Source organism: Mycobacterium sp. SMC-13, assembly GCF_045311035.1.
Taxonomy (GTDB): domain Bacteria; phylum Actinomycetota; class Actinomycetes; order Mycobacteriales; family Mycobacteriaceae; genus Mycobacterium.
In genome coordinates this window covers 56,562-114,232 of record NZ_JBJIAI010000011.1, presented here as the reverse complement: position 1 = coordinate 114,232, position 57,671 = coordinate 56,562, and the positions used below count along the sequence as shown (strand labels likewise).

Genomic DNA, 57,671 nt, shown 5'->3' with positions numbered 1-57,671 from the left:
CCGTGAGCCGCCTGGTCGCCGCCTATGGACCGAACCGGGACCTCAAGGCGCTCACCAAGGCCGTCGTACTCGATCCCGAATTCACCAAGGCCGCCGGCACCGTCGTCAGCACCCCGGTGGAATGGCTGATGGGGATCGTCCGGTCGCTCGCGGTTCCCCTCGACGACGAGCACGTCCTCGCCGACCTCGACCAGGTGCTCCGGGTGATGGGTCAGCGTCCCTTCTATCCACCGGATGTCGGCGGCTGGCCCCGCGGCCAACTCTGGTTGTCGACCAACAGTGCGGCAGCGCGGGTCTGGGCCGCGAACCGGCTGCTGGCGCTCAGCGACATCAGCGCCGTCGAGAAGATGGCGTCGAGCGAGCGGATCGACGGTGTCGGTTATCTGTTCGGCATCGGCGCCTGGTCGGATCGCTCGGCAGCCGCGCTCAAACCCTTGGTCTCCGATCCACACCGGCTGGTGGCAGCGGCCGTCATCACCCCCGAGTACGTGACGTCCTGAAGAGATCCCCATGCCCGAGTTCAATCGCCGCAAATTCCTGATCGCCAGCGCCGGGGCCGGCGCCGCCGGTCTGCTCGGTGGCGTCGCCGCGGTGACGCTGCCGGACCTGCTGCGCGAAGGTCAGGACCGTCCGCTGCAGACCAACCAGGGCATCCTGGTGATCGTCACGCTCTACGGCGGAAACGACGGCCTCAATACCGTTATCCCCTACGCGGACAACGCCTATCACGACGCCCGCCCCGAGCTCGCCTACAAACCCGAGGAAGTGCTGCACCTCGACCCGGCCTTCGGGCTCAATCCCGCGCTCACCGGCATGTCGAAACTGTGGCAGTCCGACAAGCTCGCGATCGTGCGCGGTGTCGGCTACCCGAAGCCCGACCGCAGCCACTTCCGCTCCATGGACATCTGGCAGACCGCCAATCCCGTCGACGCGGTCACCAGCGGCTGGATCGGCCGCTGGCTGGACAGCACCGGCGACGACCCGATCCGGGCCGTCAACATCGGCACGGTGCTGCCGCCCCTGGCGGTCGGCCAAAAGCACGTCGCGGCATCGCTTTCCGACTTCGTGCCGGCCATCCCGCCCGATGTCGCACGCACCCTGGCCGCGCTCAGCGCCGACGATCCGAACGACACCACCGCCATGAGCCAGGTGCGCGAGTCGTACCGGTCCAACCACTCCACCAACAGCCGCTTCGCACCCGTGATCAACGGCCGGCTGCAGACCATCGGTCAGGCCGACAACCAGTTGGCCAGCGACCTCGAGCTGGTGGCCCGCTGCATCCGCGCCGGGGTACCCACGCAGGTGTACATGACGCAGCTGCTGGGCTTCGACACGCATGCCGACGAGCGCGCCCCCCAGCAGGCGTTGCTCAAGACCCTCGACGACGCCCTGACGCCGTTCTTCCACAAGCTCCAGGGCACGCCGTACGGCCGCAACGTCGTGGTGCTGATGTACTCCGAATTCGGGCGGCGGGTCGCGGCCAACGCATCACAGGGCACCGACCACGGCACATCCGGTCCGGTGTTCATCGCGGGCACTCCGGTCAAGGGCGGGTTCTACGGCGACGAGCCGAGCCTGACTGATCTCACCGACGGCGATCTGAAGACCACCGTCGACTTCCGTGACGTTTATCACGAACTGCTCCACGGCACGCTCGGCGCGGATCCGGAGCCGTCGGTCGGCCGCGGACGGCGGGACCTCGGATTCCTGGCCGGCGGCAGGTAACGCCCGCGAGAAAGACAAAACGCCGGACCTGTTGTCAGGTCCGGCGTTCGTACGTACCCCCGATGGGATTCGAACCCACGCTACCGCCGTGAGAGGGCGGCGTCCTAGGCCGCTAGACGACGGGGGCTAGAACTTCCGAGGCGATAGCTTAGCTCAGTTGTGCTGGCTGACCTAATCGCTCCGGCAGCTGGGGTACCAGGACTCGAACCTAGAATGGCTGAACCAGAATCAGCTGTGTTGCCAATTACACCATACCCCATTTGATGCCCATAACCGCAGGTCAGGGGCATCTTCGGACCGAAAACCTCAGCGGATGTTCGCCGCTTTCTGCTTTCCGGGCCGACGAGCAGACTACCAAACAGTTGGCCTTGTCTTTAAATCGCCCGCTCACAGCCCGTTTCGGGCCGCTTGCAACCGCGCCAGACTGCGGTCACGTCCGAGCAGTTCCATCGATTCGAACAGCGGCGGGCTGACGGTCGCGCCGGTCACCGCCACGCGGATGGGACCGAACGCCTTGCGCGGCTTGAGTTCCAGGCCGTCGAGCAGCGACGCTTTGAGCGCGGCCTCGATGTTGGCGGTGTTCCACTCACCGACGCCCGCCAAGGCGCTCAGCGTGGCGTCCAGGACCTCGGCAGCCTCGGGCTTGAGTTCTTTGGCCGCCGACTTCTCGTCGATCACGTAGGCGTCGTCGTTGAAGAACTTCACCAGGTCCCACGCGTCGCCGAGGACGACGATGCGGGTCTGGATCAACTCGGCCGCCGCGGCGAAACCCTTGGCGTCCAATGTGGTGTCGTGGCCATGCTGCTTCAGGAACGCGTCCAGTCGTTTCGCGAAGTCCTCCGGCGCCAGCCGGCGGATGTGCTCGGCGTTGATGGCGTCGGCCTTCTTCTGGTCGAACCGCGCCGGGTTCGAGTTGACGTTGGCCACGTCGAAGGCGGCCACCATCTCGTCGAGGCTGAAGATGTCGTTGTCGTCGGCGATGCCCCAGCCCAACAGCGCCAGGTAGTTCAGCAGGCCCTCTGGGATGAACCCACGGTCCCGATGCAGGAACAGATTGGACTGCGGGTCGCGCTTGGAAAGCTTCTTGTTGCCGTCACCGAGAACGCTTGGCAGATGCGCAAATTGGGGCACCGCATCGGCGACACCGATCCGGATCAGCGCCTGGTACAGCGCGATCTGCCGCGGCGTCGACGGCAGCAGATCCTCGCCGCGCAGCACGTGGGTGATCTTCATCAGCGCGTCGTCGACCGGATTGACCAAGGTGTACAGCGGATCACCACTGGCGCGGGTGATCGCGAAGTCCGGCACCACGCCGGCGGCGAAGGTCGTCTCGCCGCGCACCAGATCAACCCAGGTGATGTCCTCGTCGGGCATCTTGAGGCGCAGCACGGGCTTTCGGCCTTCGGCCTCGAACGCGGCCTTCTGCTCCGGGGTGAGGTCGCGGTCGTAGTTGTCGTAGCCCAGCTTGGGGTTACGGCCGGCCGCCAGGTGCCGGGCCTCGACCTCTTCCGGCGTCGAGTAGGCCTCGTAAACCTCGCCCGCGGCAAGCAGTTTCGCGATCACGTCGCGGTAGAGGTCGCCGCGCTGCGACTGCCGGTACGGCTCGTAGGGGCCACCGACCTCGGGGCCCTCGTCCCAGTTCAGCCCGAGCCAGCGCAGGGCGTCGAGGATCGCGTTGTAGCTCTCCTCGCTGTCGCGCGCGGCATCGGTGTCCTCGATGCGGAAGACGAAGTCGCCGCCGGTGTGGCGCGCGTACGCCCAGTTGAAGAGCGCGGTGCGGACCAGGCCGACGTGCGGCGTGCCGGTCGGCGACGGACAGAAGCGAACCCTGACAGGTGTGGTCACGTTATTTCCCTTTACGCACAACAGGATTGGAGAGGGTGCCGATGCCATCGACGGTGATGCTGACGGTGTCGCCGTCCTCGATGGGGCCGACGCCTTCCGGCGTTCCGGTGAGGATGATGTCGCCGGGCAGCAGCGTCATGACGGCAGAGACCCATTCGATGATGGCGCCGACGTCGTGGAGCAGCAGCGCGGTGTTGCTGTCCTGACGCTTCTCGCCATTCACCTCGGTGCGGATGTCCAGATCGGCCGGGTCCACGGCGGTCTCGATCCACGGGCCGACCGGGCAGAACGTGTCGTGCCCCTTGGCCCGCATCCACTGGCCGTCCTTCTTCTGCTGATCACGTGCCGAGACGTCGTTGGCGATCGTGTAGCCGAGGATGTAGTCCTTGGCCTTGGCGGCCGGGATGTCCTTGCCCGGACGTTCGATGACCACCGCCAGCTCGCCCTCGTGGTGCACCGGGTTGGCGTCTGCGGGCAACTGGATCGGGATGTTCGGCCCGATGATCGCGGTGTTGGGCTTGAGGAAGATCACCGGATCCTCGGGCGGCTCGCTACCCATCTCACGGGCGTGCGCCGCGTAGTTCTTGCCCATGCAGATCACCTTGCTGGCCAGGATCGGCGCCAACAGCCGGACGTCGGCCAGCGGCCAGGAGCGTCCGGTGAAGGTGGGGTTGCGGGACAGGTACTGCTCAGCGATTTCTTTGCAGACCGCATCGGAGTTCGGGTCGCCCTCGATCACCACAAAAGCGACGCCGTCTGGACTGGCAATTCGACCTAGGCGCATCCGCCCAGCCTAGTGAGGCCCGCTGGTCAGCCCGCGAACTGGGCTTGAAGGAACGGGGTGGAGTCGGCCATCGAGGTCAGCACGGTGCTGGAGTGGTCGTCTTCGGGGTAGACGTAGAGCGCCACGTCCTGGCCGTTGGCCTTGAGCTGATCGGCGAACTTCAGGGTCGACGACGGCGGTACGTCACGGTCCTTGAGGCCGACGCCGAGGAAGATCGGCCGGTCGTAGCCCGCGATGGGCGTGCCCATGAAGTCGGCCAGCGCGCCGCGCATGCCCGGTAGCGATGCCAGTGGGGCGGAGAAGAACTGTGGCGGCGTGAGGCCGGCCACCGCCGCGCTCAGTGGTGCGGTGCACAGGGTCTCGGCCTGGTTCGCAGCGGTCAGGCCGGCCGGCGTGAGCACGCTGTTGACGTCCGGGCGGAGCTCCCGGAAGCCGGCGAGGATGTAGGCCGTGTAGGCCGACGCGATGGGACCCAACCCGGGCGGCAGCACCATGTCGGGGCCTGCCGTGATGATGACGTCGTCGATGTTCGCCGGGGTGCCGGTCGCCACGACGCCGCGGTAGTCGAGGCCGCTCCCCTTGCTGAATTCGGTGGCCCACCGTGCGCTCGCGACGGCCGCCGCGCCGCCCTGGGACTGACCGACCAGAGCCCACTTCGGCGACAGCGGCAGGTTCATGTGATGCGCGGCGATCACCGAATCGATGATGGCGTGCGCGGTGGCGACGCTGTTGAGGTAGCTCATCAGACCCGGGGTGCCCAGACCCGTGTAGTCGGATCCGACGACGACGTAACCCTCATTCAGCCAGTGGCTCAGATATTCGTTGTCGCGTGCGCTGCGTGGCTGCGCCGAGGGCGTGCAGTCGTCGCCCAGGCCGACGGTGCCGTGCGCCCAGGCGATGACGGGCCAGCCGCCCGGCGGGGCCTCGCCGGGCGGCACGAACACCACGCCGGTACTGACCGCGGGTGAATTGTGTTGGTCGGTGGTCGAATACAGGATTCGGTAGGCGCGGGCCGCACCGGCGACCGACAGCTCGGGGTTCAGCGGGACGGTCCGGATGAGCCCGCCCGGCGGCGGCACCCGGTCCGCGAATGCCCGGGCGTCCAGGCCCGACCAGTTCGGCGCAGCTGCCGATGCCGTGGGTATCGGTGCCGCCACCAGCATCAGGCCGGCCACGAAGGCCGCCGTCAAACGTGAGAAGTACGCGCGCTGAGCCATGTTGCCGACCCTAGTTGTTTTCATATATTGAGAAATGGATTCATATCTTGAGAAGCCTGGTGGCACCATGAAGCCATGGTCACCAACGTCTCAGCCGTCCGCCGCTGGTCGATGCTGGTGATGGCGCTCGGCTCGACGATGTGCGCCAACGTCTTCATCAACGGCGCCGCCTTTCTGATCCCGACGCTGCACGGCGAGCGCGGCCTCGACCTGTCGCGTGCCGGTCTGGTCTCCGCCATGCCGAGCTTCGGCATGGTCCTGACGCTCATCGCGTGGGGCTGGGTGGTCGACCGGGTCGGCGAACGGTTCGTGCTGACCGTCGGGTCGTTGCTGACCTCGGCGGCGGCGTTCGCGGCGGCGTGGGCCGACTCGTTGGTGGCGGTCGGAGCCTTCCTGTTGTTGGGCGGCATGGCGGCCGCGAGTTCCAATTCCGCGAGCGGCCGGCTGGTGGTCGGCTGGTTCCCGCCCGAGCAACGCGGGCTCGTGATGGGCATCCGCCAGACGGCGCAGCCACTCGGAGTTGGGCTGGGCGCCTTGGTGATTCCGCGCCTGGCCGAGTCGTCAGGGGTATCGGCCGCGCTGTTGTTCCCCGCGATCGCCTGTCTGGTCGCCGCCGTGGTGACCGTCATCGGCGTCATCGATCCGCCCCGGCCGCCCCGATCCTCCGCCCCCGCAACCGATCTGGCCAATCCCTACCGCGGGTCGTCGGTACTGGCGCGCATCCATGCCGTGTCGGTGTTGCTGGTCGCGCCGCAGTGCCTGGTGTGGACCTTCTCGCTGGTGTGGCTGATGACAGCGCACGGCTGGTCGGCCGGCGCGGCGGGCGCGATGGTGACGGTGGCCCAATTGTGCGGTGCCGCAGGGCGAATCGCCGCCGGCCGGTGGTCGGACCTGACCGGTTCGCGGCTGCATCCGGTGCGGGTGATCGCCGTCCTGGCTGGTGCCACCATGGGCCTGCTGGCGCTGTGCGACTACCTGCACTGGCCGGTCGCGGTTTTCCTGATGGTGGTGGCGTCGGTGGTTATCGTGACCGATAACGGGTTGTCCTTCACCGCGATTGCCGAAATCGCCGGGCCGTTCTGGAGTGGCCGGGCGCTGGGTGTGCAGAACACGACGCAATTGCTGACGGCAGGCATCGTGCCGCCGGTGTTCGGCGCCCTGATCGGAGCCTTCGGGTTCCCGGCCGCGTTCGCGGTGTGCGCGCTGTTCCCGGTGCTGGCCGTGCCGTTGGTCCCGGTGGCCGCAGACCCGTTGCGCGCCAAGCCCGTTCCCGCCCCCGCCGAGCATTGAGTGTGCGTCTACGCAGGTCACCACTCGCACTTTGTCTGCGCTGACGCGCAGTCAAAAGCGGCCCGGTCGGCAATAGTCACAGCCGTCACTCCAGTCCCGGTCTGCTTGCTGCATACCCATCTGGGATGCGGTATCGCCGGTGCTATCGGCCCATCTCAAGCCGACCGTGGGACCTGACGAGCCGACACGCCGAAGCGAAGCTCGGCAACCCCCACGCTCGGTGTAGAGACGAAGACCGCCACGTTCACCCCGCACTCCCCTGGTAGCGATCTCGCACTTGAATGATCGATCGACGTCGCGCGGCGGTCAGCAAGTCCGCCGCGCCGAGTCTCATGTCACCGTAAGCCGAATGTGGGGCAACCCCGTTCGCACGTAACAACGGCTCGGCACGCTGCGAAACACTGCCCTTGACCCCGAACCACCCCAGCAGTTCAGTGACCGGGGGCGTGCCGAATCGGCCGATGGAGTGGTTGGCTCGGCAGATCACCCAGGCCACGGTGGCCGCTCCGCGTTCCAACGATGCCTTACGACGGAAGATCGCTGGATCGGCCACCGCAGCACGGCCCAGGAAGCGACGCATCGCCGTCCGGTGCTCGACATCGAAGAGCTCGTCTGCGCAGCGGTCGCACAGGGCCAGCACCGTCTCGACGGCGGGCCGGATGTCGTCGGCTATGCCCGCCCAGTCAAACGGCTCATCGTCCAATGGCTCGTCGGTCAGATTCTGCAACTGGAAATGGCCGCCGACCATCGCGTCCAAGCGCTCGAGCATGATCTCTGCGAAGCTTGGGTCGTCATCGGCGAAGCCGCCGAAGCCCTCCCCCAGCAACCGGGCGGCCAGCGCCGCCGCACCCTGCGGACGATCCGTCCGGATCATCCGCTGAAATTCGCCTTCCCATCTGCCGACGGACGCCAAGGTGTCGGCCGTGAGGGTGGCGCTGATGCCTTGGCGGTGGTGGCCGTAGGCGATGAAGGCACGCAACAGACTGGGTAATTGTGCGAGATAACCCGTATCCGCCACTATCTTTCGCGGAGCCCAATCCACGAGAAGGATCTCTACGTTGACGGGGCTCCACCGGTAGGGGTCACCGGGTCCCCACTCGGTCGCGAACCACAAGATCGAGTCCAGCAGACCGTGCGCATCGGCGGTATCCATGGCGTCACCGAACCGCGAGGCGAAGAAATCGTCGGCGATTGCCGTTCTCTCCTTGTCAGTCCATTCATGACGTTCCGGAACCGCGCCTCCGGCAGGCTGCATCCGGACCAGCCATTCGACCAGTGGCCGGCACATGGGCCAGGAATCGGATTCCGGTGGCGGGAACAGTCGCGAACCGTGGTCGATAGCCTTCTCGACTATCGCCCGCGCGTCGGCCGGATGGAACCGCGAGAGTGTCTGCCCGTCTCCAATCGACGGTTGCAGCTGCCGCAGCACGACTGAGATCGCTTCCGGAATGACGAACGCGTCTTTGACCACCGTGCCCATGTTGTGGTCCACATAAACCAGCGCCGTCAACTGCCGGCCGCCGGGGAGCGTCGCGCCGAAGAAATAGTCGTCACCGTCACCGAGAACGTGCGTCAGGAACCACACTTCCGGGTCGGCGCGGGTATCCGCCAGCGCGCCAAGCCAATTCGGCAACGGTTGGCGGCGTGTAGTCAATTCGCGATCAATACGCGCCGCGATCTCCTGGTCGGGCACCATCTCGCGGATGACAGTCAGCGCGGCCGTGGTCTGCGCGAAAGAGGTACCGATCAGCGAGTCGACCAGCGCGTCGAGACTCGGGCCATCGTCATCGCGAGCCCAAGGATTGCGAGATCGTGGGTCGGTGGCAGTGATCAGCCCACTCACGAGTTCGAGCAGTGCCAGCGGCTGGTCAGAGCGCAGAGCAGACCGCAACGCCTGGAACAGCGGCTGGTCCTCAGGTCTGATCGAAGGCGGAGTCGGCACCGACCGAAGGTGACGCTTGGGTTGCTTGCCACGTGCGGACTTGGACATACCGGCCAGCGTAGGTTGTTGCCAACGGACGGAGGGTGAGCGAATCGCTCCTCGCTTACGGATTGGTATCGGATCGGGCTCGAAACCACGGGTCCGGAAGGTGTCACGGTGGCGCCAAGCCGGTCAAGGCCACCGGGCACCCATACAAGCTCATCTTCGGGCGCCGGAACATCGGAGACGCTACTTGGCGTCGATCGGCGCCCACCCAATGGAATGAACCCAGTTCAGTCGCGCTCACTCAAGACTTCGGCCACCAACTCCGCTGCCGACATACCCAATGCATCGCTGAGCGCCACCAACGTTGATAACCGCGGATTGGCCGGGCGCTTGGTCTTTCGGTTGCTGATGCCGCTTTCCAGCAGCTGGTAGTGATTCCGGCTGATACCGCTGGCTTCAGCCAGGGCTTCTTGAGTGAGTCCACGCTCCTCCCGGAGCCCCGCCAACCGTCGACCGAGAGCACCAGCGAGCTTTCGCTCGATCTCGGACTGCGGCACCCCTGCAATCTGCCGATACGCCATTCCGGCGTCGACCATCTATAGATGGCGTAATATGCCGACTTGTCGGCTGCACCATCTATACATGGCTCTCCCGACGGACGAAGGGAGCGTCGGGGTGGCCAGTCGACATGTCTGACGGTTGGCATACCCCTGCGCGCAACGCGCTCTCGGGCGACACCGGTTTGCAGACGACAGCGAACACCTCCAAGAAGTCATGCCTGGAGGTCGTGTGCAGCTAGAAGAGCTCAAATCGGGACTCCGCATCGAAGGACTGATCCCCGCTGAAATCGTCACCGTGCTCGCCGCCCAACAGCACGGCACCGAGGCAGTCGAGCTGACGTACCGGACCAACAACGGTGCGCTCGGTCAGCAAGTCGTCTTCAGGAAAGACCAGGACCAGCTGCGTGCAGCCGCGGCGGCCAGCCGACCATTCGACGCATCAGCATCTGACTACAAACTGGTAGCCGAGGCCCAAAGAATCAGCCTCGCAGGACTTTTCGACCCGATGCTGGCGGTGGCCACCAGCGACGTGCGTCCACTGCCGCATCAGATCCGCGCGGTCTACGGACAACTCCTCCCCCGGACGCCGCTGCGATTCCTCCTCGCCGATGATCCCGGTGCCGGCAAGACCATCATGGCGGGTCTCTACATCAAGGAACTCCTGCTGCGTGACGACGTCCGCCAATGCCTGATCGTCGCCCCGGGTGGCCTGGTGGAACAGTGGCAGGACGAACTGTTCTTCAAGTTCGGGCTGCGGTTCAACCTATTGACCAACCAGCTCATCGATGCCCACGTCGACCTCAACGTCTTCGAGACCAACCCGCTGCTCATCGCCCGTATGGACCAGCTGTCCCGCAACGAGGAACTGCAGGCTCAGCTCACGGAGACCGAGTGGGATCTGGTGATCGTCGACGAGGCGCATCGCATGGGCGCCCACTACTTCGGCGGAAAGCTGGAGAAGACCAAGCGTTTTCAGCTCGGCGAGCTTCTCGGCCGGATCACGCGTCATCTCCTCTTGATGACGGCGACGCCGCACTCAGGCAAGAACGAGGACTTCAATCTCTTCCTGACTCTGCTGGACCGTGACCGGTTCGAGGGCAGGAACACCAAGGCCACCGACACCGCCGACATCATGCGCCGAATGGTCAAGGAGGACCTCCTCACCTTCGACGGCAAGAAGCTGTTCCCAGAGCGCCGTGCCGAGACAGTGCCCTATGAGCTGACCGCCCTTGAACATTCGCTCTACGAGCAGGTCACCGCCTACGTCCGCGAAGGCATGAACCGCGCCGACCGGGTGGGCGGAAAGCGCAAGAACACAGTCGGATTCGCGCTCACCGTGCTGCAACGACGACTCGCGTCCAGCCCCGAGGCGATCTACAAGAGCCTGGTCCGCCGAACCGAACGGCTCGAGCGCAAGAAGCAGGAAATCGTCAACGGCACCTACGTCGAGAACGAACCGACCGTCGATGTCGATGCCCTTGACACCGACGACTACAACTCCGAAGAGATCGAAGCGCTCGAAGAGGAACTGCTCGATGCCGCTACTGCAGCGCAGACGGTGGACGAACTCGACGCCGAGTTGCTCGAACTGTCGGAGCTGACCCGCGCCGCCAAACAAGTTCGCGATTCCGTTACCGATCGCAAGTGGACCGAGCTGAGCAACATCCTTCACGACGAGGCACTGACGACGGATACCAACGGATGGCCGCGCAAGCTCATCATCTTCACCGAACATCGCGACACCCTCGACTACCTGGCCGGCCGGATCCGCTCGCTGCTCGGGAAACCTGCTGCCGTGCAGGCCATTCATGGTGGGGTCCGGCGCCGTGAGCGCCGCCAGATCACCGAAGAATTCACCAAGAACCGAGACTGCCAAATCCTCCTGGCGACCGATGCCGCCGGCGAGGGACTCAACCTGCAGGCCGCGCACCTGATGGTCAATTACGATCTGCCCTGGAACCCGAATCGCATCGAACAAAGGTTCGGCCGTATCCACCGCATCGGCCAGGAGGAAGTCTGCCGGCTGTGGAACATCGTGGCCAGCAACACCCGCGAGGGTGACGTCTTCGTCCGCCTGCTCGAAAAGATCGAAGAACAGCGGGAAGCCTACGGCGGCAAGGTTTTCGATGTACTAGGCGAAGCGTTCAACGAGACCCCGCTGCGCGACCTGCTGTTGGAGGCCATTCGCTACGGCGAGCTGCCCGAGACACGCGCCAAGATGCAGCAAGTCATCGATCACAACGTCTCCGACGGGCTCAAGGAACTGCTCGAAGAACGTGCCCTGGCGTCCGACCATCTCGCCGAGGCCGAGCTGGAGAAGTTACGCGCGGCCATGGACGACGCGCGAGCACGCCGGTTGCAGCCCCACTACATCGAGATGGCCTTCAAGGCGGCCTTCACCCGACTCGGCGGACGCATCACCAAACGCGAGCGCGGCCGATACGAAATCACCAACGTCCCAGCACCATTACGCGACGGCAAGTTCGGGCCCGTTCCCACCAGATACGACCGCGTGACCTTCGACCTGGGACACGTACATTCCGAAGAACTCACCCGCGCCGATCTGCTCGCCCCAGGCCACCCGCTTCATGACGCAGTGATGAGCGAAGCGATCCGCCGCTTCGGGGAAACTCTCACCGACGGGACGGTGTTGGTGTCGGCGACGCTGGACGAGCCGCAGCTCCTTGTGGGTGTCACCGAAGAGGTGACCGACGCTACCGGCGCTTCGGTGTCCAGGCGGTTCGGCTATGCATACGTGGACAGCCAGGGCGCCGTCAGACCGGCCGGACCCGCTCCCTACCTGGACTGTGTCGCTGCGCCGGAGACGCCGGCAGTCACCGCAGCCCGCCAACTGTCCTGGCTTGCCGACGCCGAAGACCGCGCCACCAGCTGGATCATCACCACCCAACTACCCGAATACCTGGCAGAGGTACAGCCGCGCCGTGCCGCCGAACTCGCCAAGACCCGCGAACTGGTGACCAAACGCCTCGAGGAAGAACGCGATCGGCTACTGCTCGAGGCGCTCGTGGCGTCCGAGAAGGAGCAGACCGGAGCGAAGCCCAAGGAGTCGTCGGAGAGCCTCAATCGCAAGGCGGTCGAGCTTGATTCCCGGCTCCGTAAACGGTTAGAGCTGCTGGACCGGCAGGCATTGATGTCGACCAAGCCGCCGCGCATCGTCACCGCGGCCTTGGTGCTTCCGGTGGGCATGGTAGATAACGAGCTACCGCCCTCTGCACCAATGCATGCCAAGGAGACCAAGGAAGTCGAGCGCCGCGGCGTCGATCTGGTGCTGGGTGTCGAACGAGCACTGGGACGTGATCCGGTCGAACAAGCCTTCAACAACAAGGGTTTTGACATCTTGTCCTCAGATGCCGACGGCGACACCTACCGCGTCGAAGTGAAGGCCCGCATCGACGGCGCCACCGACTTCTTCGTCACCCACAACGAGGTGATTCTCGGCAAGAATGCCGCGCCGCGGTACCGACTGGCGCTGGTGCGGGTCGACCCGCGCGGCGCCGAACACGACGAAGTGCGGTATCTCGACAATCCATTCGCCTCGACGGATCTCGGCGGATTCGATGCGACCGGCATACGTGGGGATTGGAAAAAGATGTGGGACAAGGGAACCGAGCCATTCTGATGACTGATACCAACGCGCCCAAGCGCAAACTGATCGAGGTTGCGCTTCCGCTGGAAGCCATCAACAAGGAATCGGCCCGCGAGAAGTCGATCCGCCACGGTCACCCGTCAACACTGCACCTGTGGTGGGCTCGCCGTCCGCTCGCTGCTGCCCGCGCCGTGCTGTTTGCGCAACTCGTCGATGACCCGTCCTCGAATCCCGAAGAGTTCCCCACCGAAGAATTGCAGCGCAAGGAACGCGACCGTCTGCACAAACTGATCGAGCGCCTCGTCGTTTGGGAGAACATTCGCGACGAGAAGCTACTCGCCGAAGCACACGCGGAGATTCTCAAATCCACTGGTGGCAATCCCCCACCCATCCTCGATCCGTTCGCCGGTGGCGGCACGATACCGCTCGAAGCACAGCGGCTCGGCCTGGAGGCGCACGCATCGGACCTCAATCCCGTTGCGGTACTGATCAATAAGGCGCTGATCGAGATTCCGCCGAAGTTCCGCGACCTGCCGCCAGTGTTCCCGGGCCTCGCTGAATCCGAGATCCGCTCATGGAAAGGCGCCGAAGGTCTGGCCGCCGATGTGCGGGCCTATGGGGCGTGGATGCGCGATGAGGCCGAAAAGCGGATCGGGCACCTGTACCCCAAGGCAGCCCTGCCGGATGGGTCGAAAGCGACTGTCATTGCCTGGATTTGGGCACGTACCGTCACCTGCCCCAACCCCGCGTGTCGTATTGCGATGCCGTTGGTGCGGTCGTGGTGGCTCGGTAAGAAGAAAGGCAAAGAGGCGTACGTCGTGCCGTCCGTGGTCGAAGGCAAGGTCAGCTTCTCCATCGGCCACGATCCGAAGACTGCGCCGACAACAGAGACCGACGGCACTGTCGGGCGAACCGGCGCAACGTGTATCGGTTGCGGATCAGCCGTTGAGCTGAAATACATTCGGGCCGAGGGCCGCGCGGGACGGATGGGTTCACAACTGATGACGACTGTCGCTGAGGGCAACCGCACCCGCATCTACCTGAAACCAACGCCTGAGCACGAAGCTGCGGCACAGGTTCCGCGTCCCGACGACGTGCCACGAGGTGAACTGCCGAACAATCCGCGCGACTTCAAGACTCCAAACTATGGCATGACAACATTTGCCGACCTGTTCACTCCGCGACAGCTCACCGCGCTCACCACGCTCGGCGACCTGGTCACGGAGGCACGTGAGCACGTACTCGCGGACGCGTGCGCCGCAGGCATGCCCGAGGGCGACCGCCTCGAACCCGGCGGCACCGGCGCCGCTGCCTACGCCGACGCGGTAGCGACGTATCTCGGACTAGGTGTCAGCAGACTTGCCGACATAGCCAACGCGCTGTGCCGCTGGGAGAACACCAAAGAACAGATTCGCAATCTGTTTGCTCGCCAGGCCATCCCGATGATCTGGGACTTCCCCGATACGACTCCATTTGGAAAGGCAGCGGGTTCATACACAGTCAGTCTGAACAGCATCGTGAAGAGCATCCAAGTCGCTGGCAACACGATCGGAGAGGCCAGGCAAGCATCGGCTGACGACCGCCCTCTCGATGGCTTGCTGATCTCCACTGACCCGCCGTACTACGACAACATCGGCTATTCGGACCTATCGGACTTCTTCTACGTGTGGCTGCGCCGCTCGCTACGGGCGATCCACCCCGAGCTGCTCAGCACGATGCTGGTGCCCAAGTCGGAAGAGCTTGTCGCGAACCCCTACCGCCACGGCGGGCGAGAGGGAGCGCATAGATTCTTTGAAGACGGGTTCCGAGAGGTTTTCAGACGGGCACGCGAATCCGCGCTCCCCGACTACCCGATCACCGTCTACTACGCCTTCAAACAATCCGAGACCACAGATGCTGGCGAAGCATCGTCCGGCTGGGAAACCCTGCTGGAAGGAATGATCCGCTCAGGTTGGGCGGTCACCGCCACTTGGCCGCTCCGCAGTGAGCTCAGCAATCGGATGCTCTCCCAGGGAACCAATGCCCTTGCCTCGTCAATCGTCTTAGCGCTCCGCCCTCGTCCTGAGGAGGCGCCACAGACCGACCGCCGCGCGTTCATCGAGGCCCTCAAGGCCGAATTGCCCTCCGCGCTCAGAGAGTTGCAACAAGGCGCGATCGCCCCGGTTGACCTGCCTCAGGCAGCAATCGGCCCTGGCATGGCCGTGTTCTCTCGCTACTTGGCGGTCCTCGAACCAGACGGCTCCAAGATGTCCGTGCGGTCCGCGCTCGCACGCATCAACGAGATCCTCGATCAGGTGCTCAACGAGCAAGAGGGCGATTTCGATTCGACAAGCCGATTCGCCATCGCCTGGTATCGCCAACATGGCTACGACACAGGTACTTTCGGAGACGCCAACAACCTAGCCAACGCCCGCAACACTTCCGTCGACACTATGGATCGTGATGGCATCCTGATCAGCAGGGCCGGCAAGGTCCAGCTGATCAAACCGTCTGACCTGGCCTCCGACTACGACGTGCTCGCCGACCTACACACCAGCAACTGGGAAGTCCTGCACCACCTGATCAAGAAGCTGGAAGGCGACGGCATCACCCCCGCCGGCGAATTCCTGCGCATCGCGCTGACCCGACCGGACGCAGCGATCGATGCCGATTTGGTGAAAGAGCTTGCGCACCTCCTGTTCCGGATCGCCGAGAGCAACGGCTGGACCAAGGACGCGCTGAGCTTCAACAGCCTGGTCACCAGCTGGCCCGAAATTCTCGATGTGGCACGGGCCGATGCTCCGGCAACGAGCGCACAGGGCACCTTGGACTACGACGAGGAAGACGACTGACATGGCGCTGAGCAATCGCGACCGCATCAACCGCATGTTCGAGGTCATCGCGCCTGCCTTGGACGACTTCATCTCCTCAGTGATCGGACAGGGCGACCCAGCCCTCGGCGCGGCCTGGCCCAAACTCGTCCAGAACAAGGACTCGAAAAACGGCGCCCCGTCGACCAAGACATACGAGCCACTCGACCCGCAGGTGCAATTGCGGATGCTGACCGAAGGCAACATCACCGGCGGGTTCAGGAAGGGCTGGTACCCATTCAACGAAGCGCTCGGCAGGGCCGGGGAGTCCTTCGCCATTGAGCTTCGGGAGGCGCGAAACACGTGGGCACACAACGGTTCGTTCAGCGACGACGATGCCTACCGCACCTTGGACACTGCCGAGCGCCTGCTGCGGTTGATCGGCGGCAGCACCGAGGCGGACGAAGTCCAAACCATCAAGCGCAATCTGCGCCGAGTTACCGCGGACAAAGACGACAAGAAGGTACTCAAGGCGGCTGTCGACAATCCCGAGGCCGCCGGCCTCCAGCCGTGGCGGGAAGTGCTGCCACCGCACGATGATGTTGCGACGGGAAACTTCGCGTCCTCCGAATTTGCGGCTGACCTCCACAAGGTTGCCTTCGGCGGAGAACAGGATTCGGACTATGCCGACCCGGTGACGTTCTTCCGACGCACTTACCTGACAGAGGGACTGACCGATCTCGTCGGCCGTGCCGTCAGGCGCTTGTCCGGCGACGACAACGCGCCGCCGGTGATCAACCTGCAGACCAATTTCGGCGGCGGCAAGACGCACTCGATGCTGGCCCTGTGGCACGTCGCGGCCGGGCTTCCGGTGGGTGATTTCCCGCAGGAGACCGCAGACTTGCTGACCACCAACGGTTACCAAGCCGGCATGGTGAACCGCGTCGCGATCGTCGGCAATCATTTCAGCCCAGCCGGCGAACCCAAGACGGACGGCCCTCACGTCAACACCCTGTGGGGCGAGTTGGCCTGGCAGTTGGGCGGCGCGGAGGCGTACGCACTTGTCGCCGAAGCCGATGTCAACCGAACGCCTCCGGGCGCGGCGCTCCACGAACTGCTGGCGAAGTACTCCCCCGCGGTCATACTCATCGACGAATGGGTTGCCTACGCCCGCTCACTCGTCGGACGCGATGACCTCGCCGGTGGCACGTTCGATGACCAGTTCACCTTCGCGCAATCGCTCACCGAAGCCGCCAAAGGAACGTCCGGCGTGTTGCTGGTCATTTCGATACCGGCTTCCAACGCCATCGACAGTTCAGAGCCCATCGCCGGAAGCGCCGAGGAAGTCGGCGGCTCCAACGGACTGGAGGCCCTACATCGCCTGCAGCGCGTCGTTGGCCGTCTCGCCGACCAGTGGCGTCCTGCATCATCGCTTGAGGCGTATCAAATCGTGCGGCAACGACTGTTCCAACAACCCGACGCGGCTGCGCTGGCATCGATCGGCGCTACCGCGCGCGCCTATGTCGACTTCTACCGCAAGTACAACGACGACTTCCCGCGAGAATCCCGGGAGCCGGCCTACGAGGACCGCATCAAACGGACCTATCCCATTCACCCCGAACTCTTCGACCGTCTCTACGAGGAGTGGTCGTCGCTGGAGCGGTTCCAGCGCACCCGTGGAGTTCTGCGCCTGATGAGCACCGTGATCCACGCGCTGTGGACCGGTGACGACTCGTCACCGCTGATCATGCCGGGCTCGATACCGCTGGCGGTCGGACGGGTGAACTCGGAATTGACCAGCTACCTCCAAGATTCGTGGAAGGCCGTGATCGACGCCGATGTCGACGGCCCGAACTCCGAACCGGCCCGCATCGACGTTGCGAAGCCGCTGTTCGGTCAGCGGTCCCTGACCAAACGTCTCGCTCGAACCGTGTTCTTCGGCGCCGTACCGACGATCGGCTCGGCGCACAAGGGGCTCGAAACCCAACGTGTCTTCCTGGGAACCGCGGTGCCCGGCGATGTCCCCGGCAACTTCCATGCCGCGCTGACTCAGCTCGGCGATCGGGCTACCTACTTCTACTTGGGGTCCGGCAAGTACTGGTATGACCTGCAGGCCAACATCACTCGTACCGCCAAGGACCAAGCCGAGCGCCTGCACAAGGAAGACGTCTGGGCTGAAATCGCGCTCCGTCTGCAAGCCCAAGCACGTACCCGCGGCGACTTCGCCGGTGTGCACGTGTGCCCGGAATCGAATGCCGATACTCCTGATACCGATGAAGCCCGGCTGGTGATCCTGCATCCCAAGGTCGCACACAAGCGGGGTACCGATTCTGCGGCAAAGGCTTTCGCGCACAAGGCAACGGAGCAGCGTGGCACTGCGAACCGCTCCAACCGCAACATGCTCGTGTTTCTGGCCGCCGACGAAGCACGACTCGAAGAGCTCGACAACGCGGTGCGCGACTACCTCGGCTGGAGCCACGTCCTGGCCAACGAGGCCGATCTGGATCTCACCACGAACCAGAAGGATCAGGCCACCCAGCGGCAGGCAACGGCCGACCAGACGGTCAAATCGCGTCTGCTGCAAACATTTACGTGGGCCCTCATTCCGTCACAGCCCGATCCGGGAGCGCCTTTCATCCTGCGCGAGACCAAGGTGGAAGGACAGTCGGAGTCACTGGCCGAACGAGTGTCCCGTCGTCTCGGCAGCGACGGGGATCTGTCAACACAGCAGGCCGCCGTGACCGTTCGGCTTGCCATCAACAAGGTCCCACAGATCTGGAAAGACGGGCACGTTACGCTCGGCGCGCTGTGGGAGCTGTACTGCCAGTATCCTTATATGCCGCGCCTCCGCGATCGGAAAGTGTTGCAAGAAGGCGTCCGTGAGCTTCCCCTGATCTGGGAGACCGATGCTTTCGCGTTGGCCACCGGCTACCAAGACGGCCGGTACGTCGGCTTGTGGATTCCTGGCGATGCCAATTCCGCACCGGTTGCCACGGACTCGCTCCTGCTCGTGCGCCCCGATGTTGCCACCAAGCAGCGTGCCGAAGAAGAGCCTGCCCCCGAATCTGGGGATCCCAGTCCGTCGCCAACGAAACCGCAGCCGGCCAAGGGACCAGGCGTCGACGTCGGGTTCCCGCCGGCCAAGACCCGCTTCTACGGCGTGAAGACCCTCAGCTCGGACAAGATCGCGCTCGATTTCAAGAACATCGCGGATGAGGTCATCGCAAACCTGCGCGACCAAGGAATTGAACTAGTGGTGCGAATCGAAATCGAGGCTGTCGACTCAAACGGGTTCGACGAGAACAAGATTCGCACGGTCGCCGAGAACGCCAAAACGCTGAAGTTCGATCAGTCTGGGTTTGAGGAGAGCTAGCTTCGCGCGGACTTCGCGGCCTGCACGTTCCAGTCAACGGCGAGGCTGTCGACGGCGTACGTCGCATCGTCGACGGTGTAGTGCTCCGCCGAAACCAATTACCTGATCAGGCCTGTTCGGGAAAACGCCGTGTAGTCGAGGTAATCCTTCACAGCTCGTACGGCATTCTGCCGACTCGCGGGTGTCCGCGGGAGTTGTCCCGCCGGGCGTAATCGACGTACCGCCACCATGGCCATCGGGCTGTCAGACGTGCTACATAAACGCTGGGCGTGAGGTACCAAAGTCGCCCCGCGCCGGTCACTTCGTACTGCCATTGGTCCATCTCGACACCGCCATGCGCTGCCGTCGCCAGGCGACCTTTGAGTTGGTGGTGCCGAGATGATCTGGGCGTGTGCGAAGCTCGCGCCAGGCCGTGGCCGTGTTCGCGGGCGCCTGTTGACACAGCGCTTCCCAACCCTTGATGGCCTCGACCCGTTCGCGCTCGCGGCCACGTTGACGCCACCCACGAAACCGGTTGACACCAACCTGCATCCCCATCGTTCAGCGAACAGTGAAGGATTCGAGCGCAGGTACACAACCTTCGGTGTATCTTTGGTGTATGACCCGCACAAACATCGACATCGACGACCATGCGTGCGAGGTCGTCATGCGCAGGTTCCACTTGACCAGCAAGCGGGATGCGGTGAACTTCGCGCTACGCAATCTCGCGCAGGAAGCACTGGACCTCAAAGCAGCCCGAGGGCTCCGGGGGTCGGGATGGGACGCCGATCTCGATGAATTGCGCAGCGACCGCGTCCAATGATCCTCGTTGACACGTCAGCCTGGATCGAGTTTCTAAGGAACACCGGGAGCAGCGTGTGCGAGCGAGTCGACGAGCTACTCGCCGAGCCGATTGCGATCTGCGCCCCCGTCCAGATGGAAATCCTCGCCGGGGCCCGAAACGACCGCCACCTCAAGGATCTTCGTGGCCTGTTGGCACGCGCACAGACTCTACCGACATCCCCCACTGACTATGAAGACGCCGCAGCTATTTACCGCGTCTGTCGGCGTCGCGGTGAAACCGTACGCAAGCTGATCGACTGCCTCATCGCCGCGCATGCCATACGCGAACAGATTCCAATCCTGCACTCCGACAGCGACTTCGACGCGATTGCGCGGCATACATCGCTACAGCTGGATACCTCACCGCGGCCGGACTGACCCAGCCGCCATCAACAACTCCACCGCGGCGCCAATCGGAATGCGCTCCTGCTCCAGGCGTAGGCCATCGCGCTGCAACACGCCCAATGCTGCGCGCTCGGTTTCGGTCAACCACACCACATCGACTGACCCACTCGCAGCGTGTGGCACGGCAAGGTCATGCCAGCGCTCCAGCGAGGCGTGATCCATCAGCAAGCTCTCACAAGGACATTCGGCCCGGAAACGGGCCAGAATGTCGAACCCGTCGGCATCCAGGTCACCCCAGTAGATGACGCGCCGTGCATTTTGCACCCACGGAAATCCGGCCACCGCGGTCGCATGGTCGCCCCAACCGAACACCGCGACCGTGCCGGGCACGTCAGGTAGCGCTTCGAGGGTCTGTAGGTTCTCGACAACCAACACCTGCGACGCCGCAAGGTCAAGCCCCGCCACCTCCCGGTCCGGGGCAGCAAAGATACGCGGAAGACCTTGTCGCAGAGCAGGGTCAGCGATTACGACCGCCCGCAGTAGTTCACGCTCCCGCAGTCCCAGATGCTCAGGCACACCGAGCGGCACCGCTAGCGCCGTCACCGCAGTGCGGTGTGTACCCAGCCATTTGGTGTCGACACCGGGAATCGGAAGCTGACGGATCAGCAGGCCGGAGTCCGGATTCTGACGTAACCAGCGAACCGTAGCCAGGAGCCGGTCGAAGTCGTTGTCGGCCAAGGAATTCCAGTACCGGAACGTCTCGACCAGGACCGCCGACCATTGCGGCCCATCATCGAGCGCCTGGAGCTGCGCGCGGCGCTGTTGCAGAGACTGCCAGCGTCGGGTCTCACCTGCAGCCGCGACAATCGCATCCGCACCCTCGATGGTCACCACGACCGGTAGCAGTTGCCTACCAAGGCTGGGCCACCGCCGCTCCTCCCAGCGGACATCGAGGCGCGAGTCTTGCCAGGCATGGACCCAGTTCTCGACGACCGCACGCTGGGCCGCGACGGCCGCCTCGCTCGGGCTACCCAGTCTTATTGTCAACGCATCGACGGAAGCACCGAACAACCACGATTTGAGATGGCGGTCCACCGTCCGTCGTGCCCGCGCCACGACGTCCTTGGGCAGCACGAGTTTTTGTGGCTCAGCCATCAGCCGCCTCACCGATGGATGCGACCCCCAACCGGGATGCCTTCGAATCTCGGATCGACACAGTGGCTACCCCGCCGACGTAGTCCTGCAGTGTCTTGATCATCTTCAGTGGTGTGGCGAGCACAAGGTGAAAACCGAACTGATCGAACACATCTGCCGCACGGCGGGTGTATTCAGGATCCGACCGGTCGAATGCCTCGTCGAGGACCACCGTGCCGTACTTGGGCACGTCGGCATCCGACCCGACGAGCTGGTACCGAAGGGCCGCGGCCAGACAGAAGAACACCAACTTCTGCGCCTGCCCACCGGACAGCGCGTCCGAAGAATCGTGGTGGTTGACCGCCGTGCCCTCGGCATCCATCTCGATACCGACGAACGTGACGTGGCGCCGCGTGTCCAGACACCGATTGCGCCACACCACGTCACCAGGATCGGACGATCCGAGCCGCCCGAGCAGCTCTCGCATCCGCTCGAATCGTTGCTCCTGAGCTTGCCGATCGTCAGCAAGCAGCGACCCCTCCTGCACGCGTGCGATGGCCGCCAGAAACTCCGTCACGTCCGGATGCAGGGAGTCGCGGACGTCGATCTTCAGGAACCGGCCACGGTCGAATTCCGAATGTGCCAGTGACGAATTGACCTCATCGATCCGGCGACGGATCTCGCCGGGCGCGCGCCGGATTCGCAGCGCGAGCGTGCCGAGGTTCTGATTCGACTGCCGATCGTTGAGATCGAAGAATCGATTTTCCACGCTGGGCAGGTCATCGGCACGCAGCCGGCGCAGGAATGCCACGGCATCGTCGGCGTATCCGTGCTCGGCAGCAAGTTCGGGGTGCGGCCAGCGGTTGAGGTACTGCTGCAGCACAGTCTCGATAGCGTGTTGCGCTTGCAGCAGCTTCTTCTCGGCCGCCGAATATTCGCCCCGAATCTGGTTCGCCACCGCCCGTTCTGCAGCGGGAAAGCCGTTGAGCCGCAGGGCCGCACGTTTGCCATCGTCGAATCGAGCGCGGTAGCGCTCGGTCAGATCGGGAGACGGCTCGTCGCTCGCCGCCGCTGTGCGTTTCAGGTCGTCGATGCGGGATGCGACATTCTGTGCGTGCTGGCGCGCTGAGTACAGCGCCTCGTGCGCCTCGTCGTATGCCTTTTCAGCTCGAGTCGCCTCGCCTCGCGCCTGGACGACTGCGGCTTCCAGCCGGTCGATCTCGACGTCGCCCCGCAGTGCTGCGAGACGCTCGGCCACATCCAGACGGTGAGCTTCCGCGGCCAACAGGTCGAGCTCGTCCCATTCGACTGCGACGATCCCTGGAGCTGACTGGACCCGGTCCCGACGCTGTTCGGATTCGGCGCGGGCAGCACGCGCGCGACGGTGTGCGGAGTCGGCATCGGATTCAGCCTTACGCAGGGCGTCGCGCAGGGCCTGGAGCTTGCTGTCATTGTTGGTGCCGAGCACGTAGTGCCGCCGGTCGTCGATCGCCGACCGGTCGTCCTTGATATGCCGGTCGCCGTCGCGGGTCTGTCCGGCGCGGGTCACGGCGCGGTGGTGCCGGCCCAGTTCCCGCGCGTCGCCAACACGGCGGTAGTCGAATCGGGATACGAGTTCGAAATGCAGCCAGTGCTGCCATCGCCCCTCGGCGATCTGGAGCACATTCACGATCGAATCGGCATCGACAGCCGAAATCCGGTGTGTGCGATGCACATCCACGCGCCGCCACACCAGCCGCGTGCCCAGATGGGCAGCATCGACGGCAGCGGCAACATCATCGGCGTGCTCGTCGGCGACCAGCATTGTGCGGCCCAGCCCGCCGAGCACCCGCTCGGCGGCGCCCGCCCAATTCGCATCGGTGACGTCGATCAACTCGCCGGCGAACGGCAACGATCGCGCCGGCAGCCCGGTCGCGCGCATGACCAGCTCACGAGCCGCCAGCAGCCTGTGGTCCAGGTTCGACTTCTGCCCGGCGAGCGAAGAGATCTGCTGTTTGAGGTCGGTAACCTGTTCGTCGGCGCGCGCGGCAGCGAGGATCAGGGCGCTGTGCGCGGCGTCGTGTGCACCGGCTCCAGCCTCGAGTTCAGCTGCCTCCCTTGCGATCTGCGAGCACATGGTGGCGAAGCCCTCGGCGGTATCGGGAACAGTCGTATCCCAGGGCCGTAAAGCCGCATCTAATCGGGCGCGCTGCGTGACCACCCGGCGGACCGCTTCGTCGGCGCTATCCAGGGCATCGGTGAGCTCACGCAGGGACTGATTTCCGTCACGCGCACGCTCGGCATCCTTCAGCGCGGTGGCAGCACGATGACGGGCCGCACTCGCATGTTCGTCACGCGTGACGGCGTCAGCGAGCGCGGCCTCTGCGTCGGCGTGCCACCCCTGCGCCAGATCAAGTTCGAAGCGCGCGGCCAAGCCGTCGAGCGCCGCCAGCTCCTCGCCGAATTCCTGGGTCTGTCGCGCCTCCCGGTCCCGGGTTTTGGTCCACTCCTCCAGCGGTGTCAGTGCGGCGATCTGCTCGCGCGTCTGTACGACCCTGCGATGCGCCTCGTCGAGGTCGGCAAAGAACTCGACGGCGCGACGAGCCTCGGCAAAAGTGTCGGGTTCGTCGAGCATGTAGTCGCGGAACAGCCGGTCGAGACTGTCGAGCCCTTTGGCAGACATCGCACGGTGCAGCAACAGTTGCGCGTTCTCGTCGGCGATCCCCAACCGGGCACGGAGCCGCTGACCGAACTGGGGGTAGCTCTTGTTGTAGAGCACGTCGGGCCAGCGCTTCTTCAACCCGCGAACGTCGATGCCGTCGGAGACCACGTGTCTCAATTCGGTGATGTCCAGGTGGTGGTCGAAAAGCAGGAACGCGCGGCCCGATTCGCCGAGATCGTTACTGCCGCGCTTGAGGTGGAACAGTGCGACCAATGTCGTGACGGTATCCCCGTCGGGGTCGGCGGTGGTCATCGTCAGCCCGACGGCGCTCCAGGTCGCTCCTTCCCGTAGGTAGCGCGACCGCAATTCGCGGGTGTCCGCGTCGGATCCGCGCGCGTACGCACCTCGGATGTAGGACGCCACGGTGCGGCCGCGGCCCTGCGCGGCCGCATTGAAACTGAGCTTCGTCGGCGGCACCAGCACTGTGGAGATCGCGTCGAGCAATGTGGACTTGCCCGAGCCGGAGGGACCGGTGATCAGGAAGCCACGGCGTGCCACCGACAGGTCGTGATAGCCGTCGTAGGTACCCCAATTGAACAGCTGCACACGTGCCAGGCGGTGCTGACCCAGCCGGAACACGTCCTCACTCATCGTCGACCTCGGCATCGTCCTCGACATCCAAGAGCCGTTGGTACTCGGCCTCGACCAGCGCAACCTCGTCCGCGTCGAACAACTGACGGAGCACGGGTGATACTTCGAACCGGCCCGCGGTATCAGCGGCGGAGATCAGCGAGTACTTCTTCATCTTTTCCCACGACGCGTTGATCCGCTTCCGGAAGCCGCCCGCATCGGTGGTGTAGCGCCCGCGGTAGGGCTCCATGTCGGCGGCGATGTCGTCGTATTCGACGATCACCCGTTGTCCAGGCGGTGCCACGAGCAACTGGTAGCGCAACGCGAGTACCACCAGCGTGTCCATGAAGGTCAGCGTCTCTGTCCGAAGTACCTGCGGTGGAGCGAGTTTGGGGTCATCGGGTGCGGGCTGCGGCCGGGTGAACGCGATGCCGTCGTCCTCGTCGAGGACGAGGTCGAGGAACACGTCGGCCAGTCGGCGTTCGATTTCGCTGCGGTGGGCGAGAATTGCCGACCATTGCTGTCGATGCGCATCATGCGTCACCACCGGACCGCGGAGCAGTTGGACCAGCGCACGCTTTGCCTCGAACGGAAAGGTCTCCTCGGGATTCACCGGTGATCCTCGAATGTGTCAGGGCTGAAGGTGATTGTAGGAAGCACAACGGTGCGTCGGTCCAGAGCGACCCGTTCGCTGGTGTCGGTGCAGACGGCGCCGTGCTCAGCGCCGAGAACCATCAGGCCGACGATGCTGGCGAGGCCCTGGGTGGCAGGGAACTCGGCCAAGACCTGCCCTGCGGTGACCGGTCCAGCCGACTGGCTGAGACTGGCGACGATGTTGCTGCGGAGTTCCTCGAAATCGATGTCGGATTCATGTGCCTGCGCAGCGAGTTCGGCGAAGTCGACCTCGTCGGTGTCATGCCGATCGAACTCCGTAGGCACCCGGCCTTCGCCCGGGTTGTGCAACTTGAGGGCGGCGATCGAACGAACCTGCATGCCAATTCTGGTGAGTTCCAAGTTCATTGACTTCTCGGGTCGGTGCTGGGCACTCACTTGCACAGCGAGTGACTGGCAGCGCTGAATCAGTTGGCGGAGTCGCCGATGCTCCTCGTATTGGCGTGACAGCACGAAATGACGCAGCGATCGGGACAGCAGGATCATGGTCTGGCGTACCGTGGCGGCTTCGTCTTCCAGTCGGGTGAGCAGGGTGCTCAGGTCGGTACGCATCTGAGGAGTCAACTCGGCCGCGAAGTCGCGCGACAGGATGGCGGTGATCGCTTCTTGGAGGCGGGTCGACTGTTCAGCGTCCAGGATCACGTCGTAGAAGCCGTTCACCGAGCGCCCGGCCTCTGAATCAGCCAGCAGATCCACTCCGCGAAAAACGTTACCCAACGTCGCGCCACCCTCAGCAGTGTCGTCAAGGATTTTGGCCCGGAGGTCCCGGCTCAATTCTTCGATGGTCGACCGCACCCGGGCGAAATCCACGGGTACCTCCTGCGCCAGGCCCAGCGTCTCGGCGACCCGCTCCTTTGCGCTCTCCGCATCGAGCACCGCGAACTCGCCGCGTTCGACTTCTTCGATGCGCTGCTCGACGGCCTTGCGTTCGGCCTCCAGCAGCGCGAGCCGCGATGCCGAAACGGGATCCGAATCACGTTGCAGTGCAATGAGGTTAGCGGCGATCGAACCCAGCCGTGAGGCCGACGCGGTACGTTGCGGCGCATCGATTCCGTTCACCATTGCGGCGGCGTTCAATGCTGCCGCCGATGGCGCCAACGTTTCGGTGCCCCGCGTCTGGCCGGGACGCCGGACCAAGTAGCCGTCATGCACCCAACTCGCGACGTACGCTGTTGCAGTCGAATCGAATTCAGCTCCGGTCCCACGGAGGAGTTCGAGATCCTGGTCGAGTTCGGCGACCACGTCGGCCGCCGGGCGCACACGTCGTTCAGGCGGAAAGTAGGCCTGGACCACGGCGATGATCAACCCCGCATTTCGGGCTCTCAGCAGCGACCATTCCGGCGCCTCCTGCTGCAGGCGCCGCAAGCGCAAGACCGCGGACGTTATCGCCACGGTGCGAGACTAGCCGGAAGGGCCGACAAGACTCTCTCCGCCTTGTGGAGTGATCCGTTCCCAAAAGACGCAAACCCAAAAATGGGATTTTACTGGTATCATAGTCCCATGGAAGCGGTAATCGACTCGGGCGGCCGCATCTTGGTGCCCAAGCAACTGCGCGACGCGTTGGGACTGACGCCTGGTTCGACGGTCGACATTTCGGCATATGGCCCTGGATTGCAGATTGTCCCCGGCGGTCGCAGCGCGCGACTCGTGCGAAACAAGGACGGGCGCCTCGTCGCCAACGCACACACAGTCGTCACCGATGAAATGATGTTCGCGCTCATCGATTCGGGGCGACGCTGACGTCGCAGCAGGTCACGGCAATCGATACCAGTGTGGCGGTGCCGTTGCTTGTGACCTCGCATCCGCAGCATGTCGCGATCTCGCAATGGGCAATGGGCCGACGTCTTGGGCTCAGCGGGCATGCGCTGGCCGAGACATACTCGGTTCTGACGCGTCTGCCCGGCGATGCTCGCGTCGACCCCGCTGATGCGGTGACGTTGATCGACGAGAACTTCCCAGAGCCCCTTCAGCTGAGTGCCGATGCCGCAGGTGGTGCCCATCGCGAATTCGCCCGTCGCGGAGTCGCCGGTGGCGCCACCTATGACGGCTTGGTCGCGTTGGCTGCTCATGAGCACGGTGCAGTCCTGGTCACTCGCGATGCACGAGCCAAGGCAACCTACGACGCCATCGGGGTGAACACGGAAGTGCTGGCCGGCGCCTGACCTGTCTTCGGCGGGCGCGGCCCGACCAGAACCTGGCACCGATATCGCGGTGTAGGCCCCTTGCCCACCCTCGTCGTCGTAGATCTGCACGTGGTGATGCGTTGTGCCTCGTGCTCTGTCACCTGTGCACACTGCTGGGCTGCGATGTGATGGCGGGATTTGAACCCATTTGCGCTGCCCTCCGCGCACCGGAAACGGTGACGAGCCGTTTTGCGGGTTGTGCACGCCCCTGCGACAACTACCTGCTACACCATGCTGCTGTCAGTCCAGCAGCTCGATCTCCCAGTTGGCCTTCTGGATCCGGACGTCGAGCTCGCGCAACTCCTGCGCCACCTGGTCGGCCCGCGCCCGCAGATCGCCAACGGACAAGGCGGACAACATCTTCAGCTCCGAACGCAGCTGCCGCGAGTAGCCGTACTGGCCCGCGCCCGCACCCGCGGCTGCATCCGCGGCCGTGGTCAGGACGTGGTACCGCAAGCGCAGCGCGTCGCGCCGCCCGAGGGCGTCGGTCAGCGTGCCGTCCGCCCCGACCGAGTTGGCCGCGTTGGTCAGGTTGATCCGCCGGATCAGGGATTCGTATTCGTCCAGCGCGCCGTCGATCTCGACGAGTAGCGCCGCGGCGTCCTCGGCAGGCACTTCGCCCTCCTGGAACCGTGCGTTACCCACGACGCGCACGCGCAACTGCTCGATACGGCGAACTGCGTTCGCACGCAACGACAAAGCTTCTGCCAACTTCATGATTTCACCTCGCTCCTGATGGCACCGGCCGAGCGTTCGTTTCTCGGCCCGAACCATGATGAGCGGAAAAGGCTTGGCCGGCAACGTATTTTTCAGCAGGCCAGACGGTCGGTGGCGATCAGCCCTGCGCGCCGACGAAGAACAGCACGAGCACCGCAACCAGGCCGAACAGGGCGGCAAAGAATGCGCCACATGCCACGTCGTCAAACCGCGGCCGCACCGTCGCGACCAGAACCGCGGCCGCGGCGACCAGCAACGCGCCCGCCGGCGCGAACAGCCAGTAGTACAACAGCGGCGCCGGGGACATCACGACCAGGCCGAGCGCGTAGCCGCCGAACAGATATCGCGGATCAACCTCGCGCTCGATCCGCGGGTCGAGCGTGCTCTCATGCTCGAAGGACATGCGCACCTCCTCTGGTCAGCGACACACCGTCACCGTGGCAACGGCCTGCAGGTACAGCAGACCGACAATGCACCAAACGCTCACGGGTGCGACCACCAGCGCCACAGCGACGCTGCTGAGTACCCGCGCGCGCAACAACAGTGCTGCAATCAGTCGACATATCAGCGAAACACTCACCGCTGCAGTCAAATTCGTTCCAGCTACCCGGTCGAGGTGCGGATCATCACCGGGGCCCATGGCCCCGACCGCCAACAGACCCCAGCCGACTCCCCCTGAGACCGCTCCGGCGAGTACGCCGCGGGTCCAGTCCGTACCAATTAAACGTCCCCCCGATCCGGTTCGCTCATGTCCCCCGTCGCCGGTACGCCCTCGGCCAATCCGTACTGCAGGTACACGATGCCGGCCGGGCTCGATACCGGCGGCTTGAGCAGCGTCAGGTTCGACGGCACCGGACCGCCATCGAATACCCTCTTGCCTACCCCCAGGACAATAGGATGCACCCAGAGGTCGATGCGATCAAATAGTTTTTCGCGCAACAGGGTCTGCACGAAGTTCAAACTCCCGACCACTTTCACGTGCTCGTGGCGATCACGGATTTCCCGCACTTCGCTGACCAGATCCGTGCCGATCTGCGTCGAGCCGGACCACGACAGATCGGGCTCGCCGCGGGAGGCGACGTACTTGGGGATGCGATTGAACATGGCCGCGAATTCGTCGTCCTGGTGCGGCCAGTAGCCCGCGAAGATGTCGTACGTCCGCCGGCCGAGCAGCAGCGCGTCGGTGCCTTCGTACGCGGCGCCGACCTGCTCCCCCGACACCTCGTCGATCAGCGGTGCCTGCCAGCCTTCGAATGGAAAACCCCCGTCGGGGTCTTCTCCGGGACCGCCGGGCGCCTGCCCGACGAGGTCGAGAGTGGCGAACAACGCGAGGTGAATCTGGCCCATTTCCAGCTCCTGGTGAGTCGGTGGTGTGTGTCAATGAGGTAGACCAGCGGACTCGGTGAAACTCATCGGCGCGGCCGGCTACTTCCCGGACAGCACCCGGTACTGCGCCGAAATCTGTTGGTCCACAGCGGTTTCATCGTCGGCGAAGACCTGGAACACAAATCTGTCGGTGCGGGCGAGGCAGCTGTAGTGCCACCCCAGGATGCGCCATGTCACCGTCGCGTCCGGTTGCGCATAGTCGCGGAGGTGCTCGAAACAGCGCGCACCGGGGAACCCCGGCACCGGCCCGGCCATCTGCACATCCGGATTCTTCATGATCAGAGCGCTGGTGGCGTCCAGCAGCTGCGCGGCCGAATCCGCATTGGGCGCCTGGTAGACCCGGCCCCACCGCTGTGTCACCCACTGGACGCCGGCGCGCTCGAACTGGGTCGTCATGCTCACCGGATCGGTTTCGAAATGCAGCCACGCCCGCGGTCGCCACGTCCCGATCAGTACGCCCTGCTGCCGATCGGGAGTGGTGATGGTCTTCGACAGCAACTGATCGTCGCTCGGATCTTTGGGCAGGTCAGCGAGTTTCGCGGGATCGGTGGGCACAAAGCTCTTGATGAGCGACTGCTGCCTGCTGAGCAGGTCGGACGTCAGCAACTGAGCCCGCAGCGGTGCCTTGGTCAGCTTGGTGGCTTTGGCGCTCACGAATTGGTACAGCACGAAACGTCCCTGCGCGGTGTACGCCGCGACGCCACTGGCCCCGGTGCCGTAATCCACGCCGACCGCCGGCACCGTGCCGGTACCGACCGAGATCTGGACGGGATATGTCGGAAACGGAGTGGCCACGACGGGGCCGAACTGTGCGGTGAATTCTGCCGCGGCCGCCGCTGCTTGGCCATCATCGGGAAACATCAGGACCGCGTTCTGGATTTCCAGATCGGAGTCCCGGGACCCTGATGACCGGTACGACCCGAAACCGGCGACCAGACCGTGTGCTCTGGCAATGCCCTGCATCACATTGTCTTTGGACACCCCGAGGATGTTGTCGACACCGAACTCCGACGTCATGGTGCCGGTCCCGATGGCCCCGGGCTTCGTCACCGACGCGTCGATTTCCCAAGGGCCCACGACGTATTCGGCCATCCGGGTCGATTCGACGATCGACTGCGTGAGCGGGTTGGGTCCAGCGCTGAAGAACGGGGTGCTCGGCTTGATCTGGTAGTTACCGGTCCGCAGCTGGCTGACGTCCGGTTCGGGGTCGCTCAGTGAACCGCCGAACCGCGAGGTGCCGGTCGTGGTCGTCGAACAGCCCGCGACCACGCACCCGCACGTAACCACGGCAAGTGCCAGCTTCCGGATCCCCACGATCCAACACTAACTGTGGCCGAGGCGCGCAAGCACCGATCGCACCGACTCCGCGATCGCCTCGTTGAACGGCCCGGCGTCCCGCCGCACGGTGCGCGTGCGGACCAGCACCGTCAGCATGACCCGTTCCCGCTTCGGGCCGATGAGCATCCCGGCGTCGTTGGTCGACCCGTAGTCGCCGCCGCCGGTCTTGTCCGCGCTGGTCCATCCCTCAGGCAGACCCGCGCGAAAACGGCGGGTCGACGTCGCGGTCTCCTCCATCCACCGACGCAGTTGGAACTGAGCCGCACCGGACAACGCGTCGCCGGCGAGAATGGCGCGATACCCGCCGCACAGCGCCCGCGGCGTGGTGGTGTCGCGGAGATCGCCGGGCGCCGCTTCGTTGAGGGCCGGTTCCCAGCGATCCAGCCGGGTCTGCGAATCACCGATCGAGCGGGCGAAATCCGTGAGCGCCGAGGGCCCGCCGATGGTCCGCAACATGATGTTGCCTGCCGCGTTGTCACTCTGGCTCAGGGCCGCGGCACAAATCTCTCGCAACGCCATCCGCGCCCCCACCGCCTCGCTCAGCACCGGCGAGTTGACCACGATGTCACCGGCGGTGATGGGCACCATGGCATCGAGATTCGCCTTGCCCGCCGTGGCCATCTGCAAGATGCGGGCCGCCGCATACGCTTTGAAGGTCGAGCACATCGCGAACCGCTCGTCAGCACGGTGCTCGACCGTCGCCGAAGACTCCAGATCAACTGCGTAGACGCCGATTAACGCCTGATAGCGATCTTCCAGATCGGCAAAGTTGGTCGGCTCGTCCGCCTTGGTGGGCTGGCACCCGGCCAGCACGCCCGTCGCGGCCAACCCGACGATGAAATCCCGTCGGCTCAGCGATACCCCCACATATTCAGCCAACCATGCATCGGCGCGCTACGCCAAACGGGATTTCTCCGGGTTGCCCTTGGGCCGCACCAACAGCGCGGCCACCAGGAAGCACAGCGCCCCGACGAAGGTCCCGAAGTTGGCCAGCCGCTCGTCGACCGTGACGCCGGTCTTGCGGACGAACGCCGCCAGTGCCGAGACCTGGAACGCGACGCAGCCCATCATGTTGATCCACGATGCCTGCCAGGCAACGGATTTCGGCGACCACAGGCCGACAACCAGGACCGCCAGCAGACCACTGAGCAGGAAGGCCAGCGACCCGGCGGCGTCGGGCGCCCAGACGTAGCGCCGCTCGGCGAGCACGGCGTGCGCCCACACCGCCGCGCCGGTACTGACGTTGAACAGCACCGTGCCCATGAATTGGATTGCCGCCGACCACCATTGGATCCCCGGCGGGGCGAGCACGTATTGCATCAGAGCGGCGGTGGTGAAGAACCACGAGCCGATGAAGCACAGCACGTTCGTCGCTCCGGCCCCGGCCACCGAGGGAAACCCCGGCGCCGTGGCCAGCGCGAAGAATGCCGAGCCGATGGCGAAAAGCCAACACTGCCTGGTGAGGGTGGCGAAGCCGCTCACGGCATTACAGGAAGCTGCGAATCCGCTCGCCGGTCTCCGACGTCGACAGTTTGGCGTCGCCACGCGTCGAAAGGTGCTCGGCGACAGCCTTGTCCACGCGGGCCGCGGCGTCGGTCTCACCGAGGTGCGTGAGCAGCAGCGCCACACTCATGATGGCCGCGGTCGGGTCGGCGAGACCCTGACCCGCGATGTCGGGCGCGCTGCCGTGCACCGGCTCGAACATCGACGGGTTGGTGCCCGTCGCATCGATGTTGCCCGACGCTGCCAGGCCGATGCCGCCGGAGACGGCCGCGGCCAGGTCGGTGATGATGTCGCCGAACAGGTTGTCGGTGACGATCACGTCGAAGCGGCCCGGATCGGTGACCATGTGGATGGTCGCGGCATCGATGTGCTGGTACGCGGTCTCGACGTCCGGGTACTCGGTGGCGATCTCGTCGACCGTGCGCTTCCACAGCGAGCCGGCGAACGCCAGCACGTTGTTCTTGTGCACCAGGGTCAGGTGCTTGCGCCGCGTCCGGGCCTTCTCGAACGCGTAGCGGACGACGCGCTCCACCCCGAAGCGCGTGTTGGTGGACACCTCGGTGGCCACCTCGTGCGGGGTGCCGACGCGGATGGCGCCGCCGGTGCCGGTGTACGGCCCCTCGGTGCCCTCGCGGACGACGACGAAGTCGATGTCCGGGTTGCCGGCCAGCGGGCTGTCGACACCGGCGAACAGCCGCGAGGGCCGCAGGTTCACGTGGTGATCCAGCGCGAACCGCATGGTCAGCAGCAGCCCGCGCTCGAGCACGCCGCTGGGCACCGACGGATCGCCGATGGCGCCCAACAGGATCGCGTCGTGCGTCTTGAGCTCGTCGACCATGCCGTCTGGCAGGGTCTCGCCGGTCTCGTGGTAGCGCTTGGCGCCGACGTTGTACTCGGTGCGCTCGACACCGGGCAGTACGACGTCGAGGACCTGCAGTGCCTCGCCGATGACCTCGGGGCCGATGCCGTCACCGGCGATGACGGCGAGCTTCACGACAGATCCACCAGTTCCAGCGTGGTCGCGCCGACGGCCTCGCCGATCGCGCCGAGCACGTCGGCCGGCACCTCACGGTCCAGGCGCAGCATGATCGTCGCGCCGGAACCGTCGGCGTCCTGCGACAGCTGGGCCGCCAGGATGTTGACCTCGGCCGCACCGAGCAGGGTGCCGATCTTGCCCAGGGCGCCCGGCTGGTCGCCGTAGTTGAGGATCAGGTTGACGCCCTCGGCGCGCAGGTCCAGATTGCGGCCGTTGATCTGAACGATCTTCTCGACCAACTGCGGGCCGCTCAAGGTGCCCGACACGTTGACGACCGAGCCGTCGGCGGCCACGGCACGCACGTCGACGACGCTGCGGTGGTTGGGGCTCTCGGTTTCGCTGGTGAGGACGGCCTCGACACCACGCTCGGCGGCCAGCGCCGGCGCGTTGACGAACGTCACCTGGTCCTCGATGACGGCCGAGAACAGGCCGCGCATCGCCGAAAGCTTCAGAATCTCAACGTCTTCCGACGCCAGCTCGCCGAGCACCTCGACGTTCAGCGAGGCCGGGAGCGCCGGTGCCAGGGCACCGACCAGCAGGCCCAGCTTGCGCACCAGGTCGAGCCACGGCGCGACCTCTTCGCCGACGACACCGCCGCCGACGTTGACGGCGTCCGGCACGAACTCGCCGGCCAGCGCCAGCTTCACGCTCGCGGCGACGTCGGTGCCGGCGCGGTCCTGGGCCTCTTCGGTGGAGGCGCCGAGGTGCGGCGTCACGACGACCTGCGGCAGCTCGAACAGCGGGCTGTCGGTGCAGGGCTCGGTGGCGAACACGTCGAGGCCGGCGCCACGGACGTGGCCACTGGTGATCGCGTCGGCCAGGGCCTGCTCGTCGATCAGGCCACCGCGGGCGGCGTTGACGATGATGACGCCCGGCTTGGTCTTGGCCAGCGCTTCCTTGTTGATCAGGCCGGCGGTTTCCTTGGTCTTGGGCAGGTGCACCGAGATGAAATCAGCGCGGCCCAAAAGCTCATCGAGGCTCAGCAGCTCGATACCGAGCTGGGCGGCACGGGCCTGCGAGACATAGGGGTCGTAGGCGACGATGTGCGCGCCGAACGCGGCGAGGCGCTGCGCGACGAGCTGGCCGATGCGGCCCATGCCCACGACGCCGACGGTCTTGCCGAAGATCTCGGTGCCCGAGAACTTGGAGCGCTTCCAGGTGTGCTCGCGCAGGGTGGCGTCGGCGGCCGGAATCTGGCGGGCCGTCGAGAGCAGCAGCGCCAGGGCGTGCTCGGCGGCGCTGTGGATGTTCGAGGTCGGGGCGTTGACGACCAGCACGCCACGCGCGGTGGCGGCGTCGACGTCCACGTTGTCCAGGCCGACGCCGGCGCGGGCGACGATCTTGAGCTTGGGTGCCGCGGCCAGCACCTCGGCGTCCACCGTGGTGGCCGAGCGCACCAGAAGGGCGTCGGCGTCCGGCACGGCGGCCAGCAGCTTTTCGCGGTCGGGTCCGTCGACCCAACGGACCTCTACCTGGTCGCCGAGGGCGGCGACGGTCGATTCGGCGAGTTTGTCAGCGATGAGTACGACAGGAAGGCTCACGCGCACAGACTAGTGGGCGGCATGGCCGCGCTACCAATCGCGGTTGCCTTGAGCTGCGTTGTCAGCGGCCGTCACTACCATCGACGTGGTGGACGTCACCGTCGTCGGTAGTGGACCGAATGGCCTGGCCGCGGCCGTCATCTGCGCACGAGCGGGGCTGTCGGTCCGGGTCATCGAAGGTCAGCCGACGCCCGGCGGCGGCGCGCGCAGCGCCCCCGACCCGGAATATCCAGGCGTTTTGCACGACGTCTGCTCGGCGGTACACCCGCTGGGGGTCGTGTCGCCGTTCTTCGCGGAGTTCGACCTCGCGGCCCGCGGGGTACAGATGGTGACGCCGGAGATCTCGTACGCCAATCCCCTGCCTTCCGGCGGAGCCGCCATCGCTTACCACTCGCTGGAGCGCACCTGCGCCGAGCTCGAACACGGCTCATCGTGGCGACGGCTGCTGGGCCCTCTGGTCGAGCACGTCGACGGCGTCCTCGGCTTCTTCCTCGGCGACAAACGGTCCTTGCCGCCGGACCTGCCGAGCACCGTGCGGGCCGGGCTGCGCGTGCTGGCCCAGGGCAGTCCGGCGTGGGGCCTGCTGCGCGGCGACGACGCCCAGGCCCTGTTCACCGGCGTCGGCACGCACGCCATCCACCCCATGCCATCGCCCGTCAACAGCGGCGCGGGCATCATGCTCACCACCGTCGCGCACACGGCGGGCTGGCCCGTCCCCGTCGGTGGCACCCAGACCATCACCGATGCGCTCATCGCCGACTTGCGCGCGCACGGCGGCGAGCTCATCACCGGCTCCCCTGTGACCAGCCCGCCCGTCGGCGTGGCCATCTACGACACCTCGCCGACCGCGCTGCTCGACATCTACGGACCCGCGGTTCCCGACCGTTACGCAAAAGCCTTGCGCCGCTACAAATTCGGGCCCGGCGTCTGCAAGATCGACTTCGTGCTGTCGGGTGAAATCCCCTGGCGCGATCCGCGAATGGCGTCGTCGCCCACCGTCCACCTCGGCGGCACCCGGGCCCAGATGGCACACGCCGAGCGCGAGATCTGGCACGGCCGTCATGCCGAGCACCCGATGACCCTGGCCTCGCTGCCGCACCTCGCAGATCCGTCACGCATCGACGCCCAGGGCCGTCGGCCGCTGTGGACCTACTGTCATGTGCCGGCCGGCTCGACCGTCGACCAGACCGACACCGTCATCGCGTTGTTCGAAGACGCCGCACCGGGTTTCCGCGATCTGGTGCTGGCGGCGCGCGCGGTGCCGGCCGCCGAGATGTCACGGCACAACGCCAACTACGTCGACGGCGACATCATCGTCGGCGGCGCGACGCTCAAGGCCGCGATGATCGGGCCGACGCTGCGGGCCAACCCCTGGACCACACCCATCCCCAAGGCGTATGTCTGCTCGTCGGCCACCCCGCCGGGCACCGGCGTGCACGGCATGGCCGGTCTGTACGCCGCGCGTACCGTGCTGCGTCGTGAATTCGGGGTGAAGACGCTGCCGTCACTCGCGCCATAGTGTTGGCTTGGCGCATGGCCAAGCTTTCTGTGATCTATTACTCCGCGACCGGGCACGGCAGCTCCATGGCGCAACGGGTCGCGAGCACCGCGGAATCGTGCGGCGCCGAGGTGCGGCTGCGGCCCGTCGCCGAGACCGCTGCCCCCGAGTCGTTCGCGCACAACTCGGCGTGGACCGCGAATTACGAAGCGACCAAAGACCTTCCGGCCGCTACCGGTGACGACATCGTCTGGGCCGACGCGGTGATCTTCGGCTCACCGACCCGCTTCGGCTCGGTCGCCTCGCAGCTGCGCGGGTTCCTGGACTCCCTCGGCGGCCTGTGGTCGAAGGGCGTGTTGGCGGACAAGGTGTACGCCGGGTTCACCTCGACCAACACCGCGCACGGCGGCCAGGAGACGACGCTGCTGTCGCTCTACATCACGCTGATGCACTGGGGTGGCATCCTCGTGCCGCCCGGTTACACCGACCCGCTCAAGTTCGCCGACGGCAACCCCTACGGTGTGAGCCTGCTGGCCAATCACGACAACATCCGCCAGTTCGACGACAACACCTACGCGGCATTGGATCACCTGGCGCGGCGGGTCGTCACGGTCGCGGACCGGTTGGGCGGGTAGTTCGTCGCTCGCCGCCCGCGCCCGGCGTGTCGCGTGCTGTGATGATCAGTGCGCACCGTCAGGGCGGTCCGCTTTCATTCCGCGCTGAGGGCGACAAATGTCGAGAGGACGCCGCCGTGGCCGCAGAGTCGATCGCGGTGACTGGTTGACCCTGCGGCTGTGGCTGGAACGTTCGAGTGGCCAATGCCGCTGGCGCAGAGTCAATGCACGCGTTGGTGATTCTGCGGTCAGGGCGCGGTGATCCACTCGGAACACGCGTCATCTACCAGCAACGACAGCTTCGGCAACCAAAATTGGCGTCGGAACACCCCGCCGGCCCGGCTTAGCGTGATGAGGTGACATTCGTAGGAACCGCCCGTCTGGTGGGCGCGGTACCCAATGACCGGTGGTTCGCCGTCGGCGATCTGGAGCTCTACCAGATGCGCCCGCCGTTGTGCGGGTATCACGTGATCGCCGCCGAGCGGAGCATGTGGGCCATGCGCGCGCAGGCCATCTACCCCGATGGCCGCATCGAACCGCCCGAACCCGACGATCCCGTGTCCACCGACTTCTACGGCGTGGCGGGCGAGGGCCTCGACATCGACCGGTCCGTGAAGCTGCCCGGCAGTGCCGACGGCCGCAACGTCGCCCGCGCCCTGGCCGGCATCGGGTACACCCTCTACTGAAAAGCCGAAAGGCCAGTCACCGCACGCTTTTTCGTGAATCGCGTGCGACAACTGGCCTGTCGGCGGTTGAAACTAGGCGGTCTCGGTGATCGGCCGGTCGACCCAGCTCATCAGGTCGCGCAGCTTCTTGCCGGTGACCTCGATCGGGTGCTCGGCGTTGGCCTTGCGCAGGCCCTCGAGCTCCTTGTTGCCGCCCTCGACGTTGGCGACGAGGCGCTTGACGAAGGCGCCGTCCTGGATGTCCTTCAGGATGGCGCGCATGCGCTCCTTGGTGTCGGCGTCGATGACGCGCGGGCCCGACAGGTAGCCACCGAACTCAGCGGTGTCGGACACCGAGTAGTTCATGCGGGCGATGCCACCCTCGTACATCAGGTCGACGATGAGCTTGAGCTCGTGCAGCACCTCGAAGTAGGCCATCTCCGGGGCGTAACCGGCCTCGACCATGACCTCGAAACCGGCCTTGACCAGTTCCTCGGTGCCACCACAGAGGACGGCCTGCTCACCGAAGAGGTCGGTCTCGGTCTCTTCCTTGAAGTCGGTCTTGATGACGCCGGCGCGGGTGCCACCGATGCCCTTGGCGTAGGACAGCGCCAGCGCCTGGCCCTCACCCTTGGGGTCCTGGTGCACGGCGATCAGCGCGGGCACGCCCTTGCCGTCGACGAACTGACGACGCACGAGGTGGCCGGGGCCCTTCGGGGCGACCATGCCGATGGTGACGTTGGCCGGGGGCTTGATCAGGCCGAAGTGGATGTTGAGGCCGTGGCCGAAGAACAGCGCGTTGCCGTCTTCCAGGTTCGGCTCGATGTCGTTGGTGAAGATCTCGGCCTGCGCGGTGTCGGGCGCCAGCAGCATGATGACGTCGGCCCACTTGGCGACCTCGGCCGGGGTGTCGACCTCGAGGCCCTGCTCGGTGACCTTCTCGCGGGACTTCGAGCCCTCCTTCAGGCCGACCTTGACCTGCACACCCGAGTCGCGCAGCGAAAGCGAATGCGCGTGTCCCTGGCTGCCGTAGCCGATGACGCCGACCTTGCGCCCCTGGATGATCGACAGGTCCGCGTCGTCGTCATAGAACATCTCAACTGCCACTTGCTTTTCCTTACCCTTGTTTCTGTTGTTCGAAGTTTTAGTTCGGGGTCCAGCTCGGTTACTTGGCCGCGCCGATGCCGCGCGGGCCGCGCGCCAGCGAGACCACACCGGACTGCACCAGCTCGCGAATACCATACGGCTCCAGCACTCGCAGCAATGCGTCGAGCTTCTCCTGGGTGCCGGTGGCCTCCACGGTCAGCGATTCGGTCGACACGTCGACGACCTTGGCGCGGAACAGGTTGACGGCCTCGATCACCTGGCCACGGGTGGTGGCGTCGGCCCGCACCTTGATCAGCGCCAGCTCGCGGGAGACGGAGTTGTCCGGCTCCTGCTCGACGATCTTGATGACGTTGATCAGCTTGTTGAGCTGCTTGGTGATCTGCTCCAGCGGCAGCTGCTCTTCGACCGAGACGACGATGGTCATCCGGGACATGTTCTTCTGCTCGGTGGCGCCGACCGCGAGCGACTGGATGTTGAAGCCACGCCGCGAGAACAGTGCCGCCACGCGGGCGAGCACACCGGGGGTGTCCTCGACGAGGACCGAGAGTGTGTGAGTGGTCGACATGGCGCTTACACCTGATCCTCGTTGTCGAACAGCGGACGGATATCGCGCGCCGCCATGATCTCGTCATTGCTGGTGCCGGCGGCGACCATCGGCCACACCTGGGCGTCGGCGCCGACGATGAAGTCGATGACGACGGGGCGGTCGTTGATCTCGCGGGCCTGCCGGATGACGTCCTCGACGTCCTCGGCACGCTCGCAGCGCAGACCGACGCAACCCAGCGCCTCGGCCAGCATCACGAAGTCGGGGATGCGGTGCGAGTGCGTCGACAGGTTGGTGTTGGAGTAGCGCTCGTCGTAGAACAGCGTCTGCCACTGCCGCACCATGCCCAGGTTGCCGTTGTTGATCAGCGCAACCTTGATCGGCGCCCCTTCGAGGGCGCAGGTGGCCAGCTCCTGATTGGTCATCTGGAAGCAGCCGTCGCCGTCGATGGCCCACACCTCGGCCTCCGGGCGGGCGAACTTGGCGCCCATCGCGGCCGGGATGGAGAAGCCCATGGTGCCGAGACCGCCCGAGTTCAGCCAGGTCTTCGGGTTCTCGTACTTGATGAACTGCGCGGCCCACATCTGGTGCTGACCGACGCCCGCGACGTACAGCGCGTCCGGCCCGGCGATCTGGCCCAGCTTCTCGATGACGTACTCCGGCGACAGGCTGCCGTCACTCTGCGGGCCGTAGCTCAGCGGGTACGTCTCCTTGACCCCGTTGAGGTACGTCCACCAGTCGGCGAGATCCAGCGTGTCGGCGGCGACACCGTCCCGGCGCAGCGCCGCGAGCAGGTCGACGATGACGTTCTTGATGTCACCGACGATCGGCACGTCGGCGTGCCGGTTCTTGCCGATCTCGGCGGGGTCGATGTCGGCGTGGATCACCTTGGCGTCGGGCGCGAACGACGACAGCTGGCCGGTGACCCGGTCGTCGAAGCGGGTGCCGAGGGCGATCAGCAGGTCACTCTTCTGCAGCGCCGCCACGGCGGAGACCGTGCCGTGCATGCCGGGCATGCCCATGTGCTGCGGGTGGCTGTCGGGGAACGCGCCGCGCGCCATCAGGGTGGTCACGACGGGAATGCCCGTCAGCTCGGCGAGCTCAAGCAGCTCGGCCGACGCCTCGCCGCGGATGACGCCGCCACCGACATACAGCACCGGCTTGCGCGACGCGGCGATCAGCTTGGCGGCCTCACGGATCTGACGGCTGTGCGGCTTGGTGTTCGGCTTGTATCCGGGCAGGTCGATGACCGGCGGCCAGCTGAAGGTGCACTGACCCTGCAGCACGTCCTTCGGGATGTCGACGAGGACGGCGCCGGGACGGCCGGAGGCGGCGATGTGGAAAGCCTCGGCGATCACCTTGGCGATGTCGTCACCGTTGCGGACCAGGAAGTTGTGCTTCGTGATCGGCATGGTGATGCCGGAGATGTCGGCTTCCTGGAAGGCGTCGGTGCCGATCAGCCCGCGGCCGACCTGGCCGGTGATCGCGACGACCGGGATCGAGTCCATCTGCGCGTCGGCCAGCGGCGTGACCAGGTTGGTGGCGCCGGGACCCGAGGTGGCCATCATCACGCCGACCTTGCCGGTGGCGTGCGCGTAGCCCGACGCGGCGTGGCCGGCGCCCTGCTCGTGCCGCACCAGCACGTGGCGCACCTTCTTCGAGTCGAACAGCGGGTCGTACACCGGCAGCACGGCACCACCGGGGATGCCGAAGATGGTGTCGACGTCGAGTTCCTCGAGCGACCGGACGACGGCCTGAGCACCGGTCATCTGTTGCGGGGCAACAATTTTCGAATGACCGTTGACCGTACCGCCGGGGCCGTTGGGCTGCGGCGTCGACTCTGGCGGTCGCGTGGTGGGTGCGCTCACTCTTGTCCTCTTGATCGTGTTGCGGTTTTGGCGTTCCCGGGCAAACAAAAAACCCCCGTCAGCGTCTGCTGCTGTACGAGGGTTGCGCGTCGATGCTTGTAGTCGGCTTAGTCAGCCTGGTCACGCACCAACGCGCCCAGTTACTACAAGCAATGCCGAGGTCTGCATAACGGTGACGGTAGTCCTCGCGGCGCACGCAGGTCAAATCCGTTCCGTTGCCGGACACACCCGGCAACCGTCCGACCCGCCGCCTGGGAAGATGACTGACGTGAGCCGCCGAACCGCTTCGACCGCACCCCAACCCGTCGTGATCAAGATCCCGGGGGTCGCCCATCTGGCGGTGGGGTTCTTCGCCATCGGTCTGCTGGCTCTGGTGTTCGCCGGCCCGGCCTGGTGCGCGGTGCTGCTCGTCATCCCGATCGTGTTGTCGGCGATGGTGATTCGCTACCGCACCGTGGCCGACAAGAAGGGCGTCACGGCGCGGTCGCTGCTCGGCAGCCGGACGGTGACGTGGCAGGACATCAAGGGACTGCGGTTCGATCGCTCCAAGTGGGCCAAGGCCGAATTGACCGACGGCACCGACCTGCGCCTGCCGGGTGTGACGTTCGCATCACTGCCGGTGCTGACCGCCGCCAGCGGCGGCGTCGTGCCCAATCCGTACAACGAGTGAGCCGGCGCCGGTCCACATCGATCGGCCGAGCAGGCTCAGTGCAGCGGGTTTGATCCGTTCAGCAGCAGCCACGCGCCGACGCCCGCACCGATGCCGAGCAGCAGGCACAGGATCGACCCGATGAAGGGCCGGCGGGCCCAGCCGCGACCGGCGTCGAAGCCGTAGAGCCCCGGCCCCGTCAGGGTCAGCGCCGCGGCGAGCACGATCAAGGTCACCAGGTACTCGTGCCCCTCGGGCAGGAAATACGGGAAGTAGCCGTGCACGGGTTGTGCGGCCACCTCCACGGCGAGCGCGTTGAGCAGGTAGCCCACCGCGACCGCGGCGGCGACCGGAGTGAACAGCCCCAGCACCAGCAGGACGCCGGCGCCGATCTGCGCCCCGGTCGCGAGGTAGGTCAGTATCCCCGCGTGCTGGAAGCCGGCGGCGGCCAGCGCGTGCTCGTAACCGTTCAGGCCCTGGCCGCCCCACCAGCCGAATGCCTTCTGCAGTCCGTGGACCACCAGCCAGGCACCGAGGCCGACACGCAGCACCATGAGTCCCAGGTCCTGGGTGCCGCGGCGCTTGGCGACACGTACCCGGGCGTCGGTCTCGGGGTCGGGCTCGATCTCGGCGGGCCCCAATGCGTCCGAGGCCTGCTCCGCACGCCGCTCCCGGGGTTGCACGTACGGCAGCGGCTCGGGTTCGTGCATGAGATCGAACGCCATCGAGGACGGCGACGACGACGCAGGCGTCACCTCGGTCGCCTCGTCGGACGACGCGTTGTCGAACCGCGGGATGGCGGTGGTCGCGGCGGTCTCACCGCCCTCCGCGCCGCCACTGCCGCGGTAGGTCGTGATGGGCAGGTCGTCTTCTGGATCGACCAGGCGTGCCGACGCGGGCCTGGCGGCCGACTCGTCGGGCCGTCGCCATGCGCGCGAGTCATGGGAAGTACTGGTCATAGTTGCCAGGGTAAGTGCAACTGCACTGCTGACCGTGGATTTAAGCGGTGGTTTGACCGGCTTGTTCACGGGATTTGCCCGGCCCGGCGCGCGGCCCCGACGTGGCGAGCATCCTCGAACAGTCCGTAACCTGGCGGGCATGACATTGCGGCGGTCGACGCAGACTGCGCTGACGAGGCCCCGGCACCGGCCTGAGCGTTCCGGCTCTGCACCCGCTCGACGGGTCCTGGCGTTGTGCGCCATCGCTTTGCTGGCGCTGCCCAGCTGCGCCCGTTTCGATTCGGCGGCATCCGAGCCGTTCACCATCGAGCCCGAGCTCGGCGGGGCACCCAGCTCGCCGCCGCCGCCCCCGCCGCCGCTGCCGCCGAACCCGTTCCCGAAGGCGTGCCCGGCGCCGGCCGTCATGCAGGGCTGCCTCGAGAGCACCAGCGGTCTGATCATGGGCGGCGACAGCAAGACGGCGATCGTCGCCGAGCGCGTCACGGGCGCCGTTAAGAACATCGCTCTGAACGCCGAACCCAAGGTCAAGACCGTGATTCCGGTCGACGCCTCCGGTGACGGCGGGCTCATGGACATCGTGCTGTCGCCGAGTTACCAACAGGACCGGCTGATGTACGCGTACATCACGACGCCGACCGACAACCGGGTCGTCCGCATCGCCGACGGCGACGTGCCGAAGCCGATCCTCACCGGGATTCCCAAGGGCCCCACAGGCAACATGGGAGCACTGATCTTCAGTAGCCCGACGACCCTCGTGGTGCTCACCGGGGACGCCGGAAACCCCGCGGCCGCAGCCGATCCGGCTTCGCTGGCGGGCAAGCTGCTGCGCATCGAGCAGCCGACGACGGTGGGCCAGGCGCCCCCGACCACCGCGCTGTCGGGCATGGGCGCCGGCGGCGGGCTGTGCATCGACGGTGCCAGCGGCTCCTTGTACGTCACCGACCGAACCCCGACGGGCGACCGGCTGCAGCGGATCACCAAGGACTCCAAGGTGTCGACGGTGTGGAGCTGGCCCGACCGGCCGGGCGTCGCGGGCTGTGTGGCGACCGACGACACCGTCATGGTCAACCTCGTCAACACCAAGAAGACGGTGGCCGTTCGGCTGTCGAAGGAGACCGGCGCGGTCACCGGTGACCCCGAGGCCCTCCGCACCGACACCCACGGGCATGTGTTCGCGCTGAAGCTCTCCCCCGACGGCAACGTCTGGGGCGCCACGGTGAACAAGACGGCCGGCGACGTCGAGAAGTTCGACGACGTCGTGTTCCCGCTGTTCCCGCAGGGCGGATTCCCGCGCAGCACGGACGACAAGACGTAATTTGGCGCCCGACGTGAGGGTCGCTCAATGATGCGCGCGTGCCCGGCCGACTTCGCTCGGCTGGCCGGCTACCTGGGCTTTTCCTGCGACGACGATTCCTGGGTCAAACTGCGCAACCCCTTGACCCTGGCCCACTGGACCATGCCGGTCGTCGAGTTGCTGATGCTGGTCGGTGCGGCACTCGCCCTGGCCTACGCGCTGCGCCGGGTCCGGCGCGACCCGACCGGCATCGCCATCTGGCTGGCGTCGGTGGTCTACGCGCTGGCGACCGAACTACCCCGGCATCCACCGGACATCTTCGCCGGCACCCGGCTCGGGGTCATGCTGGTGCACAACGTGTTCAGCGTCGATTTCGTCGACGGGCGGCTACCGCTGTACATCGTGGCGCTGTACCCCGCGACCATCACCCTGGCTTATGACATCGTCCGCGCCACCGGCGTTTTCGAACGGCGCGGCGCGGTCGTCGGTGCCATCTGCGTCGGTTTCGTGCACGGCTGCGTCTACGGCGTGTTCGACCATCTCGGTCCGCAGCTGCGCTGGTGGGTCTGGAACACCGCGAACCCCCTGAATCACCCCACGCTCGGCTGCGTGCCGGTGAGCAGCTGGGTCAGCCTGGCGGTGGTCGGGCCCGCGGCGGTCGCCTACCTGGTACACGTGCTGGTCGGGCGCCGGGTGGCCGCCGGGACCCCACCGGGTGCGCTGTCGTTGGCCTGGCGCACAGCGGCCGTCAGCGTGCTGGCACCGGTCCTCATGGGGCTGTTCAGCCTGCCGACATTGCTGTCCGCTCACCACAGTGCGACGCAATACGTGGTCCTCGGCGTGGAGATGGCGATATTCACGTTCGTGGCGGTGCCGGTCCTCATTCAGGACTGGCGGATCACGCGCCGGGTCGGCACGCAGCACCCGAGTCCGTACGTGCGGGTGTTCGGCGTGCTGTACCTGCTCACCTTCACGGTGCTCTGGCTGGCCGCACTGCCCGACTTCGCCGGCGCCATCGACGGCGTCACCGGCGCGGGCACCCCGACCGGCAATCTGCCCTGCGCCGCGGTGTGTTTCGTGATCGCGGGCTATTGCGTCGCGGGCGTGTCGTCACTCAAGCCGACGACCACGCCCGCGCCGCAGGCGGCGCTGCGCTAGCTGCAGGCCGCGATCACCAGTTCGCGCACGCGCGCCGCGTCGGCCTGACCCTTGGTCGCCTTCATCACCGCGCCGACGATCGCACCCGCGGCCTGGACCTTGCCGCCGCGGATCTTGTCGGCGATGTCCGGCTGGGCCGCCAGCGCCTCGTCGATCGCGGCCTGGATGAGCGAATCGTCGCGCACCACAACGAGTCCGCGGTCGTTCATCACCTGCTCGGGCTCGCCCTCGCCGGCCAGCACGCCCTCGACGACCTGACGCGCCAGCTTGTTGGACAGCTTGCCGTCGTCGACCAGCTTGACCACCGCGGCGACCTGGGCCGGGGTGATGGCCAGCTCGTCGAGTGTCTTTTCGCTTTCATTGGCCTTCTGCACCAGGAAGTTGCCCCACCAGGCGCGGGCCGCCTCACTGGACGCGCCGTGCTCGACGGTCGCGGCCACCAGCTCCACGGCGCCGGCGTTGACGAGGTCGCGCATCACCTCGTCAGAGATGCCCCAGTCGTCCTGAATCCGCTTGCGCACCAACCACGGAAGCTCGGGGATGGTGCCGCGCAGCCGCTCCACCAGCTCGTCCGACGGCGCGATGGGCTCGAGGTCCGGCTCCGGGAAGTAGCGGTAGTCCTCGGCGGTTTCCTTGCTGCGCCCGGACGTGGTGTGCCCGTCCTCGTGGAAGTGCCGGGTCTCCTGCGTGATGGTGCCGCCGGACTGCAGCACGGCGGCCTGCCGGCGCATCTCGTAGCGGACCGCCACCTCGACGCTCTTGAGTGAGTTGACGTTCTTGGTCTCGGTACGGGTGCCGAACTCCGCGGCGCCCTTGAGCTTGAGCGAGACGTTGGAGTCACAGCGCATCGAGCCCTGGTCCATGCGGACATCGGAAACGTCCAAGCCGCGCAACAGGTCCCGCAGTGCCGTCACGTAGGCGCGGGCGATCTCCGGGGCGCGTTCGCCCGCGCCTTCGATGGGCTTGGTGACGATCTCGACCAGCGGCACCCCGGCCCGGTTGAAGTCGGCCAGCGAGGTGGTGGCGCCCGAGATGCGGCCGGTGTCGCTACCCAGGTGGGTCAGCTTGCCGGTGTCCTCCTCCATGTGAGCACGCTCGATCTCGACGCGCCAGGTGCTGCCGTCCTCGAGCGGAACGTCGAGGTAGCCGTTGACGGCGATGGGCTCGTCGTACTGACTGATCTGGTAGTTCTTCGGCTGATCCGGGTAGAAGTAGTTCTTCCGCGCGAACCGGCCCCACGGCGCGATGTCGCAGTTCAGCGCCAGCCCGATCCGGATCGCGGACTCCACGGCCGCTTCGTTGACCACCGGCAGCGCGCCGGGCAGGCCGAGGCACACCGGGCACACCAGCGTGTTCGGCTCGGCACCGAACCGGTTCGCACAGCCACAGAACATCTTGGTCTCGGTGGACAGCTCGACATGGACTTCCATGCCCATGACGGGCTCGTACGTCGCGAGGACGTCGTCGTAGTCGAGAAGGTCTGCGTCAGCCATGCGTTGAATCCTAGTTGCCGTTCACCCGCCATTTCCTCGGCCCGGTTAACCTCCGCTGATGCTCGCACGCATCGGCGCCCTGCTGACCACCTTCGCGCTGACGGCGATGCCCGTCGCCTCGGCCGATTCCGACGCTTTCGACCTGCAGGCACACCGCGGCGGGCGGGGCGAGACCACCGAGGAATCGCTGCGCGCGTTCACCAAGGCCATCGAACTCGGCGTCACCACACTGGAACTCGACATCGTCCTCGCCAAGGACGGCGCACCCATGGTGTGGCACGACCCGGCCATCCAGTCCGACAAGTGCGCCGACACCGGCCCCGCCTTCGCCGGCGACCCGCAATACCCCTACGTCGGCAAGCTCGTGCACGACCTCACGCGGGCCCAGCTGCACACGCTGAACTGCGGCAAGCTGCTCAGCGGATTCCCGGGCGCCGAAGTGGTGAGCGGAAACAAGATCGCCACTCTCGATCAGGTCTTCGCGCTCGCGGACTCACACCACGCCGCCGTCCGGTACAACATCGAGACCAAGATCGAAGCCGACAAGCCCGAAACCTCCGCCACGCCACAGCAATTCGTCGACGTCATCCTCGGCGCCGGGCGGGCCGCCGGCAAGATCGACAAGGTCGAGATCCAGAGCTTCGACTGGCGCACCCTGCCACTGGTGCGCCAACAGGAACCCGGTATCCCACTGGTGGCCCTGTGGGACGAGACGACATGGGTGCCGAACTCGGCGTGGACGGCGGACGTGAACCCGGCGGTGGTCACCGACCCGGTCGCCGGGGCGGCGTCGGTCGGTGCGAACATCCTGTCCCCCGGCTACTCGGTGCCCTACGGGCTCACCCCGAAGGATCCGGGGTTCGCGCTGGTCGCCGACCGGGCGTTCATCGACCGGGCACATGCGCGTGGGCTCAAGGTGATTCCGTGGACGATCAACGACCCCGACACCATGCGGGCGCAGATCGCGGCCGGCGCCGACGGCATCATCACCGACTACCCGAGCCGACTGCGGGCAGTGGAGTCCGAGCTGGGCATGCCGCTGCCGAAGGCCTACCGCTAACCGAAGAACTCCGCGGCGTCGTCGTAACGGCTCTGCGGCACGAGCTTCAATTGCCGCACCGCGTCGGCCAACGGCACCCGGCCGATCTCCTGGCCCCGCAACGACACCATCATCCCGTACTCCCCCGCGTGTGCGGCGTCGGCGGCGTTGATCCCGAACCGGGTGGCCAGCACCCGGTCGTGGGGTGTCGGCGTGCCGCCGCGCTGCACGTGGCCGAGCACGGTGGTGCGGACTTCCTTCCGGATCCGCTTCTCGATCTCGATGGCCAACTGCTGGGCGACCCCGGTGAACTTCACATGCCCGAATTCGTCAATTCCGCCGTCGCGCAACTGCATTGAGCCCTCGGCCGGCCGTGCGCCCTCGGCGACGACGCAGATGAAGTGCGAATCACCGCGGACGAAGCGCTGTTTCACCAGCCGGCACACCTCTTCGACGTCGAACGGCTGTTCCGGGATCAGGGTCATATGGGCGCCGGCGGCCATGCCGGCACCCAGCGCGATCCAGCCCGCATGCCGTCCCATCACCTCCACGAGCATCACCCGCTGGTGCGATTCGGCGGTGCTGTGCAGCCGGTCGATGGCCTCGGTGGCGATCATCAGCGCCGTGTCGTGGCCGAAAGTGACGTCGGTGCAGTCGATGTCGTTGTCGATGGTCTTGGGCACCCCCACGACGGGGACGTTCTCCTCGGCCAGCCAGTGCGCCGCGGTCAGCGTGCCCTCACCGCCGATCGGGATCAGCACGTCGATGCCGTTGTCCTCGAGCGTCTGTTTGATCTGGTCCAGCCCGGCCCGCAGCTTGTCGGGGTTGACGCGTGCGGTGCCCAGCATGGTGCCGCCCTTGGCGAGCAGCCGGTCGTTGCGGTCGTCGTTCCTGAGCTGTTCGCGACGGTTCTCGAGCAGGCCGCGCCAGCCGTCCCGGAACCCGACGACCGTCGAGCCGTACCGGACGTCGCAGGTCCGCACCACCGCCCGGATCACCGCATTCAAGCCAGGACAGTCACCGCCACCGGTCAGCACGCCTATCCGCATGCCCCCCATACTGCCCGCTCGCGGGTTCTCGTTCTCGTCGAACGCGCGGCCGGCTCGCCGCTAGAGCGCCGTGGGCAGGGCGCCGCGCGCGGCTTCGTAGGCCGCGCCGACGCGGTACAGCCGGTCGTCGGCCAGCGCCGGCGCCATGATCTGCAGACCGACCGGCAGGTTGTCGTCGGGCGACAGACCCGACGGGACCGACATGCCGCAGTGGCCGGCCAGGTTCAGCGGCAGCGTGCACAGGTCGAACAGGTACATCGCCAGCGGATCGTCGACCTTCTCCCCCAGCCCGAACGCGGTGGTCGGGGTCGTCGGGGTGACGAGCACGTCGACCTTCTCGTACGCCCGGTCCAGGTCGCGGGCGATCAGGGTGCGCACGCGCTGGGCCTGGTTGTAGTAGGCGTCGTAGTAGCCCGAGGACAGGGCGTAGGTGCCGATCATGATGCGGCGCTTGACTTCCGGGCCGAAGCCGGCGGCGCGGGTCAGCGCCATGACCTCTTCGGCGCTGTGGGTGCCGTCGTCGCCGACCCGCAGGCCGTAGCGCATCGCGTCGAAGCGCGCGAGGTTCGAGGACACCTCGGACGGCAGGATCAGGTAGTAGGCCGCCAGCGAGTAGTCGAAGTGTGGGCAGTCGACCTCGGTGATCTCGGCGCCGAGCTCGGTCAGCTGGTCCACCGCGGTGTTGAACGACGACAGCACGCCGGGTTGGTAGCCCTCACCGGTGTGCAGCTGCTTGACCACACCGATCCGGACGCCCTTGAGGTCACCGGTCGCGCCGGTGCGGGCCGCACCCACGACGTCGGGCACGGCAGCGTCGACCGAAGTCGAATCGCGCGGGTCGTGGCCGGCGATCACCTGGTGCAGCAGCGCGGTGTCGAGCACCGTGCGCGCGCACGGTCCGCCCTGGTCCAGCGACGACGCGCAGGCGATCAGGCCGTACCGCGAGACGGTGCCGTAGGTGGGCTTGACGCCGACGGTCGCGGTCAGCGCGGCAGGCTGGCGGATCGAGCCACCGGTGTCGGTGCCGATCGCCAGTGGCGCCTGGAATGCCGCGAGCGCCGCGGCGCTACCGCCACCGGAACCGCCCGGAACCCGGTTGACGTCCCACGGGTTGCGGGTCGGGCCGTAGGCCGAATTCTCGGTGGACGACCCCATGGCGAACTCGTCCATGTTGGTCTTGCCGAGGATCGGGATGCCGGCCGCGCGCAGCCGTGCGGTGACAGTCGCGTCGTAGGGCGACCGCCAGCCCTCCAGGATCTTCGAGCCGGCCGTGGTCGGCGCGTCAGTGGTGGTGAAAACGTCCTTGAGCGCCAACGGAACTCCGGCGAGCGGCGATGCCAGCGGCTCGCCCGCCGCCACCTGCTTGTCGACGGCGGCGGCAGCGGCCAGCGCCTCCTGGGCACCCACGTGCAGGAAGGCGTGGTAGGTGTCGTCGGTGGCGGCGATCTGGTCCAGGTGCGCCTGGGTGACCTCGGTGGCCGACACGTCGCCGGCGGCGATCTTCTCGCCGAGCGTGGCCGCGTCGAAACGGATCAGGTCGCTCACTCTGCTTCTCCCAAGATGCGGGGCACGGCGAACCGGCCCTCCTCGGCCCGCGGGGCCTCCGCCAGCGCCTGATCCTGCGCCAGGCTGGGCGCCTCGACGTCGGGCCGGGTGATGTTGACCTCTTTGAGCGGATTGCCGGTCGCCTCGATACCGGTGACGTCGACGGCCTGAATCTTGCCGACGTGCGCCAGGATGGCATCGAGCTGGCCTGCGAAACTGTCCAGCTCGCCCTCGGTCAGGGCGAGCCGGGCCAGATTCGCCAGATGGGCGACATCGTCCCGGGAAATCTTCGACACGTCTAAACACCCTAGTGGGAGGCGGGACGGACACAGCCACGGGGAATGTATTCGTGACACGCGCCGCACCTGCCCGTCCTGCCATGGCCACGCCGCTGTGCCACAGTTGTCGCGTGTCCTCCTATCTGCTGCGGGTTCAGCTCGAAGACCGCCCCGGTAGCCTCGGCTCCCTCGCGGTGGCCCTCGGCTCGGTGGGTGCCGACATCCTGTCGCTCGACGTCGTCGAGCGCGGTCCGGGTTACGCCGTCGACGACCTGGTGGTCGAGCTGCCGCTCGGGTCCATGCCAGACGCCCTGATCACCGCCGCCGAGGCCCTAAAGGGCGTGTACGTGGACAGCATTCGGCCCCACACCGGGCTGCTCGAGGCCCATCGCGAACTGGAACTCATCGACCATGTGGCGGCCGCCAAGGGCAAGGCCGCCCGGCTCCAGACACTTGCCGACGAAGCACCGCGCGTGCTGCGGGTCGGGTGGTGCGTCGTCGTGGCCGGCGGCAAGGACGGTGTGCTGCCCCATCGCATCACCGGCAGCCCGGGTGCGCCCGAGACGCTCGCGGACTCCGCGCCGTGGCTGCCGCTGGAGCACGCCGCCGCCCTGGACGCCACCGGCGATTGGGTACCGCAGTTCTGGCGGGACATCGACACCACGCTGGCCGCCGCGCCGTTGGGCGACCCCCACACCGCGATCATGCTGGGCCGCCCGGGCGGGCCGGCCTTCCGCCCGTCGGAAGTCGCGCGGCTCGGATACCTCGCCGGCATCGTCGCGACCATCGTGCGCTGACCGGCACGTTCACAGCCACTTCACCTGCGCGAATGCGGTTGCGGAAGCGCCGGGACTGCTAGCGTGAGCCCACATCTCACTGGAGGGCACGCGTGAGCACTTTCCTGATCGTCGTCGGCGTCCTGCTGATGATCGCCGCGATCGTCGTCGTGGTGCTCGCCTTCACCCGGGCCAAGAAGCCCACAACCACCGGCGCCCGCCAGGACCCGCTGAAGTCCGGTGAGATGCCGGTCTTCGGACCCAAACAGCTCGGTCCCGGCGCGATCGTCAGCTACGGCGGCGTCGACTACGTGGTGCGCGGCTCGGTGACCTACCGCGAGGGGCCGTTCATCTGGTGGGAGCACCTGCTGGAAGGCGGTCAGGGCGAACCGATCTGGTTCAGCGTCGAAGAGGACGAGGGACGGCTGGAACTCGCGTTCTGGACCAAGCGGCCCGACCTGGCGTTGCAGCCCATCGGCCCGCTCACCATCGACGGCGTGCAGTACAACGAGGTCGAGACCGGTGACGCCCAGTACACCTCCGAGGGCACGACGGGCCTGCCCGAGCACGGCCAGATGAACTACGTCGACTACGCCGGCGCCGGCCGCGCCGCGCTGCTGAGTTTCGAGCAGTGGTCGCCGAACTCGCCGTGGGAGGTGTCGACCGGCAAGGTCATGTCGCCCGGTGAGCTCACGGTGTACCCCGCTCCCCCCGCCGGCTCGTAGGTCGGTGCCATGACCCGGGGCAAGATGCTGATTCTCGCCGGGGTGCTCGCGGTCGCGTCGGTGATCTGCCTGGCGATCGGCATCAGCACCGCCCGCACCATCCAGTCGTACGTCAAAGACCGCTATCAGAACGTCGGCTACAACACCTACCGCTGCAGCGGATCGCCGAGCGCCGTCGCCGACGATCTCGCCCGGGCCCACCGCCCCGAGGCGCGCGCCACCGATCGCGGCAACTACTACCTGCGCTACAGCGACTCCATCGCCATCGTGGGCGCGGGCTCTGGGCAGGCGTGCACCATCCGGCTGGAGAACCTCAACTCGGGCTACAACCACGGCAGCTATGTATTTCTCGGTCCCGGGTTCAGCCCGGGATCGCCGTCACACAGTTCCGGCGGCAGCTCGGGCGGACCGGGCGGCGTCAAGTGACCACATCAATACCGAGGAGACCCCGATGAACCTGGCCGCCATCGACTTCGGCACCGTCCACACCGACGCCATCATCCAGAACGTGGTCGCCTCGGTGCTGTACTTCCTCGTGGGAGTGCTGGTGTTGGCCGCCGGCTTCGTCATGGTCGACGTGCTGACCCCGGGCAAGCTACGCCGCCAGGTCTTCGTCGAGCGGCGGCCCAACGCGGTCGCGGTCACCGCCGCGATGGACGTCGCGCTGGCCGCCATCATCATCACCGCGATCCACTCGAGCTCCGACCGGCTCGGGCAGGGCTTGATCGACACGGTGATCTACGGGCTGATCGGCGTCGCCCTGCAGGGCCTGGCCCTGGTGGCCGTGGAGTTGTTGGCGCCCGGGCACTTCCGCAACGACATCCACGCCGAGGAGTTCCATCCCGCCGCCGTCGCCGTCGCGGTGGTGCTGTTGGCAGTCGGCGGTATCAACGCCGCCGCCCTCACCTGATGGTCACCGCGGCTACCGCGGTCACTTCGGGTTCCGAGCCGGTCATCGGAACCCGTTGGCGCGCGCTGCTTCTGGCGGCCGTCGCGGCATGCGCAGCGTGCGGCATCGTCTATGAGCTTGCGCTGCTGACACTCTCGACGAGCCTCAACGGCGGCGGCGTCGTGTCGACGTCGCTGATCGTCGCGGGCTACGTGGCGGCCCTGGGCGTGGGCGGGCTGCTGGCCAAGGCACTGCTGGCACGTGCGGCCATCAGTTTCATCGCGGTGGAGACGGCCCTGGGTGTGGTGGGTGGCCTGTCCGCGACGGTGCTCTACGTGACGTTCGCGTTCCTCGGCGACTCCGATTGGGTGCTCGGCGTCGCGACGGCGCTCATCGGCGGGCTGGTCGGCGCGGAAGTGCCACTGCTGATGACGCTGCTGCAGCGAGGCCGGGTCACCGGAGCCACCGACGCCGGCCGCGTGCTGGCCAACCTCAACGCAGCCGACTACCTGGGCGCGCTGCTGGGCGGCCTGGCGTGGCCCTTTCTGGTGCTGCCGTATATGGGCATGATCCGCGGTGCGGCGGCCACCGGGATGATCAACTTGGCTGCCGCAGCGGTGGTTTCGGTATTCCTGCTGCGCCGCATCCTGAGCCGGCGGGAATTCGTCGCCGCGCTGAGCGCTCTGGTACTGGCGTTCGCGGTACTGGCCACGCTGATGGCGTCCGCCGACGGTATCGAGACGACGTCGCGGCAGCGGTTGTACGCCGACCCGATCGTGGCCTACCAGCATTCGGCCTATCAGGAGATCGTGGTGACCCGCCGCGGCGACGACACCCGGCTGTATCTCGATGGCGGACTGCAGTTCTCGACGCGCGACGAGTACCGCTACACCGAATCGCTGGTGTACCCGGCGTTGGGCGCGGGTGCGCGGTCGGTGCTGGTGATCGGTGGCGGTGACGGCCTGGCGGCGCGGGAACTGTTGCGCCAGAAGGGCATCGACCGCATCGTCCAGGTCGAGCTCGATCCGGCGGTGGTGGCGGTGGCACGTACCAAGCTGCGTGACGCCAACGCGGGCGCGCTCGACGATCCCCGCGTCCGGCTGATTCTCGACGACGCGATGATCTGGCTACGGGTGCCGCACCCGGACGCCGTGCCGCCCGGCGGATTCGACGCCGTCATCGTCGACCTGCCCGACCCCGACAACCCGGTGCTCGGCCGGTTGTACTCCACCGAGTTCTACAGCCTCGCCGCCCGGGTCCTGGCACCCCAGGGACTGCTGGTGGTGCAGTCCGGCAGCCCCTACTCGACGCCGGTCGCGTTCTGGCGCACGGTATCCACCATCGCGTCGGCCGGTCTCGCGGTGACGCCCTACCACGTGGAGGTGCCGACGTTCGGCGACTGGGGTTTCACGCTGGCCCGCCGCGGTCCCCTGCCGCCCGTGCCGATGGTGCCCAAAGACGCTCCGCCGCTTCGGTTCCTCAATCAGCAGGTGCTCGACGCCGCCACGGTGTTCGCGCCCGACACTGCGCCGCAGCACCTGCCGCCGTCGACGCTGGAACATCCGCTGATCGTCGACGACATGCGGCGCGGCTACCGGTAGCGCACCGAACCGACGAGAACGGCGGCCAGAACCGCACTGACCGCATGACGCGCCAACCCCAGTCCACCGGCCGCACTCGCGTTGGTCAGCAGGAACGCCACCGCGGCACCCAGTGGACGCGTCAGGACGAAACAGCCCCAGAAACACACCGCCGACATTCGGCGCGACGGGCGGCACACCACTACCAGACCGCCGATCAGCGCAGCCCACAGCACGACCTGCAGCAACGGGTGCGGCAACATCGGAGCCGGCGTCATATGGGTGAGCGCAGTCCCGATTGCGAACGCCGACAGCGCAATTGCCCAGAACCAGCCTTCGGCGCGACGGCTGTCGGCAGCGATCAGCGTCGCCAGTCCCACCTGCGCATGAGCCAGCGACAGCAGTCCGGCCCCACCAACGAGGCACACGACGGCGATGACCGGGTACCGCAGCCCCAGCGCGACGTGCAGCCCGTTGGCGATCTCCGTGCCGACGGCACAGGCGGCCAGCATGGCGGACCAGAGCGCCCACGGCCGCAGTCGGTCACGACTCAGCTGAACCGCCAGCGCTGTTGCCAACGCCGCGACGAGGAGCGTCGTCGCGATCCAGCGGCCGAGGTGGTCGTACAGGTAATCCGGCCAGAACACCGATGCCGCGGTGACCAATGTCTTGCTCACCCAGAATCGGGTATTGATTTCCGGGATTCTGCGGGACATCGGCGCCGCCGTCGAACTCAGAGCGCGTCCGGCCCCTCCGCCAGCAACCGCCGGAAGCCGTCCTCGTCGAGAATCGGCACGCCGAGCTCAACGGCCTTGTCGTACTTGGATCCTGGCGCGTCGCCGGCCACCACATAGGCGGTCTTCTTCGACACCGAACCGGCCGCCTTGCCGCCACGAACCAGGATCGCCTCCTTGGCCTCGTCCCGCGAGAACCCCGTCAGCGAGCCCGTCACCACGATCGACAGGCCCTCCAGGTTCCGCTCGATGCTGGCGTCGCGTTCGTCGGCCATCCGCACGCCTGCGGCCCGCCACTTGTCGACGATGACGCGGTGCCAGTCGACGGTGAACCAGTCGATCACGGCGGCGGCGATGGTCGGACCGACGCCCTCGACGGCAGCCAGCCGTTCCTCGGAGGCTTCGGTAATCGCTTGCAGATCACCGAATTCCGCGGCCAGCGCCCGGGCCGCCGTCGGGCCGACGTGCCGGATGGACAGCGCCACCAGCACGCGCCACAGCGGCTGCTGCTTGGCCTTGCCGAGGTTGGCCAGCAGCCTGGCGCCGTTGGCCGAGAGCTCGCCCTTCTGGGTTTTGAACAGGTTGGTGCGCAACAGTTCGTCCGCCGTGAGCTCGAAGATGTCACCCTCATCGGTGATGACGCCGGCGGCCAGCAGCGCGGTGGCCGCCTCGTAGCCGAGACCCTCGATATCGAAGGCGCCCCGACCGGCGACGTGGAAGACCCGCTCGCGCAGCTGCGCGGGGCACGATCGGGTGTTGGGGCAACGGATGTCGGCGTCGCCCTCCTTCGACGGCGCCAGCGTGCTGCCACACTCCGGACAGGTTGCAGGCATGACGAATTCGCGTTCGGTGCCGTCCCGCAGATCGACGACCGGGCCGAGCACCTCTGGGATGACGTCGCCGGCCTTGCGGATCACCACGGTGTCGCCGATCAGCACGCCCTTGCGCTTCACTTCGGTCGCGTTGTGCAGCGTCGCGAGCCCGACCGTCGACCCTGCCACGGTGACGGGCTCCATGTACGCGAACGGGGTGACGCGGCCGGTGCGGCCCACGCTCACGCGGATGTCGAGCAGCTTGGTGGTGACTTCCTCGGGCGGGTACTTGTAGGCGATGGCCCACCGCGGCGCGCGGCTGGTGGCGCCGAGGCGGCGCTGCAGCGTGCGGTCGTCCAATTTGACCACCAGACCGTCGATTTCGTGATCGACGTCGTGGCGGTGCTCGCCCCAGTACGCGACGCGTTCGGCCACTGCCGCGATTCCGGTGACGCGGGTGGTGTGGTCGGACACCGGCAGGCCCCAGGCCTTCAGCGCGCGGTAGGCGTCGTGCAGCGACGCCGGCTCGAAACCCTCGGTGAGGCCCAGCCCATGGCAGATCATGTGCAACCGGCGGCGGGCGGTGACGGCCGGATTCTTCTGCCGCAACGACCCGGCGGCGCTGTTGCGCGGATTGGCGAACGGCGCCTTGCCCTCCTCGACCAGGCTGGCGTTGAGCGCCGCGAAATCCTCGACGCGGAAGTACACCTCACCGCGAACCTCCAGCACCGCCGGCACCGGGAATTCGTCGGTGCCCGTCAGCTGCTCGGGGACGTCGGTGATGGTGCGGGCGTTGAGCGTGACGTCCTCACCCGTGCGGCCGTCCCCGCGGGTGGCGCCGCGGACCAGCTTGCCGTCGCGGTACACCAGCGCCAGCGCGACGCCGTCGACCTTGAGCTCGCAGAGGTACTCGAGGTCGCTGCCCAGCTCGTTGGTGAGCCGCGCGGCCCAGGCCGTCAGCTCATCGGTGTTGAAGGCGTTGTCGAGCGACAGCATCCGCTCCAGGTGCTGCGCCTCGCCGAACTCGGTCGCGAACCCGGCGCCGCCGACCAGCTGCGTCGGTGAATCCGGCGTCCGCAGCTCGGGGTACCGCTCTTCGATCTCCTGCAGTTCACCCAGCAGCTTGTCGAACTCACCGTCGGAGATGATCGGTGCGTCCTTGACGTAGTAGCGGAACTGGTGACCGCGGACCTCCTCGGCCAGTTCCTGCCATTGCCGGCGCACGTCGGGATCGGGTGAGCTCACCCGGTAAGGCTAGCGAAGGGCTGTGACATCAGGCCGCGATGATCCCCGCCGACGTCCCGCACGCCACCAGGACCGTGCAGGCAGC

General features: G+C 66.5%; 51 protein-coding genes and 2 tRNA genes (2 of these 53 cut by a window edge). 22 read left to right on the top strand and 31 right to left on the bottom strand.

All coding sequences use genetic code 11. From position 1 onward, the window contains the following. Positions 1-500: the end of a DUF1800 domain-containing protein gene (locus ACJH6I_RS17730; protein ID WP_318985947.1), read on the top strand. 814 nt of this gene lie to the left of the window's left edge; only the last 500 of its 1,314 coding nucleotides appear in the window; the start codon falls outside the window, past its left edge; it ends in the stop codon at positions 498-500. 10 nt (positions 501-510) lie between these two features. After that, a complete protein-coding gene (locus ACJH6I_RS17725) occupies positions 511-1,725 on the top strand; it encodes a DUF1501 domain-containing protein (RefSeq protein WP_293020774.1) in 1,215 nt (404 codons plus the stop codon). A gap of 54 nt (positions 1,726-1,779) precedes the next feature. Here the strand turns inward: ACJH6I_RS17725 and ACJH6I_RS17720 are convergent. From ACJH6I_RS17720 to ACJH6I_RS17700, 5 genes are all read right to left on the bottom strand, one after another. Continuing rightward, a tRNA-Glu gene (locus ACJH6I_RS17720) sits at positions 1,780-1,852 on the bottom strand. A gap of 60 nt (positions 1,853-1,912) precedes the next feature. Then, a tRNA-Gln gene (locus tag ACJH6I_RS17715) sits at positions 1,913-1,984 on the bottom strand. Between the two features lie 128 nt (positions 1,985-2,112). Beyond that, positions 2,113-3,618, bottom strand: a complete 1,506-nt coding sequence (gltX, locus tag ACJH6I_RS17710; RefSeq protein ID WP_318985946.1) for a glutamate--tRNA ligase — start codon at positions 3,616-3,618, stop codon at positions 2,113-2,115. Beyond that, positions 3,572-4,354, bottom strand: a complete 783-nt coding sequence (locus ACJH6I_RS17705; RefSeq protein ID WP_061001004.1) for a fumarylacetoacetate hydrolase family protein — start codon at positions 4,352-4,354, stop codon at positions 3,572-3,574. The genes gltX and ACJH6I_RS17705 overlap by 47 nt, the downstream gene beginning before the upstream one ends. A 26-nt stretch (positions 4,355-4,380) precedes the next feature. Then, complete coding sequence (locus tag ACJH6I_RS17700) at positions 4,381-5,517, bottom strand: prolyl oligopeptidase family serine peptidase (protein ID WP_226522120.1); 1,137 nt, start codon at positions 5,515-5,517, stop codon at positions 4,381-4,383. 129 nt (positions 5,518-5,646) lie between these two features. Between ACJH6I_RS17700 and ACJH6I_RS17695 the strand changes: the two genes are divergently transcribed. Continuing rightward, a complete protein-coding gene (locus ACJH6I_RS17695) occupies positions 5,647-6,861 on the top strand; it encodes an MFS transporter (RefSeq protein WP_226521560.1) in 1,215 nt (404 codons plus the stop codon). A gap of 244 nt (positions 6,862-7,105) precedes the next feature. Here the strand turns inward: ACJH6I_RS17695 and ACJH6I_RS17690 are convergent, their stop codons facing one another. Beyond that, positions 7,106-8,557, bottom strand: a complete 1,452-nt coding sequence (locus tag ACJH6I_RS17690) for a hypothetical protein (RefSeq protein WP_226521559.1) — start codon at positions 8,555-8,557, stop codon at positions 7,106-7,108. Positions 8,558-9,075: 518 nt separating this feature from the next. Then, complete coding sequence (locus tag ACJH6I_RS17685; protein ID WP_082761789.1) at positions 9,076-9,384, bottom strand: helix-turn-helix domain-containing protein; 309 nt, start codon at positions 9,382-9,384, stop codon at positions 9,076-9,078. 193 nt (positions 9,385-9,577) lie between these two features. Here ACJH6I_RS17685 and ACJH6I_RS17680 point away from each other — a divergent pair, with 193 nt between their 5' ends. The 5 genes from ACJH6I_RS17680 (at position 9,578) to ACJH6I_RS17660 (ending at position 20,317) form a co-directional block, all read left to right on the top strand. Further along, the gene (locus ACJH6I_RS17680) at positions 9,578-12,988 is read left to right on the top strand and encodes a helicase-related protein (protein WP_226521558.1); all 3,411 of its coding nucleotides are present in this window, start codon (positions 9,578-9,580) and stop codon (positions 12,986-12,988) included. After that, the gene (locus ACJH6I_RS17675) at positions 12,988-15,786 is read left to right on the top strand and encodes a DUF1156 domain-containing protein (protein WP_226521557.1); all 2,799 of its coding nucleotides are present in this window, start codon (positions 12,988-12,990) and stop codon (positions 15,784-15,786) included. Before ACJH6I_RS17680 ends, ACJH6I_RS17675 begins: the two co-directional genes overlap by 1 nt. A 1-nt stretch (position 15,787) precedes the next feature. Next, the gene (locus ACJH6I_RS17670) at positions 15,788-19,117 is read left to right on the top strand and encodes a Swt1 family HEPN domain-containing protein (protein WP_207546857.1); all 3,330 of its coding nucleotides are present in this window, start codon (positions 15,788-15,790) and stop codon (positions 19,115-19,117) included. A 598-nt stretch (positions 19,118-19,715) separates the two neighbouring features. Then, on the top strand, positions 19,716-19,919 hold the full coding sequence (locus ACJH6I_RS17665; RefSeq protein WP_226521556.1) for a type II toxin-antitoxin system VapB family antitoxin: 204 nt from the start codon (positions 19,716-19,718) through the stop codon (positions 19,917-19,919). Beyond that, a complete protein-coding gene (locus ACJH6I_RS17660; protein ID WP_226521555.1) occupies positions 19,916-20,317 on the top strand; it encodes a PIN domain nuclease in 402 nt (133 codons plus the stop codon). Before ACJH6I_RS17665 ends, ACJH6I_RS17660 begins: the two co-directional genes overlap by 4 nt. Here ACJH6I_RS17660 and ACJH6I_RS17655 read toward each other — a convergent pair. The 4 genes from ACJH6I_RS17655 to ACJH6I_RS17640 are packed head-to-tail and all read right to left on the bottom strand — an operon-like array spanning position 20,300 to position 26,753. Further along, on the bottom strand, positions 20,300-21,439 hold the full coding sequence (locus tag ACJH6I_RS17655; protein ID WP_226521554.1) for a DUF3322 domain-containing protein: 1,140 nt from the start codon (positions 21,437-21,439) through the stop codon (positions 20,300-20,302). The two genes, ACJH6I_RS17660 and ACJH6I_RS17655, sit on opposite strands and share 18 nt — an antisense overlap. Beyond that, the gene (locus tag ACJH6I_RS17650) at positions 21,432-24,710 is read right to left on the bottom strand and encodes an ATP-binding protein (RefSeq protein WP_226521553.1); all 3,279 of its coding nucleotides are present in this window, start codon (positions 24,708-24,710) and stop codon (positions 21,432-21,434) included. The genes ACJH6I_RS17655 and ACJH6I_RS17650 overlap by 8 nt, the downstream gene beginning before the upstream one ends. Beyond that, complete coding sequence (locus ACJH6I_RS17645) at positions 24,703-25,302, bottom strand: DUF4194 domain-containing protein (RefSeq protein WP_226521552.1); 600 nt, start codon at positions 25,300-25,302, stop codon at positions 24,703-24,705. Before ACJH6I_RS17645 ends, ACJH6I_RS17650 begins: the two co-directional genes overlap by 8 nt. Continuing rightward, the gene (locus ACJH6I_RS17640) at positions 25,299-26,753 is read right to left on the bottom strand and encodes a DUF3375 domain-containing protein (protein ID WP_226521551.1); all 1,455 of its coding nucleotides are present in this window, start codon (positions 26,751-26,753) and stop codon (positions 25,299-25,301) included. The genes ACJH6I_RS17645 and ACJH6I_RS17640 overlap by 4 nt, the downstream gene beginning before the upstream one ends. A gap of 108 nt (positions 26,754-26,861) precedes the next feature. Here ACJH6I_RS17640 and ACJH6I_RS17635 point away from each other — a divergent pair, with 108 nt between their 5' ends. Both ACJH6I_RS17635 and ACJH6I_RS17630 read left to right on the top strand, forming a co-directional pair. Further along, complete coding sequence (locus ACJH6I_RS17635) at positions 26,862-27,101, top strand: AbrB/MazE/SpoVT family DNA-binding domain-containing protein (RefSeq protein ID WP_064860474.1); 240 nt, start codon at positions 26,862-26,864, stop codon at positions 27,099-27,101. Further along, on the top strand, positions 27,098-27,523 hold the full coding sequence (locus ACJH6I_RS17630) for a type II toxin-antitoxin system VapC family toxin (protein ID WP_064860475.1): 426 nt from the start codon (positions 27,098-27,100) through the stop codon (positions 27,521-27,523). Before ACJH6I_RS17635 ends, ACJH6I_RS17630 begins: the two co-directional genes overlap by 4 nt. Positions 27,524-27,784: 261 nt before the next feature. On the opposite strand, the gene ACJH6I_RS17625 is transcribed toward ACJH6I_RS17630, so the two are convergent. The 9 genes from ACJH6I_RS17625 to serA form a co-directional block, all read right to left on the bottom strand. Beyond that, entirely contained in the window at positions 27,785-28,261 is a 477-nt protein-coding gene (locus ACJH6I_RS17625) for a DIP1984 family protein (RefSeq protein WP_064860476.1), read from the bottom strand. Positions 28,262-28,379: 118 nt separating this feature from the next. Continuing rightward, entirely contained in the window at positions 28,380-28,664 is a 285-nt protein-coding gene (locus ACJH6I_RS17620) for a hypothetical protein (RefSeq protein WP_061001018.1), read from the bottom strand. A gap of 15 nt (positions 28,665-28,679) precedes the next feature. Further along, positions 28,680-28,901: a hypothetical protein gene (locus ACJH6I_RS17615; RefSeq protein WP_138248766.1), complete on the bottom strand. Its 222-nt coding sequence runs from the start codon at positions 28,899-28,901 to the stop codon at positions 28,680-28,682. Between the two features lie 80 nt (positions 28,902-28,981). Continuing rightward, complete coding sequence (locus ACJH6I_RS17610) at positions 28,982-29,608, bottom strand: dihydrofolate reductase family protein (RefSeq protein ID WP_212811945.1); 627 nt, start codon at positions 29,606-29,608, stop codon at positions 28,982-28,984. 78 nt (positions 29,609-29,686) lie between these two features. Continuing rightward, on the bottom strand, positions 29,687-30,961 hold the full coding sequence (locus ACJH6I_RS17605; RefSeq protein ID WP_133428395.1) for a hypothetical protein: 1,275 nt from the start codon (positions 30,959-30,961) through the stop codon (positions 29,687-29,689). A gap of 9 nt (positions 30,962-30,970) precedes the next feature. Next, complete coding sequence (gene bla, locus ACJH6I_RS17600) at positions 30,971-31,852, bottom strand: class A beta-lactamase (RefSeq protein WP_061001021.1); 882 nt, start codon at positions 31,850-31,852, stop codon at positions 30,971-30,973. 27 nt (positions 31,853-31,879) lie between these two features. Further along, positions 31,880-32,467, bottom strand: coding sequence for a hypothetical protein (locus ACJH6I_RS17595; RefSeq protein WP_293019193.1), 588 nt, complete (start codon positions 32,465-32,467; stop codon positions 31,880-31,882). A gap of 4 nt (positions 32,468-32,471) precedes the next feature. Beyond that, positions 32,472-33,482: a 3-isopropylmalate dehydrogenase gene (locus ACJH6I_RS17590; RefSeq protein WP_293019192.1), complete on the bottom strand. Its 1,011-nt coding sequence runs from the start codon at positions 33,480-33,482 to the stop codon at positions 32,472-32,474. After that, entirely contained in the window at positions 33,479-35,065 is a 1,587-nt protein-coding gene (serA, locus tag ACJH6I_RS17585; RefSeq protein WP_293019191.1) for a phosphoglycerate dehydrogenase, read from the bottom strand. Before serA ends, ACJH6I_RS17590 begins: the two co-directional genes overlap by 4 nt. Positions 35,066-35,150: 85 nt before the next feature. Here serA and ACJH6I_RS17580 point away from each other — a divergent pair, with 85 nt between their 5' ends. The 3 genes from ACJH6I_RS17580 to ACJH6I_RS17570 all read left to right on the top strand — a co-directional run bounded on the left by ACJH6I_RS17580 (position 35,151) and on the right by ACJH6I_RS17570 (position 37,863). Continuing rightward, a complete protein-coding gene (locus tag ACJH6I_RS17580; RefSeq protein ID WP_293019190.1) occupies positions 35,151-36,584 on the top strand; it encodes an NAD(P)/FAD-dependent oxidoreductase in 1,434 nt (477 codons plus the stop codon). Positions 36,585-36,598: 14 nt separating this feature from the next. Beyond that, positions 36,599-37,198 (top strand): NAD(P)H:quinone oxidoreductase, encoded by a 600-nt coding sequence (gene wrbA / locus ACJH6I_RS17575; RefSeq protein WP_138248760.1) that lies wholly within the window; start codon positions 36,599-36,601, stop codon positions 37,196-37,198. A 335-nt stretch (positions 37,199-37,533) separates the two neighbouring features. After that, complete coding sequence (locus tag ACJH6I_RS17570) at positions 37,534-37,863, top strand: hypothetical protein (RefSeq protein WP_135356618.1); 330 nt, start codon at positions 37,534-37,536, stop codon at positions 37,861-37,863. Positions 37,864-37,935: 72 nt separating this feature from the next. On the opposite strand, the gene ilvC is transcribed toward ACJH6I_RS17570, so the two are convergent. The 3 genes from ilvC to ACJH6I_RS17555 all read right to left on the bottom strand — a co-directional run bounded on the left by ilvC (position 37,936) and on the right by ACJH6I_RS17555 (position 41,361). After that, on the bottom strand, positions 37,936-38,937 hold the full coding sequence (gene ilvC / locus ACJH6I_RS17565) for a ketol-acid reductoisomerase (RefSeq protein ID WP_293019215.1): 1,002 nt from the start codon (positions 38,935-38,937) through the stop codon (positions 37,936-37,938). A 70-nt stretch (positions 38,938-39,007) separates the two neighbouring features. Beyond that, on the bottom strand, positions 39,008-39,514 hold the full coding sequence (ilvN, locus tag ACJH6I_RS17560; protein WP_061001088.1) for an acetolactate synthase small subunit: 507 nt from the start codon (positions 39,512-39,514) through the stop codon (positions 39,008-39,010). A gap of 5 nt (positions 39,515-39,519) precedes the next feature. Next, positions 39,520-41,361, bottom strand: coding sequence for an acetolactate synthase large subunit (locus ACJH6I_RS17555; protein WP_267324981.1), 1,842 nt, complete (start codon positions 41,359-41,361; stop codon positions 39,520-39,522). A gap of 259 nt (positions 41,362-41,620) precedes the next feature. On the opposite strand from ACJH6I_RS17555, the gene ACJH6I_RS17550 reads away from it, so the two are divergent. After that, positions 41,621-42,031, top strand: a complete 411-nt coding sequence (locus ACJH6I_RS17550; RefSeq protein ID WP_293019185.1) for a PH domain-containing protein — start codon at positions 41,621-41,623, stop codon at positions 42,029-42,031. 35 nt (positions 42,032-42,066) lie between these two features. On the opposite strand, the gene ACJH6I_RS17545 is transcribed toward ACJH6I_RS17550, so the two are convergent. After that, positions 42,067-42,969, bottom strand: coding sequence for a DoxX family protein (locus ACJH6I_RS17545; RefSeq protein ID WP_293019184.1), 903 nt, complete (start codon positions 42,967-42,969; stop codon positions 42,067-42,069). 139 nt (positions 42,970-43,108) lie between these two features. On the opposite strand from ACJH6I_RS17545, the gene ACJH6I_RS17540 reads away from it, so the two are divergent. Beyond that, entirely contained in the window at positions 43,109-44,284 is a 1,176-nt protein-coding gene (locus ACJH6I_RS17540) for a PQQ-dependent sugar dehydrogenase (protein ID WP_293019182.1), read from the top strand. 27 nt (positions 44,285-44,311) lie between these two features. Continuing rightward, positions 44,312-45,421, top strand: a complete 1,110-nt coding sequence (locus tag ACJH6I_RS17535) for a hypothetical protein (protein WP_293019180.1) — start codon at positions 44,312-44,314, stop codon at positions 45,419-45,421. On the opposite strand, the gene gatB is transcribed toward ACJH6I_RS17535, so the two are convergent. After that, on the bottom strand, positions 45,418-46,914 hold the full coding sequence (gene gatB / locus ACJH6I_RS17530) for an Asp-tRNA(Asn)/Glu-tRNA(Gln) amidotransferase subunit GatB (RefSeq protein WP_226521542.1): 1,497 nt from the start codon (positions 46,912-46,914) through the stop codon (positions 45,418-45,420). The genes ACJH6I_RS17535 and gatB overlap by 4 nt on opposite strands. A 58-nt stretch (positions 46,915-46,972) precedes the next feature. Here gatB and ACJH6I_RS17525 point away from each other — a divergent pair, with 58 nt between their 5' ends. Then, on the top strand, positions 46,973-47,974 hold the full coding sequence (locus tag ACJH6I_RS17525; RefSeq protein ID WP_406784347.1) for a glycerophosphodiester phosphodiesterase family protein: 1,002 nt from the start codon (positions 46,973-46,975) through the stop codon (positions 47,972-47,974). Here ACJH6I_RS17525 and ACJH6I_RS17520 read toward each other — a convergent pair. From ACJH6I_RS17520 to gatC, 3 genes are read right to left on the bottom strand one after another with little or no spacing between them, the layout of a single operon-like run. Further along, the gene (locus tag ACJH6I_RS17520; RefSeq protein ID WP_226521541.1) at positions 47,971-49,002 is read right to left on the bottom strand and encodes an ATP-dependent 6-phosphofructokinase; all 1,032 of its coding nucleotides are present in this window, start codon (positions 49,000-49,002) and stop codon (positions 47,971-47,973) included. The genes ACJH6I_RS17525 and ACJH6I_RS17520 overlap by 4 nt on opposite strands. Before the next feature lie 60 nt (positions 49,003-49,062). Then, a complete protein-coding gene (gene gatA / locus ACJH6I_RS17515; RefSeq protein ID WP_226521540.1) occupies positions 49,063-50,547 on the bottom strand; it encodes an Asp-tRNA(Asn)/Glu-tRNA(Gln) amidotransferase subunit GatA in 1,485 nt (494 codons plus the stop codon). Then, complete coding sequence (gene gatC / locus ACJH6I_RS17510) at positions 50,544-50,843, bottom strand: Asp-tRNA(Asn)/Glu-tRNA(Gln) amidotransferase subunit GatC (protein ID WP_138248752.1); 300 nt, start codon at positions 50,841-50,843, stop codon at positions 50,544-50,546. Before gatC ends, gatA begins: the two co-directional genes overlap by 4 nt. A 113-nt stretch (positions 50,844-50,956) precedes the next feature. Here gatC and ACJH6I_RS17505 point away from each other — a divergent pair, with 113 nt between their 5' ends. From ACJH6I_RS17505 to ACJH6I_RS17485, 5 genes are all read left to right on the top strand, one after another. Then, positions 50,957-51,622 (top strand): hypothetical protein, encoded by a 666-nt coding sequence (locus tag ACJH6I_RS17505; RefSeq protein WP_064857670.1) that lies wholly within the window; start codon positions 50,957-50,959, stop codon positions 51,620-51,622. Positions 51,623-51,714: 92 nt separating this feature from the next. Next, complete coding sequence (locus ACJH6I_RS17500) at positions 51,715-52,326, top strand: DUF4178 domain-containing protein (protein ID WP_226521539.1); 612 nt, start codon at positions 51,715-51,717, stop codon at positions 52,324-52,326. A gap of 9 nt (positions 52,327-52,335) precedes the next feature. Next, the gene (locus ACJH6I_RS17495; protein ID WP_293019175.1) at positions 52,336-52,752 is read left to right on the top strand and encodes a DUF4247 domain-containing protein; all 417 of its coding nucleotides are present in this window, start codon (positions 52,336-52,338) and stop codon (positions 52,750-52,752) included. A 25-nt stretch (positions 52,753-52,777) separates the two neighbouring features. Further along, positions 52,778-53,236, top strand: a complete 459-nt coding sequence (locus ACJH6I_RS17490; RefSeq protein WP_293019173.1) for a DUF350 domain-containing protein — start codon at positions 52,778-52,780, stop codon at positions 53,234-53,236. Continuing rightward, a complete protein-coding gene (locus ACJH6I_RS17485) occupies positions 53,236-54,816 on the top strand; it encodes a polyamine aminopropyltransferase (protein WP_293019171.1) in 1,581 nt (526 codons plus the stop codon). Before ACJH6I_RS17490 ends, ACJH6I_RS17485 begins: the two co-directional genes overlap by 1 nt. On the opposite strand, the gene ACJH6I_RS17480 is transcribed toward ACJH6I_RS17485, so the two are convergent. The 3 genes in view from ACJH6I_RS17480 to ACJH6I_RS17470 are tightly spaced (at most 56 nt apart) and all read right to left on the bottom strand, a layout consistent with a single transcriptional unit that may run on beyond the window. Beyond that, positions 54,807-55,472 carry a hypothetical protein gene (locus ACJH6I_RS17480; RefSeq protein ID WP_406784346.1) on the bottom strand — a complete coding sequence of 222 codons (666 nt, stop codon included), beginning with the start codon at positions 55,470-55,472 and terminating at the stop codon, positions 54,807-54,809. The two genes, ACJH6I_RS17485 and ACJH6I_RS17480, sit on opposite strands and share 10 nt — an antisense overlap. Positions 55,473-55,528: 56 nt before the next feature. Continuing rightward, on the bottom strand, positions 55,529-57,586 hold the full coding sequence (gene ligA / locus ACJH6I_RS17475; protein ID WP_226521534.1) for an NAD-dependent DNA ligase LigA: 2,058 nt from the start codon (positions 57,584-57,586) through the stop codon (positions 55,529-55,531). A gap of 28 nt (positions 57,587-57,614) precedes the next feature. Continuing rightward, positions 57,615-57,671 carry the 3' end of an alkaline phosphatase family protein gene (locus ACJH6I_RS17470; protein WP_406784345.1) on the bottom strand. The gene runs 1,920 nt beyond the window's last position, so only the last 57 of its 1,977 coding nucleotides appear in the window; its start codon lies off the right edge, out of view — the gene reads right to left on this strand; it ends in the stop codon at positions 57,615-57,617.

Coding starts and splice junctions, on each gene's coding strand:
- ACJH6I_RS17495 (WP_293019175.1), top strand. CDS start 52,336: ATGACCCGGGGCAAGATGCTGATTCTCGCCGGGGTGCTCGCGGTCGCG.
- ilvN (WP_061001088.1), bottom strand. CDS start 39,514: ATGTCGACCACTCACACACTCTCGGTCCTCGTCGAGGACACCCCCGGT.
- ACJH6I_RS17545 (WP_293019184.1), bottom strand. CDS start 42,969: ATGACCAGTACTTCCCATGACTCGCGCGCATGGCGACGGCCCGACGAG.
- ACJH6I_RS17490 (WP_293019173.1), top strand. CDS start 52,778: ATGAACCTGGCCGCCATCGACTTCGGCACCGTCCACACCGACGCCATC.
- ACJH6I_RS17485 (WP_293019171.1), top strand. CDS start 53,236: ATGGTCACCGCGGCTACCGCGGTCACTTCGGGTTCCGAGCCGGTCATC.
- ACJH6I_RS17685 (WP_082761789.1), bottom strand. CDS start 9,384: ATGGTCGACGCCGGAATGGCGTATCGGCAGATTGCAGGGGTGCCGCAG.
- ACJH6I_RS17670 (WP_207546857.1), top strand. CDS start 15,788: ATGGCGCTGAGCAATCGCGACCGCATCAACCGCATGTTCGAGGTCATC.
- ACJH6I_RS17675 (WP_226521557.1), top strand. CDS start 12,988: ATGACTGATACCAACGCGCCCAAGCGCAAACTGATCGAGGTTGCGCTT.
- gatB (WP_226521542.1), bottom strand. CDS start 46,914: ATGGCTGACGCAGACCTTCTCGACTACGACGACGTCCTCGCGACGTAC.
- ACJH6I_RS17540 (WP_293019182.1), top strand. CDS start 43,109: ATGACATTGCGGCGGTCGACGCAGACTGCGCTGACGAGGCCCCGGCAC.
- wrbA (WP_138248760.1), top strand. CDS start 36,599: ATGGCCAAGCTTTCTGTGATCTATTACTCCGCGACCGGGCACGGCAGC.
- ilvC (WP_293019215.1), bottom strand. CDS start 38,937: ATGTTCTATGACGACGACGCGGACCTGTCGATCATCCAGGGGCGCAAG.
- ACJH6I_RS17520 (WP_226521541.1), bottom strand. CDS start 49,002: ATGCGGATAGGCGTGCTGACCGGTGGCGGTGACTGTCCTGGCTTGAAT.
- ACJH6I_RS17635 (WP_064860474.1), top strand. CDS start 26,862: ATGGAAGCGGTAATCGACTCGGGCGGCCGCATCTTGGTGCCCAAGCAA.
- ACJH6I_RS17615 (WP_138248766.1), bottom strand. CDS start 28,901: ATGGGCCCCGGTGATGATCCGCACCTCGACCGGGTAGCTGGAACGAAT.
- ACJH6I_RS17620 (WP_061001018.1), bottom strand. CDS start 28,664: ATGTCCTTCGAGCATGAGAGCACGCTCGACCCGCGGATCGAGCGCGAG.
- ACJH6I_RS17535 (WP_293019180.1), top strand. CDS start 44,312: ATGATGCGCGCGTGCCCGGCCGACTTCGCTCGGCTGGCCGGCTACCTG.
- ACJH6I_RS17705 (WP_061001004.1), bottom strand. CDS start 4,354: ATGCGCCTAGGTCGAATTGCCAGTCCAGACGGCGTCGCTTTTGTGGTG.
- ACJH6I_RS17655 (WP_226521554.1), bottom strand. CDS start 21,439: ATGGCTGAGCCACAAAAACTCGTGCTGCCCAAGGACGTCGTGGCGCGG.
- ACJH6I_RS17700 (WP_226522120.1), bottom strand. CDS start 5,517: ATGCTGGTGGCGGCACCGATACCCACGGCATCGGCAGCTGCGCCGAAC.
- ACJH6I_RS17725 (WP_293020774.1), top strand. CDS start 511: ATGCCCGAGTTCAATCGCCGCAAATTCCTGATCGCCAGCGCCGGGGCC.
- gltX (WP_318985946.1), bottom strand. CDS start 3,618: ATGGCATCGGCACCCTCTCCAATCCTGTTGTGCGTAAAGGGAAATAAC.
- ACJH6I_RS17665 (WP_226521556.1), top strand. CDS start 19,716: ATGACCCGCACAAACATCGACATCGACGACCATGCGTGCGAGGTCGTC.
- ACJH6I_RS17650 (WP_226521553.1), bottom strand. CDS start 24,710: ATGAGTGAGGACGTGTTCCGGCTGGGTCAGCACCGCCTGGCACGTGTG.
- ACJH6I_RS17695 (WP_226521560.1), top strand. CDS start 5,647: ATGGTCACCAACGTCTCAGCCGTCCGCCGCTGGTCGATGCTGGTGATG.
- ACJH6I_RS17625 (WP_064860476.1), bottom strand. CDS start 28,261: ATGAAGTTGGCAGAAGCTTTGTCGTTGCGTGCGAACGCAGTTCGCCGT.
- ACJH6I_RS17550 (WP_293019185.1), top strand. CDS start 41,621: ATGACTGACGTGAGCCGCCGAACCGCTTCGACCGCACCCCAACCCGTC.
- ACJH6I_RS17525 (WP_406784347.1), top strand. CDS start 46,973: ATGCTCGCACGCATCGGCGCCCTGCTGACCACCTTCGCGCTGACGGCG.
- ACJH6I_RS17610 (WP_212811945.1), bottom strand. CDS start 29,608: ATGGGCCAGATTCACCTCGCGTTGTTCGCCACTCTCGACCTCGTCGGG.
- ACJH6I_RS17660 (WP_226521555.1), top strand. CDS start 19,916: ATGATCCTCGTTGACACGTCAGCCTGGATCGAGTTTCTAAGGAACACC.
- ACJH6I_RS17690 (WP_226521559.1), bottom strand. CDS start 8,557: ATGGTGCCCGACCAGGAGATCGCGGCGCGTATTGATCGCGAATTGACT.